The 57,671-nt window shown below is 27.8% G+C and carries 35 protein-coding genes (2 of these 35 cut by a window edge); 24 read left to right on the top strand and 11 right to left on the bottom strand.

Going from position 1 to position 57,671, the window contains the following annotated elements:
• Positions 1-268: the start of a methyl-accepting chemotaxis protein gene (locus tag ACBT_RS10355; protein WP_024774382.1), read on the bottom strand. 1,778 nt of this gene lie to the left of the window's left edge; 268 of the gene's 2,046 nt are visible here — the first part of the coding sequence; it begins with the start codon at positions 266-268; its stop codon lies off the left edge, out of view.
• Between the two features lie 114 nt (positions 269-382).
• Between ACBT_RS10355 and ACBT_RS10350 the strand changes: the two genes are divergently transcribed.
• Complete coding sequence (locus ACBT_RS10350; protein WP_024774381.1) at positions 383-3,163, top strand: DUF3427 domain-containing protein; 2,781 nt, start codon at positions 383-385, stop codon at positions 3,161-3,163.
• Positions 3,164-3,174: 11 nt separating this feature from the next.
• Here ACBT_RS10350 and ACBT_RS10345 read toward each other — a convergent pair whose 3' ends face one another.
• Together ACBT_RS10345 and ACBT_RS10340 are read right to left on the bottom strand one after the other, a co-directional pair.
• Complete coding sequence (locus tag ACBT_RS10345) at positions 3,175-5,541, bottom strand: transporter substrate-binding domain-containing protein (protein ID WP_024774380.1); 2,367 nt, start codon at positions 5,539-5,541, stop codon at positions 3,175-3,177.
• 66 nt (positions 5,542-5,607) lie between these two features.
• On the bottom strand, positions 5,608-6,309 hold the full coding sequence (locus ACBT_RS10340) for a response regulator transcription factor (RefSeq protein ID WP_024774379.1): 702 nt from the start codon (positions 6,307-6,309) through the stop codon (positions 5,608-5,610).
• Between the two features lie 161 nt (positions 6,310-6,470).
• Here ACBT_RS10340 and ACBT_RS10335 point away from each other — a divergent pair, with 161 nt between their 5' ends.
• From ACBT_RS10335 to ACBT_RS10315, 5 genes are all read left to right on the top strand, one after another.
• Positions 6,471-8,264 (top strand): TolC family protein, encoded by a 1,794-nt coding sequence (locus tag ACBT_RS10335; RefSeq protein WP_024774378.1) that lies wholly within the window; start codon positions 6,471-6,473, stop codon positions 8,262-8,264.
• A gap of 13 nt (positions 8,265-8,277) precedes the next feature.
• Positions 8,278-10,437 carry a type I secretion system permease/ATPase gene (locus tag ACBT_RS10330; RefSeq protein ID WP_024774377.1) on the top strand — a complete coding sequence of 720 codons (2,160 nt, stop codon included), beginning with the start codon at positions 8,278-8,280 and terminating at the stop codon, positions 10,435-10,437.
• A gap of 1 nt (position 10,438) precedes the next feature.
• Positions 10,439-11,956, top strand: a complete 1,518-nt coding sequence (locus ACBT_RS10325) for an HlyD family type I secretion periplasmic adaptor subunit (RefSeq protein ID WP_024774376.1) — start codon at positions 10,439-10,441, stop codon at positions 11,954-11,956.
• Positions 11,957-12,065: 109 nt separating this feature from the next.
• Positions 12,066-27,011, top strand: a complete 14,946-nt coding sequence (locus ACBT_RS10320; protein ID WP_176325397.1) for a vWA domain-containing protein — start codon at positions 12,066-12,068, stop codon at positions 27,009-27,011.
• A 44-nt stretch (positions 27,012-27,055) separates the two neighbouring features.
• A complete protein-coding gene (locus ACBT_RS10315) occupies positions 27,056-27,835 on the top strand; it encodes a sensor histidine kinase (protein WP_034218436.1) in 780 nt (259 codons plus the stop codon).
• A gap of 157 nt (positions 27,836-27,992) precedes the next feature.
• Here ACBT_RS10315 and ACBT_RS10310 read toward each other — a convergent pair whose 3' ends face one another.
• Both ACBT_RS10310 and ACBT_RS10305 read right to left on the bottom strand, forming a co-directional pair.
• Positions 27,993-29,537: an IS1634 family transposase gene (locus tag ACBT_RS10310; RefSeq protein ID WP_024774512.1), complete on the bottom strand. Its 1,545-nt coding sequence runs from the start codon at positions 29,535-29,537 to the stop codon at positions 27,993-27,995.
• Between the two features lie 191 nt (positions 29,538-29,728).
• Positions 29,729-30,922 (bottom strand): MFS transporter, encoded by a 1,194-nt coding sequence (locus tag ACBT_RS10305; RefSeq protein ID WP_034218437.1) that lies wholly within the window; start codon positions 30,920-30,922, stop codon positions 29,729-29,731.
• A 220-nt stretch (positions 30,923-31,142) separates the two neighbouring features.
• Here ACBT_RS10305 and tkt point away from each other — a divergent pair, with 220 nt between their 5' ends.
• The 11 genes from tkt to chrA all read left to right on the top strand — a co-directional run bounded on the left by tkt (position 31,143) and on the right by chrA (position 40,509).
• Positions 31,143-33,059, top strand: coding sequence for a transketolase (tkt, locus tag ACBT_RS10300; protein WP_024774513.1), 1,917 nt, complete (start codon positions 31,143-31,145; stop codon positions 33,057-33,059).
• A gap of 81 nt (positions 33,060-33,140) precedes the next feature.
• Positions 33,141-33,500 (top strand): gamma-glutamylcyclotransferase family protein, encoded by a 360-nt coding sequence (locus ACBT_RS10295; RefSeq protein WP_024774514.1) that lies wholly within the window; start codon positions 33,141-33,143, stop codon positions 33,498-33,500.
• Between the two features lie 83 nt (positions 33,501-33,583).
• Positions 33,584-33,985: an arsenate reductase ArsC gene (locus tag ACBT_RS10290; RefSeq protein ID WP_024774515.1), complete on the top strand. Its 402-nt coding sequence runs from the start codon at positions 33,584-33,586 to the stop codon at positions 33,983-33,985.
• A 19-nt stretch (positions 33,986-34,004) separates the two neighbouring features.
• A complete protein-coding gene (arsD, locus tag ACBT_RS10285) occupies positions 34,005-34,328 on the top strand; it encodes an arsenite efflux transporter metallochaperone ArsD (protein ID WP_024774516.1) in 324 nt (107 codons plus the stop codon).
• Between the two features lies 1 nt (position 34,329).
• Positions 34,330-36,069 (top strand): arsenical pump-driving ATPase, encoded by a 1,740-nt coding sequence (gene arsA / locus ACBT_RS10280; protein WP_024774517.1) that lies wholly within the window; start codon positions 34,330-34,332, stop codon positions 36,067-36,069.
• 8 nt (positions 36,070-36,077) lie between these two features.
• Positions 36,078-36,386 carry an ArsR/SmtB family transcription factor gene (locus tag ACBT_RS10275; RefSeq protein ID WP_024774518.1) on the top strand — a complete coding sequence of 103 codons (309 nt, stop codon included), beginning with the start codon at positions 36,078-36,080 and terminating at the stop codon, positions 36,384-36,386.
• Positions 36,383-37,633 (top strand): arsenic transporter, encoded by a 1,251-nt coding sequence (locus ACBT_RS10270; protein ID WP_024774519.1) that lies wholly within the window; start codon positions 36,383-36,385, stop codon positions 37,631-37,633. The genes ACBT_RS10275 and ACBT_RS10270 overlap by 4 nt, the downstream gene beginning before the upstream one ends.
• Before the next feature lie 21 nt (positions 37,634-37,654).
• Positions 37,655-38,128: an arsenate reductase ArsC gene (locus ACBT_RS10265; protein WP_024774520.1), complete on the top strand. Its 474-nt coding sequence runs from the start codon at positions 37,655-37,657 to the stop codon at positions 38,126-38,128.
• A 24-nt stretch (positions 38,129-38,152) separates the two neighbouring features.
• Positions 38,153-39,112 carry a permease gene (locus ACBT_RS10260; RefSeq protein WP_024774521.1) on the top strand — a complete coding sequence of 320 codons (960 nt, stop codon included), beginning with the start codon at positions 38,153-38,155 and terminating at the stop codon, positions 39,110-39,112.
• 4 nt (positions 39,113-39,116) lie between these two features.
• Positions 39,117-39,350 (top strand): thioredoxin family protein, encoded by a 234-nt coding sequence (locus ACBT_RS10255; RefSeq protein WP_024774522.1) that lies wholly within the window; start codon positions 39,117-39,119, stop codon positions 39,348-39,350.
• Between the two features lie 4 nt (positions 39,351-39,354).
• Complete coding sequence (chrA, locus tag ACBT_RS10250) at positions 39,355-40,509, top strand: chromate efflux transporter (RefSeq protein ID WP_024774523.1); 1,155 nt, start codon at positions 39,355-39,357, stop codon at positions 40,507-40,509.
• A gap of 21 nt (positions 40,510-40,530) precedes the next feature.
• Here chrA and ACBT_RS10245 read toward each other — a convergent pair whose 3' ends face one another.
• The gene (locus ACBT_RS10245; RefSeq protein WP_024774524.1) at positions 40,531-40,935 is read right to left on the bottom strand and encodes a DUF350 domain-containing protein; all 405 of its coding nucleotides are present in this window, start codon (positions 40,933-40,935) and stop codon (positions 40,531-40,533) included.
• A 132-nt stretch (positions 40,936-41,067) separates the two neighbouring features.
• Here ACBT_RS10245 and ACBT_RS10240 point away from each other — a divergent pair, with 132 nt between their 5' ends.
• A complete protein-coding gene (locus tag ACBT_RS10240) occupies positions 41,068-41,532 on the top strand; it encodes an ankyrin repeat domain-containing protein (RefSeq protein WP_034218439.1) in 465 nt (154 codons plus the stop codon).
• 39 nt (positions 41,533-41,571) lie between these two features.
• On the opposite strand, the gene ACBT_RS10235 is transcribed toward ACBT_RS10240, so the two are convergent.
• A complete protein-coding gene (locus ACBT_RS10235) occupies positions 41,572-42,888 on the bottom strand; it encodes a cation:dicarboxylate symporter family transporter (protein ID WP_024774525.1) in 1,317 nt (438 codons plus the stop codon).
• A 141-nt stretch (positions 42,889-43,029) separates the two neighbouring features.
• On the opposite strand from ACBT_RS10235, the gene ACBT_RS10230 reads away from it, so the two are divergent.
• Entirely contained in the window at positions 43,030-46,503 is a 3,474-nt protein-coding gene (locus tag ACBT_RS10230) for an acyl-[ACP]--phospholipid O-acyltransferase (protein ID WP_024774526.1), read from the top strand.
• 15 nt (positions 46,504-46,518) lie between these two features.
• On the opposite strand, the gene ACBT_RS10225 is transcribed toward ACBT_RS10230, so the two are convergent.
• Positions 46,519-48,975 carry a [protein-PII] uridylyltransferase family protein gene (locus ACBT_RS10225; RefSeq protein ID WP_119183982.1) on the bottom strand — a complete coding sequence of 819 codons (2,457 nt, stop codon included), beginning with the start codon at positions 48,973-48,975 and terminating at the stop codon, positions 46,519-46,521.
• Positions 48,965-50,893 (bottom strand): ankyrin repeat domain-containing protein, encoded by a 1,929-nt coding sequence (locus tag ACBT_RS10220; protein WP_024774527.1) that lies wholly within the window; start codon positions 50,891-50,893, stop codon positions 48,965-48,967. Before ACBT_RS10220 ends, ACBT_RS10225 begins: the two co-directional genes overlap by 11 nt.
• Positions 50,894-51,114: 221 nt before the next feature.
• On the opposite strand from ACBT_RS10220, the gene ACBT_RS10215 reads away from it, so the two are divergent.
• The 3 genes from ACBT_RS10215 to pyrC are packed head-to-tail and all read left to right on the top strand — an operon-like array spanning position 51,115 to position 53,713.
• Positions 51,115-52,299 (top strand): ammonium transporter, encoded by a 1,185-nt coding sequence (locus ACBT_RS10215; protein ID WP_024774528.1) that lies wholly within the window; start codon positions 51,115-51,117, stop codon positions 52,297-52,299.
• Positions 52,300-52,352: 53 nt separating this feature from the next.
• Positions 52,353-52,691 carry a P-II family nitrogen regulator gene (locus tag ACBT_RS10210; protein WP_024774529.1) on the top strand — a complete coding sequence of 113 codons (339 nt, stop codon included), beginning with the start codon at positions 52,353-52,355 and terminating at the stop codon, positions 52,689-52,691.
• On the top strand, positions 52,688-53,713 hold the full coding sequence (gene pyrC / locus ACBT_RS10205; protein ID WP_024774530.1) for a dihydroorotase: 1,026 nt from the start codon (positions 52,688-52,690) through the stop codon (positions 53,711-53,713). The genes ACBT_RS10210 and pyrC overlap by 4 nt, the downstream gene beginning before the upstream one ends.
• On the opposite strand, the gene tilS is transcribed toward pyrC, so the two are convergent.
• Together tilS and rimO are read right to left on the bottom strand one after the other, a co-directional pair.
• On the bottom strand, positions 53,703-54,680 hold the full coding sequence (tilS, locus tag ACBT_RS10200) for a tRNA lysidine(34) synthetase TilS (protein ID WP_024774531.1): 978 nt from the start codon (positions 54,678-54,680) through the stop codon (positions 53,703-53,705). The genes pyrC and tilS overlap by 11 nt on opposite strands.
• Positions 54,677-56,017: a 30S ribosomal protein S12 methylthiotransferase RimO gene (gene rimO / locus ACBT_RS10195; protein ID WP_024774532.1), complete on the bottom strand. Its 1,341-nt coding sequence runs from the start codon at positions 56,015-56,017 to the stop codon at positions 54,677-54,679. The genes tilS and rimO overlap by 4 nt, the downstream gene beginning before the upstream one ends.
• A 120-nt stretch (positions 56,018-56,137) precedes the next feature.
• On the opposite strand from rimO, the gene ACBT_RS10190 reads away from it, so the two are divergent.
• Together ACBT_RS10190 and ACBT_RS10185 are read left to right on the top strand one after the other, a co-directional pair.
• Complete coding sequence (locus ACBT_RS10190) at positions 56,138-56,572, top strand: META domain-containing protein (RefSeq protein WP_024774533.1); 435 nt, start codon at positions 56,138-56,140, stop codon at positions 56,570-56,572.
• A gap of 140 nt (positions 56,573-56,712) precedes the next feature.
• Positions 56,713-57,671, top strand: the 5' portion of a protein-coding gene (locus tag ACBT_RS10185; protein WP_024775179.1) for an IS4 family transposase. It continues 400 nt past the right edge of the window; 959 of the gene's 1,359 nt are visible here — the first part of the coding sequence; it begins with the start codon at positions 56,713-56,715; its stop codon lies beyond the right edge, outside the window.

The raw sequence follows: 57,671 nt of genomic DNA, 5'->3' as shown, positions 1-57,671 counted from the left end.
TATCAAGTTTTGCTTTTTGTACTCTTTGTAAATTCTCTTTATTGTCATTATTAAAATAAACAGTAACAAATTCATAAATTATTGATCTAATAGCCATTCTTTCACCATCTAAATCTGCTAAAGATAATAAAATAGGAATTCTTTGTTCTGATACTTCTTCAATATCATTTGACCATTTCTTCGCACTATTAAAACCAATAAAACCAATAATTAACATACCAACAAGTAAAACTGAAGATAGTAACCATAATCTAGCTTTTACAGACACTAAAACCCCTTTTATAAAAATTATTATTATTATATGATTTAATCACTTAAACCCTTACTATTGGTTAATTTAGAATATATTTAATATAATAATTTTTTACCAAAAGGAATTTTTTTGAATAGCTTAATTTCAAATTCTAATACAGATAATTTTTATAATCATTTTTGTAAATCTTTGTTAGAGTCAAAATATTTTATTATTAATGTAGCTTTTATAAATTTTAGTGGAGTTCAACTTTTATTAGAAGTTTTTTCAAAGTTAGAGAATAAAAATATTAAAGGTAAAATTTTAACTTCTACGTATTTAAATTTTACAGAAGTAAAAGCTCTGGAGAAATTAAAGCAGTTTAAAAATATTGAATTGAAAATTTATGATTGTAATATCACAAATCTTGGCTTCCATCCTAAATCTTATATTTTTGAATTTAATGATTTTTATGAAGTTATAGTTGGTTCTTCAAATATTACTGCTAGTGCTTTTAAGACAAATGTAGAGTGGAATGTAAAAACAATTGTAAAAAAAGATGATGAATATTTAAAAAATATTTTAAATGAATTTAATAATTTATGGAAAGAATCTTTTGAAGTAAATGAAGATTTTTTACATAAGTATGCTAATTTTATGGAAAATCAAAAAAGAGATTTTTTACCAAATTTTTTTTACAAACAAAATATAAAAATAAATTTTATGCAAAAAAATGCTTTAGAAAAGTTAAAAAGTTTAAGACAAAAAAATCAAAATAAAGCTTTGGTCATTGCTGCAACAGGAAGTGGTAAAACTTATCTTAGTGCTTTTGATGTAAAAAATTTTGAAGCAAAAAGAGTTCTTTTTTTAGTGCATAGAGAAAATATTTTATTGAGTGCTAAACAGAGTTTTGAAAATGTTATTTCAAATAAAACTTTTGGATTATTTACTGGAAACAAAAAAGAGAAAGAGCAAAATTATCTATTTTCAACTATTCAAACAATGAGTTTATATTTTGAAGAGTTTGAAAGAAAAGAGTTTGATTATATAATAATTGATGAAGCTCATCATGCAACAAGTCCAACATATAAAAAAGTTATAGAGTATTTCCAACCAAAATTTTTATTAGGATTAACTGCAACATCAAATAGAATGGATGGAAATTCTATTTATGAAATTTTTGATGAAAATATTGCTTGTGATATAAGACTAAATGATGCTTTAGAACATGATTTGATAGTTCCTTTTCACTATTTTGGAATAAGTGATATACAATCTATTGATTATGAAAATGTAGATTTAACAAAAATTGATCTCTTAGCAAAACTTTTAAGTGTAAATAAAAGAGTGGATTACATAATAGAACAGATGAATTTCTACTCTTTTGTTGGAAACAAGAGAAAAGCTATTGGATTTTGTGTATCAAAAGAGCATGGAATTTATATGAATGAAGAGTTTAATAAAAGAGGTATCTTTTCAATTTTTTTATCAAGTGAAGATAATATTTCCTCTAGAGTTAAATATATTCAAAAATTAGAAGATGATAATGATAATTTAGAAGTCATTTTTACAGTTGATATTTTCAATGAAGGAGTTGATATCCCTTCAATTAACACAGTTCTTTTTTTACGACCTACAAATTCACCAATAGTTCTTATTCAACAACTTGGACGTGGTCTTAGAAAATATAAAAATAAAGAATTTTTAACAGTTCTTGATTTTATTGGAAATCATAAAAAGGCATATTTAATTACTTTAGCTCTTGCTGGAAATAAAGCGATAGATAAAGATAGTTTAAAACTTTTTTTATCAAATAATTTTGCAAATTTTAAAAATGCTCATATTTGTATGAATGAAATTTCAAAACAAAGAATTTTAGAGCAAATTGAAAAAGAGAATTTTAATAGTTTAAAATATTTAAAAGAACAATATTTTGAATTTAAGAGTTTATTAGGAAATAATATTCCAAAGCTTGTAGATTTTTTACAGTTTAATGATGCAATAAATCCAATAAAATTTATAGATGAGAGTTATTCATATATTGAATTTTTATCAAAAGTAGAAAATGAAGTTAAGTTAAAAGAGTTAGTCTTGAATCAAAATTTTGTAAAAGCTATTAGATTTATAGAAAATTTGTTACCAGTAAAAAGGGTTTATGAATTTGTAATTTTGAAATATCTTTTAGATAATGATTTTTGTGATGAGAATATAGCTTTTAAAATTTTAAATAAATATTTAGATAAAGTTCAAAAAGAAACAATTATTCATAGTTTTTATTTTTTAAATCAAGATTTTTTAGATTCTGCTCAAATAAATAGATATTTAAAATTAATAAATTTTGATGGAAAAAGTGTAGTAAAAACGGAGCAGTTTTCAAAACTTTTAGAAAATAAAAAATATAAAGAGATTTTTGAAGATAGTTTAAATTATGGAATTTATCTTTATGAAGAGGAGTTTGGAAGTTTTGATTATGGAAAACCATTTTTGAAACTTTATGGAAAATACAATATGTTAAATATTGCTCAACTTTGTAATTTCCCAAAAATTCATAGTTCATTTAGAGGAAGTGGATTTTTAAAATATGAAAATGATTTCTTTTTATTTATAAATATTGAAAAAGAAAAATTTTCAAAATCATCAAATTATAATAATACTTTTTTATCAAAAGAAGTATTTACATATCAAAGTAAACCAAGCCACAGTCAAAATCAAGGAGATGGAGAAAAACTTTGTCAAAATGAGAAATTTGGAGTGAAACTCCATATTTTTATGAGAAAATTTGTACAAGTAGATAAAAAAACTCAGGATTTTATATATTTAGGATTAGCAAACAGTATAAAATATGAAGGAAATAAACCAATAAGTTTAGAGCTAAAGCTTGAAGTACCACTAGATGATAAGTTATATGAAGAATTTACAAAAATAGTGTAAATAAATTATTTTCAATTTGTTGGAATTACTATTTTAAATTCTGCCCCTTTAAATTTTGTATTATTGTATATGTATTCATTGTTAGATACAAAAATATCACCTTTCATATGTTTTTTTACAATTTCTAAGGACATATAAAGTCCTATACCTGTTCCTTGACTTTTATGTTTTGTTGTAAAATATGGTTCGAAAATTCTGTCAATAATATCATCTTTTATTCCGCCAGCACTATCTTTTATGATTAATATTAGATTGTTATTTTCTTTTTTCGAATCTATAAAGATAAATTTTTTATCATCTTTTTTATTTTCAAACGCATCAATGGCATTACTTATGATATTTAATATAACTTGAATAAACTCATTTTTAAGTCCTAGAATAGATATATTACTTTCTGATTTTATAATTTTAATATTTCGATTTTGTAATTTGCTGTTTACTAAGTTTAGAACTTTATTTATAGATTCATCTATATTAAAAACGATAATTTCTTTTTCATTGCTAAAAAAATTTCTAAAATCATCTATTGTATTTGATAAATGTTGTGAAGAGTTATTTATTGTATTCATCGTTTCATAAAATTCATTATCAGTTAATATATTTAAATCTTTTTTTAATTTAGCTGCAGTTGCAACTGTTGAAATAACAGATAGAGGTTGTCTCCATTGATGAGCAATATTCTCAATCATTTCTCCCATAGCTGCCATTTTTGATTGTTGATTTAAAATATTCTCTTTTTGAATGAGTTCTTGACTCTTTTTTTCAACAAGTTTTTCAAGATTTTTATTCATTTGTTTTAGTTGTTTTGTTTTTTCTGCAACTTTATTTACTAAAATTTTATTCAAATTCTTTAAAGTATATGTTCTATATACAAATGCTAATAGAATTAGTAAAACTACTAAAAATATTTTTATAAAGATTTCATAATCAATAGTTTTTTGAAATTGTACATTATCCCATTTTGTAATAATTTGATTTAATTCACTATATGAGATAGAAGATATAGCTTTATTTAAAATAGATTCTAAAATAAAATAATCATCTCTTATCATAAATTTAAGACTAAAATTAAAACCTGTATTTCCAGATACCTTTAAATCATCAAAATCATACTTTGAAATATTATAAAGTAATACAGGTTTTATATCAACAAATGCATAAACTTCATTTTTTGATACTAGGTCTAAACCTTCTTTTATACTATTAACCGGAATAAAATCTATTTCTGGAAGATTATTTTTTAATATATTATGTGCTGTAAAGTTATTACCTATTGCAATTTTTTTATCTTTTATAAATGCTATATTCTCTATGAAGTTCTCATCTTTTTTTGTAACTATTGAAATAGGAAAAGTTGCATATTCTTTTGAAAATATAGAAAAATTTTTTCTTTGAGGAGTTTCTCCAGTACTATAAATTAAGTCTGTTCTTTTATCTTTTATACTTTCTATTTGTTGATTAAAAGTTTCAAAAAAAATATTTTCTGTTTCCAAATTTAATTTTTTTGAAACTAATTCCCAATATTCTGATGAGATACCAGTAGCTTGATTGTTTTTTGATTTAAAAGTAAAAGGTTCCCATGAATTTGAAATAGATACCTTTATTTTATGATTTTTAAGAAATTCTAATTCTTCAGAAGTTAGATTTATTTGATACTTAAAATTTTGATAGTACTGTTCATTTTCATTTAAAATCCATTTCTTTTCTATATTTAAAAGTTCATTTATTGGTATTTTTAAAAATCCAGCATTAAAAATTTCAGCTTTTCTTTTACTATTAGTTATCGCTTCAGTTTTTGTTTTCTTAACAAATTTGTTTAAAGATTTTATTAAATGAAATTGATTATTTTGAACAGTGTAATATTCAAAAGCTACTTTGTCATCATAAACTAAATCTATCTCTTTTTTTTCTAAAGCTTCAATTACATATTTATAATCTTCGTAAACTTTAATACTATTTTTGGGGAAACTAGTAGAAATAAAATTTATGTGAGCTTTACCTACTAAGCCTATTACTGAATTATTATTTATTTCTGTAATAGGTTCATTCTTTGATAAAGTAAAAAAATCGCTTTTTGTTTCATAAAAATTATCTGAGTTAATCATCCAATCTTCGTAATTACTAGTACCTATAAAGAAATCAACTTTATTTTCTTTTACTAAGTGAATAGCATCATCCCAAAGTTGACCATCTACAAATTCAATTTTATAATTATTATGTTTTGCCCATGCTTTCCAAATATCTATATAAAGTCCAGCTTCTACATTATCTTGTTTATAAGAAAATGGCGCATAATTTGGATCATAAGAAATTTTAAAATCAACTTGATTTGCTTTAATGTTTAGAAGAAGTAAGAGAAGAAAAAAAACTATTCTCATTTTTATCCAATGTGAAAAATAAATTAAAATTTTAAGGTTACTAAATTATTAAAGAGTTTAAAGTTTTTAATAATTTAATCTATAACCAACACCTGAAATATTTAAAATAGACTCTTTACCTATTTTACTTCTAAGTTTATTTAATAAATTCTTAAAAGCTGATTCAGTTGCCTCGTACTCATTTCCCCAAATATAATTCTTTAATTCTTCAACTGACAGAATTCTGTTTGAATTTTTTATTAAATATTCTAGTAACATTAATTCTTTAAAAGTTAATAAAATTTCTTTGTTATCTTCTTTACAAATTAATTTTTTATGTAATACATTAAATTCAATATTATTATTGAAAGAGATTATATATCTTGAATTCTCTAAAATTTCATCTACACATTTATAAAGTGCTGAATGTAAAGACTTAAAGTCAATTGGTTTTGTAAGATAATCTGCAAGTTTTAATTTTGTCGCTTCAAGTAAATAATCTTTATTTGTATAAGCACTTAATATTATAATAGGAATTTTTTTATCAATTCTTCTCAATTCTTTTATAAATTCTATACCATTTTTATCTGGAAGATTTATATCTGAAATAATAATATCTATTCTATATTTATATAATAATCCATTTGCTTCTTTTATATTTGATGCATCAAATATATTTTCACAAAAAAGTTTTAGTGTTGATTTAACATTTTCCTTTATTTTTTCTTCATCTTCTATGTATAAGATATTTAAACTGTTTAAGATTTTTATATGCTCAGCATTTTTCAAAACTAACCCTTGGTAAATAATTAAATTATAATATAATAATAAAGCTTAGTATAAATTAATAAATTATAAGCAAATTAATAATATAATTAAAGATATGTTAAGTTAAATATAAATACAATAATAAAAAATGTTATTTTATTAAAGAGAAAATGGAGTATTAAATGAAACACAAGGGAATGCGTTTAATTTGCTTATCACTATTTGCAAGTGTAAGCTTGCAGGCATCTAGCTTAAAAGAAAGCGTAGAAAAGGTTCTCTCAACAAATCCTGAGGTTATTGCTGAGAAAAAAAACCAAGAAGCTTTTAAAAAGTATATTGATGAAAGAGAGGCAAAGTATTTACCAAGATTGGATATTGATGGTAGATTAGAGAAAAGTAACTCTGATAAAAAGTATAAAGAACAAAGAATTAATAATACAAATTCTCCAGTAAATGGTTCAGAACAAGAAGATGGTTATAATTTAGGAATTGCTATAAATCAAATGCTTTATGATGGTGATTTGACTCCAGCGCAAGTAAGAGAAGCAAAGCATAACGATTTAGCAAATACTTATAGAACAGAAAAAAATATTCAAAATATTATTTCTGAAACAATTAATGCTTACACTGGATTGGTTCAATATGATGAAATGTTAAATTTAACAAAATCTATGATTCAAACAAATGAAGATAATCTTACAATAGCAAAAGAAAAAGAATCAATAAGTGGAGAAGTTTTAGAAACTTATGAAACAGAAGGAAAACTTAATTTTATGAAAGAAAAGTATCTTGAAGAAAAAGATTTAAAACATTCGAGAATTACAACTTTCAAAAGATTTGTTGGAGAAGAACCTACTGGAAATGAATGTAGACCAAAAATGGATTTATCAAATATTCCAAACAATCTTCAAGACTTAGTAGAAAAAGCTGTTTTAAATAATTATGAAATTAAAGAACAAATAGAGAGAATAAAAGCTCAAAGAGAGAAAATTGCTCAAGCTGATTCTAAATTTTTACCAAATTTTAATTTAGAATTGAAAGCTTTGACGGATAATGATTTATCATTAAATGAAAATGGTAGAGAGAATCAAGCTTTTGGAAGAATAAATTTAGCATGGAATTTATTTAATGGAGGAGCTGATAAAGCTATATCTGAGCAAGAAACACTTTTTTTAGCTGAACAAAAACAAAGGCTAGATGCAATTACTAATAAAATAGTTGAAGAAATTAAAGTAAATTTTGAAAGATATCAAAAAAATAAAGAAAGAATCGATGTTCTAAAAAAATATGTAGTATCTAATGAAAATATTGTTGAGGTTTATAAAAGTGAGTTTGAATCGGGGACTAGAACGTTTGTTGATATTTTAGATGCTCAAACAGTACTTTATGAAGCAAAGAAAAGTTTAATTAATAGAGAGTATGAATTATATAGAAATTATTATGATATTCTAGCTTCTCTTTCAATTTTAAGTGATACTGTTTTATCTCCAAATAATGATGGATGTTCAAATTCAGCAGCATTAGGTAATTTATTTGGTGAGCCACAAAATACTATTACAACAAATGATGAATTAAAGTCTTTATTAGGGGATGTTCCGCAACAAGAACAAGTTGTTGAAAGACCTATGCATTATACGCCTGCACCTGTAGTTCCTAAACAAGAAATTATTAAATCTGAAAATTTTTCAACATTTCAAGAAGCTCCATCTGGATACTATACAATTAATATAACAACAACAGAAGGTATAGATGCTGCAAATGGATTTGTAAGTAGGAATGCTTTAGATAAGAATAATACATACACATATCCTTTTGGACCAGAAATGGCAAGTGCTAAGGTTATATATGGTATATTCAAATCAGTAAAAGATGCAAATGCTGCAATGGATAGTTTACCAGCATCGATTAAAGCGCATAATCCATATATTGATAATATATCAAAACATCAAAAACTTTATGATAAATATCATAAATAATTAGAGGGTATTATTGGAAAATAAAAATCCTAAATCACTTGACAGTGAGACACTTGGAAATTTAAAGGATAGAAGAAAAGTAGATGATCTTTTGGGTTGTCTACTTTTTTTGTCTAAATATCATAATAGGGAAACATCTGCAGAATCTTTAACTTATGGATTACCTATTCATAAAACTTCAATGAATGTTTCTATGTTTCATCAAGCTGCTTCAAGAATTGGTTTTTCAACAAGAGCAGTAAGTAGAGAAAATTTAAAAGATATTACAAAATTAGCTTTACCATCGGTTTTAATATTGAATAAAAATAGAGCTTGTGTTTTATTAAATTATGATTTAAAAAAAGGTGTTGCTCAAGTAATCATTCCAGGTTTAAGTAGTGGAGAAACAGAGATAACTGTGGAAAAGCTTGAATCTGAGTATACAGGTGAAGTAATTATTATTAAGCCAGAATATAATTTTAATAATAGAATAGAAAAAGAAGTTAAAGTTGAAAATCCAAAAGATTGGTTTTGGGGAACTTTAAAAAGAAATACAGGTATTTACAAACAGGTAATTGTAGTTTCTCTTTTTATTAATCTTTTCATTTTAGCTACTCCTTTATTTACAATGAATGTTTATGATAGAGTTCTTCCTAATAATGCAATAGAAACATTATGGGCATTATTCATTGGTATTTCAATTGTAATGTTATTTGATTTAGTTTTAAAAGTTTTAAGAAGTTATTTCCTTGGAATTGCAGGTAAAAGAGCTGATACGATTATGTCAAATAAAATATTTAATCATCTTTTAAATATTAGACTTGATGCAAAACCTGCATCAACAGGACAATTTGTAAGTAGGATTCAATCTTTTGAAAGTGTTAGAGAATTTTTCACAAGTGCTACAATTGCTGCTATTGTAGATTTACCTTTTGTTATTATTTTTATAGCAGTTATATTTTTTATTGGTGGACCATTAGCTTATATTTCGATTGCAACAGCGGTTATTTCGATACTTTTATCTTGGTATTTTCAAAAACCTTTGAAAGAAATTATTGAAAAAAGTGTAAAAGAAGATCAAATAAAGCAGACAACTTTAATTGAAGCAGTTTCTGGATTGGAAATTATAAAAAGTGTGAAAGCTCAAAATAGGATGAAAACACATTGGGTAAACTCTATAAATAAAACTACACATTATTCAGACAAGAGTCATTTTCTATCTCAATCTATAACTTATTTTACTGCTTTTCTATCACAATTCTCAAATATTGCAATTGTTGCTGCTGGGGTATATTTGGCGAAAGAAGGAGAAATTACTATGGGAGCTATAGTGGCTTCTATGATATTAAATGGAAGAGTAATTGCTCCTATTGCACAGCTTGTTGGTATGATTATAAAATTTGATAGAGTAATGTTGTCTTTAAATAATCTTGACGAAGTTATGAGAATGCCTGTTGAAAAAGAGGATAAATTATATATTAGTAGACCAAACTTAAAAGGTGATATTGAATTAAAAGATATTCAATTTTCATATAAAGATCAAAATCATCAAACATTAAAAAATATAAATCTTAAAATAAAACAGGGTGAAAAAGTTGCTATTTTAGGAAAAATTGGTTCAGGAAAATCTACTTTATTGAAGCTAATAATGAATTTATATCAACCAACAAAAGGTTCAGTGTTAATAGATGGTCTTGATACTAGACAAATAGATCCTGTAGATTTAAGACATGCTATGGGAAGTGTTCCTCAAGAACCATTTTTATTTATGGGGACTGTAAAAGATAATCTTACGATTGGTGAACAATATGTTTCAGATGAAGAAATTTTAAGAGTATCAAAAATTGCTGGTCTTGATGAATTTTTAGGAAAGCATGAAGCAGGTTATGACTTACTTGTTGGAGAAAGAGGAGATGGTCTTTCAGGTGGAGAGAGACAATCTATTACTTTAGCAAGAGCTTTAATATCTGATCCAGGAATTATAATTTTAGATGAACCAACTAATTCTATGGATAGGCAAACAGAAAAAGCATTTATAAATAGACTTCAGAATATAGTTACAGATAAAACTTTAATTGTTGTAACTCATAAAACTTCTCTTCTTCAACTTGTTGATAGAGTTATAATTATGGAAAATGGTTCAATAATAGTTGATGGACCAAAAGATGAAGTATTTACAGTAAAAGTGGATTAATATGGAAAATCTAAATAAAGACAATGAAAATAGTAATATTAATGTTATTGAGAATAACGAACATCTAATAGTTATTAAAAATCCAAAATTACCGAAAAAAGAGAATAAAAGTTGGGAATTCTTTTATAAAATTAAAAATAGTATAAAAGCTATTTATGGTTTAGGTGATGATAAATACAATGAAAAAGAGGATTTAGATTTTATTTATACAAATTATTCTCATGCTAATGAAGAAGCTAGTTTAGTTAGTAAAGTTATTTTTACAATTGTTGTTGGTATTTTTGCTATATTTTTAATTTGGGCAACTTTTGCGGAAATAGATGAATTAGCAAGAGGTGGGGGAAAAGTTATTCCTACAGATAAAGTACAAACGGTTCAATCTTTAGATGGAGGAATTATTTCTGAAATATTTATAAAAGAAGGAGATATTGTAAAATTTGATGCTCCTTTAATGAAAATTGATACAACAAGATTTCAAGCAACATTAGAAGAGAGTAGACAAGAATATTTGTCTTTATTAGCTCTTAAAGCTAGATTAGAAAAAGAGGCAACAGTAAATATTGATGAACCATTGCAAGAATTGGTTTTTGATGAAAAAATTTTACAAGATCCATCGAGATATGATTTGAATGAAAAGATGCTTTATGAAAATCGATATAGAGAGTTAAAATCTTCTATTAGTGTTTTAGCAACTCAAGAGAGTCAAAAAATTCAAGAATTAAAAGAGATTGAAAGTACAATTAAAAAACTAAAAGATAATTTAGGTTTCATTGAAGAACAAAAAAAGACTATAAAGCAATTAGTTGAAAGAAAAATTAAATCAAATATTGATTTATTAGATATGGAAAAAGAATATAACCAAACAAAAGGTGATTTATTGACTGCAAATTTATCTATTACTAGATCAAATTTTGCTATTCAAGAAGCTAGAAATAAAATTCAGGAAAGATTAAATACTTTTAGAAGTGAAGCTTCAAATGAATTACAAAAAACAGTTAGTCAGATAAATAGATTTGAAGCTAAGCTTGTAGGGGATAAAGATAAAGTTGATAAAACAACTATTACATCTCCCGTAGATGGAATTGTAAAACAGTTAAACTTTAATACGATAGGAGGAGTTATTCAGCCGGGAGTTGATTTAATTGAAATAGTTCCTTTAAGTGATGCTTTAGTTGTTGAAGCAAAAATTGATCCTAAAGATATTGCGTTTATAAATCCTAGCCAAAAAGCAATTATTAAGATTACTGCGTATGATTTTTCAATTTATGGAGGATTAGAAGGTAAAATTATTGAGATTTCTGCAGATTCAATAATTGATAAAGAATCAAAAGAAGGTAAAAGCTATTATAGAGTTTTAGTAAAAACTGACAAAAATTATTTAGAAAGAAAAGGTAAAAAACTTCCAATTATTCCTGGAATGGTTGCTACTGTTGATATAGTTACAGGTAAAAAAACTATTATGGATTTTATCTTAAAACCTATATTGAAAGTTAAGCAAGATTCACTTCATGAAAGATAATTGTTTATGCAATTATCTTTTTTTATAAAATTATTCAAATAAAAACTTTTTAGAGACTTTTTTTAAATAAAATACATAATATAATTATAAATATCTCAAGGAGAGTATTATGAAATTGACTATAAGAGAAGCAAATGGTTCGAGTAAAGTAGTTGAACTTGTTAAGGATTTAGAAATCGTTGCTAAGAAGGGACAGCAATTTATATTTTCAAATGGATTTTCTAGCTATTCAATGAATTTTAAAGATGATCAAAAGTCTGTAGAATTTCTTTTCAAAATTGATGGGAAAAGTGTAAAAGTAAGTTTAAATGGGATAGTTCCATTTTTAAATGAAAATCAAGATGATATAGAAAATCCAACTTTAGTTCTTATTAATAAAGACTTAAATGACCAAGATGTTAAATCTATAGTTGAAAATAATGCATTTAATGGAAGTGAAATTATAGATAGATTAGAGTCTCTTATTACTAATGGAGTTAAGACATCAAATAATACAGCCTTAGTGACAGATTTTCAATCATTAGTTGAAACTTTAGAAGCAGCAGCAGCTGGAGGAGAGGGACAAGGAACAACAAGAACGAGTGGAGTAAAAGTTGGTTCATCAGATGTCCTTAGTGATTCTTTATTTGGACTGCAAGAGACTGATAGATGGATAAATTTAGAAAGAGGAATTTCATCTCTTCCTGTTGAAACAGGAGAAATAGTTGCTCCCGTGGTGATTGAAAACATACCAGAGGCTGTAATCGTACCAAAAGATCCAAAAGATCCAGATCCACAAGTACCGACAGATCCACAAGATCCAAGTAAACCATTAGATCCACAAGATCCAAGCCTAGGGACAAAAGGTGCAGTAGCAGTTGAGGGTGAAGATTTAGTATTTACTGTAACAGTAACAGATAGTGTAAACCCACAAACATATGACTTTGTAATAAATAATGGAACAGCAGAAGCAGGTAAAGACTTTACAACTAATAATGTATCGTTTACAAATGGTGTAACATATGATCCAGCTACAGGAAAAATAACAGTACCAGCAGGAGTAACAAGCTTTGAAGTAACAGTAAAAACTATTGATGATAAAATAATAGAGGATACAGAGAGTTTAAGTGTAACAGTAGGTAATTCAACAGCAGTTGGATATATTATTGATAATGATAAAGAAGATATAACAGTAGATCCAGATCCAGATCCAAAAGATCCAACTGATCCAAAAGATTTAGACTCAAAAGGTGCAACTGTAACTGAAGGTGAAACAGCTGAATTTAAAGTAAGTTTAACAGAGTCTTCAAAAGATCAAACAGTAACAGTTACTCTAACAGGTGCAACAGCAGAGAAAGGAAAAGATTTCCTAAATCCAAGTGAGACACAAGCTATAGTAATTAAATATGCAGATGGATCAAAAGTAACAGTAAGTCCAAATGCAGATGGTACATATAGTGTAAAAGTACCAGCAGGTGAGACAAACTTTGTAGTAGAAGTAAAAACATATGATGATAAAACAATAGAGAACACAGAAGATTATACGTTAACTGTAAAAGTAGGGAATGTAGATAAAACAGTAACTGGAACAATATTAGATAATGATAAACCAGAGGCTGTAATCGTACCAAAAGATCCAAAAGATCCAGATCCACAAGTACCGACAGATCCACAAGATCCAAGTAAACCATTAGATCCACAAGATCCAAGCCTAGGGACAAAAGGTGCAGTAGCAGTTGAGGGTGAAGATTTAGTATTTACTGTAACAGTAACAGATAGTGTAAACCCACAAACATATGACTTTGTAATAAATAATGGAACAGCAGAAGCAGGTAAAGACTTTACAACTAATAATGTATCGTTTACAAATGGTGTAACATATGATCCAGCTACAGGAAAAATAACAGTACCAGCAGGAGTAACAAGCTTTGAAGTAACAGTAAAAACTATTGATGATAAAATAATAGAGGATACAGAGAGTTTAAGTGTAACAGTAGGTAATTCAACAGCAGTTGGATATATTATTGATAATGATAAAGAAGATATAACAGTAGATCCAGATCCAGATCCAAAAGATCCAACTGATCCAAAAGATTTAGACTCAAAAGGTGCAACTGTAACTGAAGGTGAAACAGCTGAATTTAAAGTAAGTTTAACAGAGTCTTCAAAAGATCAAACAGTAACAGTTACTCTAACAGGTGCAACAGCAGAGAAAGGAAAAGATTTCCTAAATCCAAGTGAGACACAAGCTATAGTAATTAAATATGCAGATGGATCAAAAGTAACAGTAAGTCCAAATGCAGATGGTACATATAGTGTAAAAGTACCAGCAGGTGAGACAAACTTTGTAGTAGAAGTAAAAACATATGATGATAAAACAATAGAGAACACAGAAGATTATACGTTAACTGTAAAAGTAGGGAATGTAGATAAAACAGTAACTGGAACAATATTAGATAATGATAAACCAGAGGCTGTAATCGTACCAAAAGATCCAAAAGATCCAGATCCACAAGTACCGACAGATCCACAAGATCCAAGTAAACCATTAGATCCACAAGATCCAAGCCTAGGGACAAAAGGTGCAGTAGCAGTTGAGGGTGAAGATTTAGTATTTACTGTAACAGTAACAGATAGTGTAAACCCACAAACATATGACTTTGTAATAAATAATGGAACAGCAGAAGCAGGTAAAGACTTTACAACTAATAATGTATCGTTTACAAATGGTGTAACATATGATCCAGCTACAGGAAAAATAACAGTACCAGCAGGAGTAACAAGCTTTGAAGTAACAGTAAAAACTATTGATGATAAAATAATAGAGGATACAGAGAGTTTAAGTGTAACAGTAGGTAATTCAACAGCAGTTGGATATATTATTGATAATGATAAAGAAGATATAACAGTAGATCCAGATCCAGATCCAAAAGATCCAACTGATCCAAAAGATTTAGACTCAAAAGGTGCAACTGTAACTGAAGGTGAAACAGCTGAATTTAAAGTAAGTTTAACAGAGTCTTCAAAAGATCAAACAGTAACAGTTACTCTAACAGGTGCAACAGCAGAGAAAGGAAAAGATTTCCTAAATCCAAGTGAGACACAAGCTATAGTAATTAAATATGCAGATGGATCAAAAGTAACAGTAAGTCCAAATGCAGATGGTACATATAGTGTAAAAGTACCAGCAGGTGAGACAAACTTTGTAGTAGAAGTAAAAACATATGATGATAAAACAATAGAGAACACAGAAGATTATACGTTAACTGTAAAAGTAGGGAATGTAGATAAAACAGTAACTGGAACAATATTAGATAATGATAAACCAGAGGCTGTAATCGTACCAAAAGATCCAAAAGATCCAGATCCACAAGTACCGACAGATCCACAAGATCCAAGTAAACCATTAGATCCACAAGATCCAAGCCTAGGGACAAAAGGTGCAGTAGCAGTTGAGGGTGAAGATTTAGTATTTACTGTAACAGTAACAGATAGTGTAAACCCACAAACATATGACTTTGTAATAAATAATGGAACAGCAGAAGCAGGTAAAGACTTTACAACTAATAATGTATCGTTTACAAATGGTGTAACATATGATCCAGCTACAGGAAAAATAACAGTACCAGCAGGAGTAACAAGCTTTGAAGTAACAGTAAAAACTATTGATGATAAAATAATAGAGGATACAGAGAGTTTAAGTGTAACAGTAGGTAATTCAACAGCAGTTGGATATATTATTGATAATGATAAAGAAGATATAACAGTAGATCCAGATCCAGATCCAAAAGATCCAACTGATCCAAAAGATTTAGACTCAAAAGGTGCAACTGTAACTGAAGGTGAAACAGCTGAATTTAAAGTAAGTTTAACAGAGTCTTCAAAAGATCAAACAGTAACAGTTACTCTAACAGGTGCAACAGCAGAGAAAGGAAAAGATTTCCTAAATCCAAGTGAGACACAAGCTATAGTAATTAAATATGCAGATGGATCAAAAGTAACAGTAAGTCCAAATGCAGATGGTACATATAGTGTAAAAGTACCAGCAGGTGAGACAAACTTTGTAGTAGAAGTAAAAACATATGATGATAAAACAATAGAGAACACAGAAGATTATACGTTAACTGTAAAAGTAGGGAATGTAGATAAAACAGTAACTGGAACAATATTAGATAATGATAAACCAGAGGCTGTAATCGTACCAAAAGATCCAAAAGATCCAGATCCACAAGTACCGACAGATCCACAAGATCCAAGTAAACCATTAGATCCACAAGATCCAAGCCTAGGGACAAAAGGTGCAGTAGCAGTTGAGGGTGAAGATTTAGTATTTACTGTAACAGTAACAGATAGTGTAAACCCACAAACATATGACTTTGTAATAAATAATGGAACAGCAGAAGCAGGTAAAGACTTTACAACTAATAATGTATCGTTTACAAATGGTGTAACATATGATCCAGCTACAGGAAAAATAACAGTACCAGCAGGAGTAACAAGCTTTGAAGTAACAGTAAAAACTATTGATGATAAAATAATAGAGGATACAGAGAGTTTAAGTGTAACAGTAGGTAATTCAACAGCAGTTGGATATATTATTGATAATGATAAAGAAGATATAACAGTAGATCCAGATCCAGATCCAAAAGATCCAACTGATCCAAAAGATTTAGACTCAAAAGGTGCAACTGTAACTGAAGGTGAAACAGCTGAATTTAAAGTAAGTTTAACAGAGTCTTCAAAAGATCAAACAGTAACAGTTACTCTAACAGGTGCAACAGCAGAGAAAGGAAAAGATTTCCTAAATCCAAGTGAGACACAAGCTATAGTAATTAAATATGCAGATGGATCAAAAGTAACAGTAAGTCCAAATGCAGATGGTACATATAGTGTAAAAGTACCAGCAGGTGAGACAAACTTTGTAGTAGAAGTAAAAACATATGATGATAAAACAATAGAGAACACAGAAGATTATACGTTAACTGTAAAAGTAGGGAATGTAGATAAAACAGTAACTGGAACAATATTAGATAATGATAAACCAGAGGCTGTAATCGTACCAAAAGATCCAAAAGATCCAGATCCACAAGTACCGACAGATCCACAAGATCCAAGTAAACCATTAGATCCACAAGATCCAAGCCTAGGGACAAAAGGTGCAGTAGCAGTTGAGGGTGAAGATTTAGTATTTACTGTAACAGTAACAGATAGTGTAAACCCACAAACATATGACTTTGTAATAAATAATGGAACAGCAGAAGCAGGTAAAGACTTTACAACTAATAATGTATCGTTTACAAATGGTGTAACATATGATCCAGCTACAGGAAAAATAACAGTACCAGCAGGAGTAACAAGCTTTGAAGTAACAGTAAAAACTATTGATGATAAAATAATAGAGGATACAGAGAGTTTAAGTGTAACAGTAGGTAATTCAACAGCAGTTGGATATATTATTGATAATGATAAAGAAGATATAACAGTAGATCCAGATCCAGATCCAAAAGATCCAACTGATCCAAAAGATTTAGACTCAAAAGGTGCAACTGTAACTGAAGGTGAAACAGCTGAATTTAAAGTAAGTTTAACAGAGTCTTCAAAAGATCAAACAGTAACAGTTACTCTAACAGGTGCAACAGCAGAGAAAGGAAAAGATTTCCTAAATCCAAGTGAGACACAAGCTATAGTAATTAAATATGCAGATGGATCAAAAGTAACAGTAAGTCCAAATGCAGATGGTACATATAGTGTAAAAGTACCAGCAGGTGAGACAAACTTTGTAGTAGAAGTAAAAACATATGATGATAAAACAATAGAGAACACAGAAGATTATACGTTAACTGTAAAAGTAGGGAATGTAGATAAAACAGTAACTGGAACAATATTAGATAATGATAAACCAGAGGCTGTAATCGTACCAAAAGATCCAAAAGATCCAGATCCACAAGTACCGACAGATCCACAAGATCCAAGTAAACCATTAGATCCACAAGATCCAAGCCTAGGGACAAAAGGTGCAGTAGCAGTTGAGGGTGAAGATTTAGTATTTACTGTAACAGTAACAGATAGTGTAAACCCACAAACATATGACTTTGTAATAAATAATGGAACAGCAGAAGCAGGTAAAGACTTTACAACTAATAATGTATCGTTTACAAATGGTGTAACATATGATCCAGCTACAGGAAAAATAACAGTACCAGCAGGAGTAACAAGCTTTGAAGTAACAGTAAAAACTATTGATGATAAAATAATAGAGGATACAGAGAGTTTAAGTGTAACAGTAGGTAATTCAACAGCAGTTGGATATATTATTGATAATGATAAAGAAGATATAACAGTAGATCCAGATCCAGATCCAAAAGATCCAACTGATCCAAAAGATTTAGACTCAAAAGGTGCAACTGTAACTGAAGGTGAAACAGCTGAATTTAAAGTAAGTTTAACAGAGTCTTCAAAAGATCAAACAGTAACAGTTACTCTAACAGGTGCAACAGCAGAGAAAGGAAAAGATTTCCTAAATCCAAGTGAGACACAAGCTATAGTAATTAAATATGCAGATGGATCAAAAGTAACAGTAAGTCCAAATGCAGATGGTACATATAGTGTAAAAGTACCAGCAGGTGAGACAAACTTTGTAGTAGAAGTAAAAACATATGATGATAAAACAATAGAGAACACAGAAGATTATACGTTAACTGTAAAAGTAGGGAATGTAGATAAAACAGTAACTGGAACAATATTAGATAATGATAAACCAGAGGCTGTAATCGTACCAAAAGATCCAAAAGATCCAGATCCACAAGTACCGACAGATCCACAAGATCCAAGTAAACCATTAGATCCACAAGATCCAAGCCTAGGGACAAAAGGTGCAGTAGCAGTTGAGGGTGAAGATTTAGTATTTACTGTAACAGTAACAGATAGTGTAAACCCACAAACATATGACTTTGTAATAAATAATGGAACAGCAGAAGCAGGTAAAGACTTTACAACTAATAATGTATCGTTTACAAATGGTGTAACATATGATCCAGCTACAGGAAAAATAACAGTACCAGCAGGAGTAACAAGCTTTGAAGTAACAGTAAAAACTATTGATGATAAAATAATAGAGGATACAGAGAGTTTAAGTGTAACAGTAGGTAATTCAACAGCAGTTGGATATATTATTGATAATGATAAAGAAGATATAACAGTAGATCCAGATCCAGATCCAAAAGATCCAACTGATCCAAAAGATTTAGACTCAAAAGGTGCAACTGTAACTGAAGGTGAAACAGCTGAATTTAAAGTAAGTTTAACAGAGTCTTCAAAAGATCAAACAGTAACAGTTACTCTAACAGGTGCAACAGCAGAGAAAGGAAAAGATTTCCTAAATCCAAGTGAGACACAAGCTATAGTAATTAAATATGCAGATGGATCAAAAGTAACAGTAAGTCCAAATGCAGATGGTACATATAGTGTAAAAGTACCAGCAGGTGAGACAAACTTTGTAGTAGAAGTAAAAACATATGATGATAAAACAATAGAGAACACAGAAGATTATACGTTAACTGTAAAAGTAGGGAATGTAGATAAAACAGTAACTGGAACAATATTAGATAATGATAAACCAGAGGCTGTAATCGTACCAAAAGATCCAAAAGATCCAGATCCACAAGTACCGACAGATCCACAAGATCCAAGTAAACCATTAGATCCACAAGATCCAAGCCTAGGGACAAAAGGTGCAGTAGCAGTTGAGGGTGAAGATTTAGTATTTACTGTAACAGTAACAGATAGTGTAAACCCACAAACATATGACTTTGTAATAAATAATGGAACAGCAGAAGCAGGTAAAGACTTTACAACTAATAATGTATCGTTTACAAATGGTGTAACATATGATCCAGCTACAGGAAAAATAACAGTACCAGCAGGAGTAACAAGCTTTGAAGTAACAGTAAAAACTATTGATGATAAAATAATAGAGGATACAGAGAGTTTAAGTGTAACAGTAGGTAATTCAACAGCAGTTGGATATATTATTGATAATGATAAAGAAGATATAACAGTAGATCCAGATCCAGATCCAAAAGATCCAACTGATCCAAAAGATTTAGACTCAAAAGGTGCAACTGTAACTGAAGGTGAAACAGCTGAATTTAAAGTAAGTTTAACAGAGTCTTCAAAAGATCAAACAGTAACAGTTACTCTAACAGGTGCAACAGCAGAGAAAGGAAAAGATTTCCTAAATCCAAGTGAGACACAAGCTATAGTAATTAAATATGCAGATGGATCAAAAGTAACAGTAAGTCCAAATGCAGATGGTACATATAGTGTAAAAGTACCAGCAGGTGAGACAAACTTTGTAGTAGAAGTAAAAACATATGATGATAAAACAATAGAGAACACAGAAGATTATACGTTAACTGTAAAAGTAGGGAATGTAGATAAAACAGTAACTGGAACAATATTAGATAATGATAAACCAGAGGCTGTAATCGTACCAAAAGATCCAAAAGATCCAGATCCACAAGTACCGACAGATCCACAAGATCCAAGTAAACCATTAGATCCACAAGATCCAAGCCTAGGGACAAAAGGTGCAGTAGCAGTTGAGGGTGAAGATTTAGTATTTACTGTAACAGTAACAGATAGTGTAAACCCACAAACATATGACTTTGTAATAAATAATGGAACAGCAGAAGCAGGTAAAGACTTTACAACTAATAATGTATCGTTTACAAATGGTGTAACATATGATCCAGCTACAGGAAAAATAACAGTACCAGCAGGAGTAACAAGCTTTGAAGTAACAGTAAAAACTATTGATGATAAAATAATAGAGGATACAGAGAGTTTAAGTGTAACAGTAGGTAATTCAACAGCAGTTGGATATATTATTGATAATGATAAAGAAGATATAACAGTAGATCCAGATCCAGATCCAAAAGATCCAACTGATCCAAAAGATTTAGACTCAAAAGGTGCAACTGTAACTGAAGGTGAAACAGCTGAATTTAAAGTAAGTTTAACAGAGTCTTCAAAAGATCAAACAGTAACAGTTACTCTAACAGGTGCAACAGCAGAGAAAGGAAAAGATTTCCTAAATCCAAGTGAGACACAAGCTATAGTAATTAAATATGCAGATGGATCAAAAGTAACAGTAAGTCCAAATGCAGATGGTACATATAGTGTAAAAGTACCAGCAGGTGAGACAAACTTTGTAGTAGAAGTAAAAACATATGATGATAAAACAATAGAGAACACAGAAGATTATACGTTAACTGTAAAAGTAGGGAATGTAGATAAAACAGTAACTGGAACAATATTAGATAATGATAAACCAGAGGCTGTAATCGTACCAAAAGATCCAAAAGATCCAGATCCACAAGTACCGACAGATCCACAAGATCCAAGTAAACCATTAGATCCACAAGATCCAAGCCTAGGGACAAAAGGTGCAGTAGCAGTTGAGGGTGAAGATTTAGTATTTACTGTAACAGTAACAGATAGTGTAAACCCACAAACATATGACTTTGTAATAAATAATGGAACAGCAGAAGCAGGTAAAGACTTTACAACTAATAATGTATCGTTTACAAATGGTGTAACATATGATCCAGCTACAGGAAAAATAACAGTACCAGCAGGAGTAACAAGCTTTGAAGTAACAGTAAAAACTATTGATGATAAAATAATAGAGGATACAGAGAGTTTAAGTGTAACAGTAGGTAATTCAACAGCAGTTGGATATATTATTGATAATGATAAAGAAGATATAACAGTAGATCCAGATCCAGATCCAAAAGATCCAACTGATCCAAAAGATTTAGACTCAAAAGGTGCAACTGTAACTGAAGGTGAAACAGCTGAATTTAAAGTAAGTTTAACAGAGTCTTCAAAAGATCAAACAGTAACAGTTACTCTAACAGGTGCAACAGCAGAGAAAGGAAAAGATTTCCTAAATCCAAGTGAGACACAAGCTATAGTAATTAAATATGCAGATGGATCAAAAGTAACAGTAAGTCCAAATGCAGATGGTACATATAGTGTAAAAGTACCAGCAGGTGAGACAAACTTTGTAGTAGAAGTAAAAACATATGATGATAAAACAATAGAGAACACAGAAGATTATACGTTAACTGTAAAAGTAGGGAATGTAGATAAAACAGTAACTGGAACAATATTAGATAATGATAAACCAGAGGCTGTAATCGTACCAAAAGATCCAAAAGATCCAGATCCACAAGTACCGACAGATCCACAAGATCCAAGTAAACCATTAGATCCACAAGATCCAAGCCTAGGGACAAAAGGTGCAGTAGCAGTTGAGGGTGAAGATTTAGTATTTACTGTAACAGTAACAGATAGTGTAAACCCACAAACATATGACTTTGTAATAAATAATGGAACAGCAGAAGCAGGTAAAGACTTTACAACTAATAATGTATCGTTTACAAATGGTGTAACATATGATCCAGCTACAGGAAAAATAACAGTACCAGCAGGAGTAACAAGCTTTGAAGTAACAGTAAAAACTATTGATGATAAAATAATAGAGGATACAGAGAGTTTAAGTGTAACAGTAGGTAATTCAACAGCAGTTGGATATATTATTGATAATGATAAAGAAGATATAACAGTAGATCCAGATCCAGATCCAAAAGATCCAACTGATCCAAAAGATTTAGACTCAAAAGGTGCAACTGTAACTGAAGGTGAAACAGCTGAATTTAAAGTAAGTTTAACAGAGTCTTCAAAAGATCAAACAGTAACAGTTACTCTAACAGGTGCAACAGCAGAGAAAGGAAAAGATTTCCTAAATCCAAGTGAGACACAAGCTATAGTAATTAAATATGCAGATGGATCAAAAGTAACAGTAAGTCCAAATGCAGATGGTACATATAGTGTAAAAGTACCAGCAGGTGAGACAAACTTTGTAGTAGAAGTAAAAACATATGATGATAAAACAATAGAGAACACAGAAGATTATACGTTAACTGTAAAAGTAGGGAATGTAGATAAAACAGTAACTGGAACAATATTAGATAATGATAAACCAGAGGCTGTAATCGTACCAAAAGATCCAAAAGATCCAGATCCACAAGTACCGACAGATCCACAAGATCCAAGTAAACCATTAGATCCACAAGATCCAAGCCTAGGGACAAAAGGTGCAGTAGCAGTTGAGGGTGAAGATTTAGTATTTACTGTAACAGTAACAGATAGTGTAAACCCACAAACATATGACTTTGTAATAAATAATGGAACAGCAGAAGCAGGTAAAGACTTTACAACTAATAATGTATCGTTTACAAATGGTGTAACATATGATCCAGCTACAGGAAAAATAACAGTACCAGCAGGAGTAACAAGCTTTGAAGTAACAGTAAAAACTATTGATGATAAAATAATAGAGGATACAGAGAGTTTAAGTGTAACAGTAGGTAATTCAACAGCAGTTGGATATATTATTGATAATGATTATAAATTAACAACAGATGATAGCTTCTCAACAAAAGAGGATACTTCATACATTATAAATATTAATGACTTTGGTACACCATTAACAATAATAACAAAAGTTAAAATAGTTGAAATACCAACTAATGGACAATTATTATTGAATGGTACGGTAGTTAAAGCAGGACAAGAGATAAATAGAGTTGATATTGACAATGGGAAATTAGTATTTAAACCAAATACAAATACAGATGAAGATGGAAACTTTGAGTTCTTAGTTTATGATGGAACACAATGGGCTACAGTGGAAGCTAAAACTGAAATTATTGTTACAGCGGTTGCTGATACTCCAACGACAAGCATTGATGCAGTAAAACTATCTTCAGGAGAATACACTGTTAAAATTGATGCAGAACTAACAGATACTGATGGAAGTGAGATTTTAACGGTTAAAATTAGTAACGTTCCAAATGGTGCGGAATTAACAAGTACAAAATATGAAGTTACAAAAAACACAGATGGTTCATGGAATGTAAAAGTTCCAGTAGGGGTAACTTCTATATCTGACACTTTAGTTATGAATAATGTACCGAAAGGAACAGATTGGGTAAATTTAAAAATTACAGCAACTGCTACAGAAACAAATGATAATATTGATGGTAAAAATTTTAAAACAGCAGAATCAAGTGATGCTACAGTTTATGGAGTAGGAGAGAATAATCAAGTTTGTATGGAATCATTTAAGTACAATCTTGTAATTACTCTTGATAATTCTGGAAGTATGAATGGTACTCCTATGACTTTAGCAAAAGCTGCTATGGTTAATTTAGTAAATAAATATAGTAATCTAGGTGAAGTTAAAGTTCTACTAAACGTTTTCAATTCATATGGTGAAATTAAAGGAATATGGGTAAATCCATCAGAAGCTATAAATCTAATAAATCAAATTACAGCTGGTGGTGGAACGAATTATGACGATGCAATATTAAAAAATATTAATGTATTAAGTAAAAATCCGGCTCCTTTAGATGGAAAAACTATCTCATATTTTGTAAGTGATGGTAATCCAACATATAAAATGGTTAAAAATTCGAATGGAGAATGGGTAATATCAGGAAATGGTTCAGCCACTGAGTCAGTTACTAAAATAATATCTGATCAATGGAAAAATTTAGATATTGATAAATCATATGCTATAGGTATTGGGACTAATGAATTAAATACTCATTTAAAAAATATTGCAAACGATGTAACTATAATTAGTAATGCTAATCAATTAAGTGATGCTTTAGAAGGAACAGTACAGGAATTAATCTATGAAGGGACTGTTAGCGACAATATTTTTGGAGGAGATCCAAAAGTAAAAATTGACAGTATAATTGTAGATGGTAAAACTTATACAAAAGATACTTTCCCTGCAAATGGAGTAATTACAGGAGATAATAAAATTAAATTAACATTTGATTTTAATACAGGAGACTATAAATATTATGCTAAATCATCTAAATTTAGTGTTGAAAATGTAGGATTTAAAGTAAATGTAAGTGATAATAATGGAGATATGACATCTTTAGATGTAGGATTAAAAGTTTCTGTTATAACTGAAATATATACACCAACAGCTAATATAGATGTAGTCAATACATCAACTATAAATTATCAAAATGCTAGTATAACTTCAAAAGGTTATACAATTGGAGCTTATGATTTAAATGGTGCAAAAGGAGAAATGTCAATAGTTTCTTCATCAAATATATCAGGATTTGGTGTAAAAGGAGCTTCTTCAGGTGATAGTAATGAAATTGGGTATTTAAATGGTAAATCTGAAGAAATAAGAGTTAAGTTTGATAATAAAGTTACAGATGTAAATGTTAAGTTTTCTTGGTTAGCATCTAGTGAAACTGCAAAAATTTCATTCTATAAAAATGGAATTTTAGTTGGAACAGCAATACAAAAAGGTTTAACAGATACTATAGATGGACCATTTAGCTTAAAGCCATCGAATGGTTCATTATTTGATGAAATAAGATTTTCAGCAAATGGAGCAAATGATGATTATTTAGTTAATTCTATAGAGTATAATGAAGTAGTTGTAGACAATAATGGAACTATAGCAGGAGAAGTTTATAATGTTAATTTTGGAGCAGCATTAAAAGATAATTCAGGAGTATTAAGTGTAAAAATCAGTAATGTTCCAGAAGGTGCAAGTTTTGATTTACCAAATATGAAAAATTTAGGAAATGGTGTTTGGGAGGTTGAAATTCCAGCAGGTTCTAAAGCAATTGATTATAGTAATGTAAAAATGATAGTTCCAGCAGGTACAAATTATGTAGATTTAAAAATTACGGCAACAGCAAGTTCTGAAGCTCCTTGTAGCTTGAATAAATCAAAAGAAGCAGTAGAAAGTGATGCAACACTTTATGCGTTAAGTGAATCTGAACAAGCTAAAATGAATACATTTAAATATAATTTAATATTAACTATTGATAATTCTGGAAGTATGTCCGGAAACCCAATAACACTTGCTAAAGCAGCAATGGTTAATTTAGTAAATAAATATACTCAATTGGGAGAAGTTAAAGTATTCTTAACTACATTTAGTGATTATGGAGAGATTAAAGGTGCTTGGGTTGATGCAAAAACAGCTATAAATTTAATAAATAGTATTTCTACTAAAAATATGACAAATTATGATGATGCATTATTAAAAATTATTAATAATATTAAACCTGTACCATATAATGAAGGGAAAACGGTTTCTTATTTTGTATCTGATGGGCAACCAAATTATGGAATGAAACAAGATGCTAAAGGTAACTGGATACTAAATACTAATGCTAATAGTGTAAATTCAACGTTATCAAAACAGTTTAAAGAATTAGCTATTGATAAGTCATATGCTATTGGAATTGGAACAAATGCATTAAATACACATTTAAATGCTGTATCTAATGATGTTACAATTATTAGTAATGCTGAACAATTGAGTAAAACGTTAGAAGATACAGTTCAAGAGCTATTAGTTGAAGGAAATTTCCTGGATAATGTTATTGGGGGAGATGAAAAAATTACTGCTGATATTATAACATTTGAAGGAAAACAATATACAAAAGATACATTCCCTAAAGATGGTATTATCTCTGGTACTAATAATATTAAATTAACAGTAGACTTTGATACAGGAGATTATAAATATTATGCCAAATCATCTAAATTTACAGAAGAAATTAAAGTATTTAATGTTGAAGCTAGTGATAATAATGGTGATAAAGTAAAATATGATATTGAAGCTGAAGTAAAAGTTGTAACAGGAAAAGCTGAAAATATCCAAAAATTAACAGGAGAGGATATTGATTTATCTAAAGTTATTACAAAAACAACTGATATTATAGACATGGAAAATGGAAAAACAACAGATAAATTAAAAGTTGATTTTAAAGATATCTTAGATTTAAATGATAAAGAACTTGTAATAAAAGGAGATAAAGGAGATAAAGTTCAATTAAATCTAAATGAATGGGACGTTAAAGCAACTAGCAATGGATATAAAGAATATGTAGGTAAAGGTACAAATTCAACAGTTAAATTATTAATAGATGATGAAATAGATATTACTAACATATAAAATATATAAGTGAGATTTCTCACTTATATAAAAATAGGAAACAAATGAGACAAACTAAGATTGATGATTTTTTAGAGCTAGAAAGAAGAATAAAAGAAGAAGTTGAAAAAAGTAGAGAAAAAGATAAGATATTATTTCAACAAGCTAAATTAGCTTCACTTGGTGAAATGTTAGGAAATATATCACATCAGTGGAGACAACCACTAATGGAGATAAATTCAATTTTTTTACCAATTGAGGGTAAGATTATTCTGGGAAAAAAAGTAGATAATAACGAAATTCTACAAGCTATTGAGAAGTTAAATAGTATTACAAAATTTATGTCAGATACTATAGATGACTTTAGAGACTTTTTTTCAAATGATAAAGAAAAAATTAGATTTAATATTTTAGAACAAATTAATTCAGTTGTTAATATAGTAAGTGCGGGATTAAAAGCACATAGTATTAAATTAGATATCATTCTTAAAAAGAATCCAGAATTATTTGGATACAAAAATGAGTTTTCTCAGGTTTTAATAAATCTTATAAATAATGCAAAAGATGAGTTGATTTCTAGAAAAATTGAAGATCCTTATATTAAAATAACAATTTTTGAAGAAAAAAATAACATTGTTGTAACGATAGAAGATAATGCAGGTGGGATAAAAGTAAGTCCAATTGAGACAATATTTGAGCCATTTTTTACATATCAAAAACATAATGGATCAGGTATTGGTCTTTTTATGTCAAAACTTATTATAGAGAAAAATATGGAAGGAAAATTAAAAGCATCAAATAAAGATGATGGTGCTTTTTTTGAAATAATCATTCCAAAAAATTAAATGAATTCTATTTTTCTTCTTTTATTGGTAAATTTATAAGTGCTGCAAAAATAGCTAATACAATATCTAAGTACCACATCCAAGTAAAATCACCTGTATGATTCATATTTAAACCACCTAAAAATGCTCCTAAAAATCCACCAGTTTCCTGACTTCATCATTCGAGGCACCCAAGTTCAATTTCAATAATATTTTGGATTTTTAGTTGTATTTCATTGAGTTTCAACACTTCAAATTTTTTCTTATGTGTAAGTGGATTTGTATATTCTAACCCATAGATTGTTTTTATCTCTTCGAGTGCTATTTGAACCGATAAGTTTTTATCATGAAGTTTAATAATCCTTTCAAGTTCTTTATAAACTGTATATGCAATAAATGATATTGAAATATGAGCTTCAATTCTATGTTTTAAATAATGATGGATTGGTCTTATTTTTAAATCAGTTTTGGAAATTCTAAATGCTCTTTCTATTTGCCAAAGATTTGAGTAGTTTTCAATTACTTCATTTGGACTAAGTGTTGTATTTGTGATATAACCTTTTAATCCATCCCAAAGAGCATCTTCATTAAATTTATCATAATCAATTGTAACTTCTATTTCATTTTCTAAATGTAGATATTTATTATATCCTCTACTATTGATTTGATCTTTTGTAAGTTTTCCTGATTTAACTCTTTTTTCTAATCTTGCTAATCCTTTTTCTCTATTATATTTATCTTTTTTTGCTCTTTTATCTGTATACGACAATACAAGTATATCATCACTTTTTGCAACTGTTGCAATAGCATTATTTTCATCAAGATTTAAAGATAATATTTTACTTTTTGTAATATGATTTTCATTTTTAATTCTAGCACCTAAGATATATTTATAGTTATGAGCTTTTAATTGTTCTATATTGTTTTTAGATAATAATCCAGAATCAGCTATTACAATTGGTTTTTGTAAATTAAATTTCTTTTCAAATTTTTGAAGTATTGGTATAAAGGTATTTCCTTCATAGCTATTCCCCTCATAAATATCATAACCTATTGGATAACCTTGTTCTCCAACTAACAGTCCAAGCATTATTTGTGGAGATTGAAATTTACCATCTTTACTAAATCCAATTCTTCTTAAATCATCCTCATCTTCACTTTCAAAGTAAAGTGTTGTAACATCGTAAAATAAAACAGTAATTTTACCTAATATTTTTTTTGTGTGATTAAATGCAACTTCTTCAATCTCTTCTTTGTATTTTAAATGAAATTTATCCATAAATCTATAAATTTTCATAATATCCATATCTATATTTCTATAACGTTTTAGATACTCAATAACTTTTAATTTACTTCCTGGATTTATTAATCTTGTTATTACAAGATGTTTTAAAAGTTCATCATCTACGATATTACTGAATCCTATATAATCAAATAATCTTGCGATAATTAATTCAGGACCAATACAAACAATACTATTTGTTGATAAGTTTTTAACAAAGATATCTATTATATTTTCACTATTATCATTTGGAAATAAATCTAATAAAGGTTGTTTAGTTAGTTGTGGAATAAGTTTTAATCCCTCTTGATATAAAACTTCAATTTCATCAATATCTTTAGATGAACCAATAGTTTGCACTATTTTATTGTTTCTTCCAATTTTTTCTATTATTTGAACACTTACACTACCACTTGCATTTCTTTTTTTACGAATAAACATACAATATTATACAGTGGGTCACCCAAGTTGAAAATTAAAATCCCTTAATGATGGGCTTTATAAAGTGTTTATTAGGTGCTTTCTCAAAAAGTGATGAAGTCAGGAGAAAAATATGGAAGGAAAATTAAAAGCATCAAATAAAGATGATGGTGCTTTTTTTGAAATAATCATTCCAAAAAATTAAATGAATTCTATTTTTCTTCTTTTATTGGTAAATTTATAAGTGCTGCAAAAATAGCTAATACAATATCTAAGTACCACATCCAAGTAAAATCACCTGTATGATTCATATTTAAACCACCTAAAAATGCTCCTAAAAATCCACCAGTTTGATGGCTTAAAAGTGTTAATCCAAAAAGAGTACCTAGATATTTTGTACCAAAAAGTTTAGCTACTATTCCAGCTGTTGGAGGAACCGTTGCAAGCCAAGTAAATCCTAAAGATATTGCAAAAATATAAAATGTAAGTTCAGTTTTTGGAGCTAACATATAAGCAATTATCATTAAAGCTCTACTTGCATACATTACAGTTAAAATGTACTTCATTTTATATTTAGTTCCTAAATATCCTGCATATAAACTTCCAAAAATATTAAAAAAACCAATCAAGGCTAAAGAAAATGCTGAAACACTAGCGCTATGTCCACAAAGTGCAACTTCCCCTGGAAGATGCGTAGATAAAAAAGCAACATGAAAGCCACAAGTAAAAAATCCTAAATGTAGACAAATATAGCTTTTGTCTTTTAGTGCAATATATATTTGATTTTTTAATTTTAATTCATCTTCAGGATTATCTATTTTTATTTGTTCTTTTTTGTTTTGTGAAGTTAATGTTTTTGCAAGGGGAATAGTAAGAAGAGTTGAAAGCGCAAGAGTAATCATAGCCCAAATCCAACCTAAACCATTTATTACTACTTGTGTAATTGGAGCAAAAATAAATTGACCAAATGAACCACCTGCATTTATAAAACCACTTGCAAAAGATCTTTTATTTGCAGGTAAATTTTTTGCAGTTGCTCCAATTAAAATAGAAAAACTTCCAGCAGCAGCACCAGCTGAACATAAAATTCCAAGAGTTAGCATCAAAGTGAAATCAGTGTTTGCAAAAGGTACAAGAACAAGACCTAAAGACATTACAATAGCACCTAAAACTAGAACTCCAAAAGATCCTCTTTTATCAGCAACTGCTCCAAAAAGAGGTTGAATAAATCCCCAAACTAGTTGACCAATTGCCAATGCAAAACTGATAGATACAATATCAAGAGAAGTTGAATTATCTATAGGTTCTACAAAAAGTCCTAAACTTTGTCGTACACCCATAGTAATTGCTAAAATTAAAGAAGCAGCAATTATAGTTATCCAAATTTTTTTTGCATCATTTTGCATTGTATCTCCAAGCTTATTTTTGTACTTTATTTTGATTAATATTATAAAAGTTGTTTATATTGAGATTTATTTGAAATATTAAAAGCTAAATAGTAAAAAAAAAGCTGTTAAATGACACTTAAAGAAAATGATGACATTTAAATATAAAAAAAGTATTAAACATAGTTTGGATATAATCATTTAAATTTAAAAAATCAAATTCTTTCAATTTAGGATAATCATGTCAAAACAATTATTACAAAAACAAGCAGATACAATCAGATTTTTAGCTGCTGATATGGTACAAAGAGCAAATTCAGGGCATCCAGGAGCACCTATGGGAATGGCTGATATTGCAACAGTGTTAAGTAAACATTTAAATATAAATCCAGCAGATGAAAAATGGATAAATAGAGATAGATTAGTATTCTCTGGGGGTCATGCAACGGGACTTGTATATTCACTATTACATTTATGGGGATTTGATGTTTCTATAAATGACTTAAAAAATTTTAGACAATTAAATTCAAAAACTCCAGGACATCCAGAATATGGACATACTCATGGAATTGAGATTACAACTGGGCCTTTAGGTCAAGGAATTGCAAATGCAGTTGGATTTGCAATGGCAGGAAAATATGCTCAAAATATTCTTGGAAAAGATGTAATAAATCATAAAGTTTATTGTTTATGTGGGGATGGAGATTTACAAGAAGGAATTTCTTATGAAGCAACTGCAACAGCAGGACATTTAAAACTTGATAATCTTGTAATAATTTATGATTCAAATAATATTACTATTGAAGGTGATACAAGTATTGCTTGGAGTGAAAATGTTAAAAAAAGATTCCAAGCTATTGATTTTGAAGTAATTGAAATAGATGGACACAATTTTGAACAAATTGATAAAGCTTTAGTATCTGCAAAATCTTCAACTCAACCTGTTTTAATTATTGCAAAAACAGTTATTGCAAAAGGTGCAGTTGAAATGGAAGGAAGTCATCATTCACATGGAGCACCTCTTGGAGTTGAAGAGATAAAACAAGCAAAAATCAAAGCTGGATTTAATCCTAATGAAGAATTTTTTGTTGCTGCTGATGTAAAAGGTGCCTTTGATAAATTAATAGTTGGTTCAACTGCTCAAAATGAGTGGACTGAATCTTTAAGTTCTGAAGTAAAACAAAGAATAGAAGAATTAAAAAATCCAGATTTTGACAAAATAATATATCCTACTTTTGAAGCAGATACAAGTGTTGCTACAAGAGATTCAAACCATAAAATACTAAATGCAATTGCAACAGCAATTCCAGGATTCTTGGGTGGAAGTGCAGATTTAGCACCATCAAATAAAACTGAGTTAAAAGGAATGGGTGATTTCCCAAATGGAAGAAATATTCACTTTGGAATAAAAGAACATGCTATGGCAGCTATTACAAATGCGATGAATTTATATGGATTATTTAGAGTTTATAGCGCAACATTTTTTGTATTTAGTGATTATTTAAAACCAAGTGCAAGAATTGCAGCTTTAGCAAATATTCCACAACATTTTATTTGGACACATGATTCTATTGGAGTTGGAGAAGATGGACCAACTCACCAACCAATTGAACATTTATCTCAATTTAGAGCGCTACCAAATTTCTATACTTTTAGACCAGCAGATGCTACTGAAAATGTTGATTCATGGAAAGTTGCTTTAAAAATGAAGGCTCCAACAGCATTTGTTTGTTCAAGACAAGGTTTAAAAGTTTTAAAAGATGAGAAAGCCTATGGAGATGTTTCAAATGGTGGTTACTTATTAAAACAAAGAGAAAATGCAAATATTACAATAATGGCAAGTGGTAGTGAAGTAATGCTTGCTCTTCAAACAGCTTGTGCTTTAGAAAAAGAAGGAATTATTGCAAATATAGTTTCTGTTCCTTGTTTTGATTTATTAGTTGAACAAAGTGAAGATTATATCAATAAAATTGTTGATCCAAAAACAAAAGTTTATGCAGTTGAGGCTTCAAGAGCTTTAGAATACTATAAATTTGCAGATGTTGTATTTGGAATGGATACATTTGGTGCAAGCGGACCTGCTGATAAATTATTTGAGGAATTTGGATTTACTATAGATAAATTAAAAGAAAAAATAGTAGCTGATTTCAAAAAATAAATAATAAGCAAAGATAAGACTTTTTATCTTTGCTTTTCTACAAAAACTTATATAAAACTTCCATTCTTAAAAGGAATAATTTTGAAAGAATCTTTATTTGTGTATGGTACTTTGATGCCAAATTGTCCAAATGCTTTTGTTTTAGAAAATATTGTTGGAAAATTTGTAAAAGCTAGAGTAAAAGGTAAATTAATAGATGCTGGATGGAGTGCTAGTATGGGATATCCAGGAATTAGATTAGATGCAGGAAATGATACTATTCATGGATTTTTATTTTATTCAGACAATTTGATTAATCACTGGGATAATCTTGATAAATTTGAAGGTGAAGAGTTTGAAAGAAAAGAAGTTGTTGTAGAAAGATTTGATGAGATGGAAGTTCAAACTTATATTTATGTGTTAAAAGATGAAATAGTTTTAATGCATGATGAAAATAGATAATTTTCAATTCTAATATATCAAGATATCTTGATATATTAGAATAATTTTGATAATATTCTTTTAATTTAGAAAAGGATATAAAAATGGGCAAAAAAGTTTTGATTTTATGCACAGGAAATTCTTGTAGAAGTATTATTGCTGAAGCACTTATAAATGCAAAGTTAGATGGAATTAGTGCAGATAGCTCTGGAGTAAGAGCTAGTGGAAGAGTAAATCCAAATGCTAAAAAGCTTTTAGAAGATAAAGGTATTTGGAAAGAAGAGTATCATTCTAAAACTATTGATAAAGTAATAGATAATGAGTATGATTTAGTAGTTACAGTTTGTGACCATGCAAACGAGACTTGTCCAATGTTTCCCAAAGCAGTAAAAGTAATTCATGTTGGATTTGAAGATCCTGATGGAAAAGATTTTGAAACATTTGAAGCTACATATAATAAGATAGAAAAAATTTTACTTCCAAAAGTTGTTAAGGCTTTAAAATAATATTATAAAGGAAAAAATAGTGAAAACTTTAAAAATATATGATCCTGCAATGTGTTGTCCTACTGGAGTTTGTGGAACAAGTGTTGATACAAAATTAATACAATTATCGAATTTTATAAACTCATTAGATAAAAGTATGTTTGAAGTAAAAAGATTTGGATTAAGTACAAATCCACAAGAGTATGTAACAAATAGTGAAGTATCAAAATTGCTAAATACTGAAGGTGTTGAAGTATTACCTTTAATTTTTTTAGATGATGAACTATTGTTTAAGGGTGATTATCCAACTGTTTCTGAACTTAGTTCTAAAATGGGTTTAGCCTCTTTTGTGGCAAAGTTTTAATATGAAAGATTTAATTAAAAAAATACCACAATTTCTATTTTTTACCGGAAAAGGTGGAGTTGGTAAAACTTCAATGTCTTGTGCAATAAGTGTTACATTAGCAAAAGAAGGTAAAAAAGTTTTACTTATTTCAACAGACCCTGCTTCAAATTTAGATGAAGTTTTAGACACGAAACTAAACTCTACTCCAACAAAAGTAAATGGTTTAGAAAATCTATATGCTATGAATATTAATCCAGTTGTAGCAGCATATGAATATAAAGAAAAAATGGTATCACCTTTTAGAGGAGTTTTACCACAAGCTGCAATTGATCAAATGGAAGAGCAATTAAGTGGAGCTTGTACAGTAGAAATTGCAGGGTTTAATGAATTCTCAAAATACGTAGGTGATATTGATATCTCAAAACAATATGATCATATAATACTTGATACTGCACCAACAGGGCATACTTTAAGACTTTTAAAACTTCCTAGTGCTTGGAATACATTTATTGAAGATAATGATACAGGAACTTCTTGCTTAGGTGCAGTTTCAGGACTAAAAGAAAATAAAAAACTTTATGAAAATGTAGTTGAAAATTTAAAAAACAAAAATAAAACACTTTTAATTTTAGTATCAAGGGCTGAAAAACTCTCACTTATTGAAGCATCAAGAGCTTCAAAAGAGTTAGCTTCTCAAGGAATCAAAAATCAACATCTAATAATAAATGGATTATTTGAATCAGATGATGAAGATGAAATAGCAAAAAGTTTTGAAAATATTTCTAAAACAGCATTAGAAAATGTTGATGAGACTATTAGCTCTTTAGATAAAACAGTTATTAGATTTTATCCAAATGGTGCAGTAGGACTAGTGAGTTTAGAAAATATAATTAATGCTTCAAAACCAAAACATATAGAAGGAGTTGAAGATAAACTAAGAAAACTGAAAGCCGATGTTTTAAAAAATATTTGTTCTTGGGATAGCTTAATAGACGATTTTGAAAAAGATAAAAATGGTCTAATAATGACTATGGGAAAAGGTGGTGTTGGAAAGACAACTATTGCTTCAGATATTGCATTTGAATTAGTAAAAAGAGGTCATAAAGTAATACTTTCAACAACAGATCCAGCTTCACATTTAGAGTATATCTCAAAATCAAATGAAAATTTAACTATTGAAAAAATAGATCCAAAAGTTGAAACTCAAAAACATATAGATGAAGTAATAGCTTTGAATGAAGGAAAAATATCAGCTCAAGATATGGAGCTGTTAAAAGAAGAGTTAACAACTCCTTGTATAGAAGAAATTGCTGTATTTAAAGCTTTTGCAAAAACTGTTTCAAAAGCAAAAGATAGTTATGTAGTTTTAGATACTGCACCAACTGGGCATACTTTGCTTTTACTTGATGCTTCACAAGCTTATCATAAAGAAGTATTAAAAAATCAAAATCAAACTATGGAAAAAGAGTTAGTTGAACTTTTACCTTTGATAAAAGATGAAAAATATACAAAAATTTTACTAGTAACCCTTCCAGAAGCAACTCCAACGCATGAAGCAAAAGATTTACAAGAAGATTTAAAAAGAGCTGGAATTAAACCTTATTCTTGGGTTATAAATAGAAGTTTTGCATTGACAAATAGCTCAAATAATCTTCTTTGTCAAAAATCATTAAATGAGATAGAATATATTAATGAAATAAAAAATAGTTTGAGTTCTAAGACTTTGATAAAGCCTTGGACTCTAAAACAAAATTTTTAAGAGGATGAATGGATAATTTTTTACAAACAATAGGTGCTATAAATGATGAAACAAGAGTTAAAATATTAAACTTTATTAACATACATAATGAAGTTTGTGTTTGTGATATTGAAAGCTCTTTTTCAATGATACAATCAAGAGTATCAAGACATCTTAAAATTTTAAAGGATGCCGGATTTTTAAAAGTAGATAGAAGAGGACGATGGGCTTATTATAGTATTAGAACACCTCTAGATGTTTTTAGACAATCAATTTTAAAAGAGATAAGCTATTTGGGATTAGATACTCCAATTTCAAAAAAAGAGTGTGATTTATGATTGTTGCTAGTTTGATATTTCTTTTAACTTTAACATTAGTAATAGTTCAACCAAAAAATATTCAAATTGGAACAAGTGCTATTTTTGGAGCTTGTATTGCACTTATATTTGGTGTTGTAAATTTTAATGATGTTTGGGATGTTTCAAATATAGTTTGGGATGCTACACTAGCATTTATAGGGATTATTATTTTATCTATGGTGTTAGATGAAATAGGTTTCTTTGAGTGGGCTGCTCTTAAAATGGCAAAATTTTCAAATGGAAATGGAATAAAAATGTTTATTTATTCTATTTTATTAGGGGCTTTTGTGTCAGCTCTTTTTGCAAATGATGGAGCAGCACTTATATTGACTCCCATATTATTAGCAAAAATGAGAATCTTGCAATTAAACCTAAAAACAATAATTGCATTTTTGCTTGCAGGTGGATTTATAAGTGATAGTGCATCGTTACCTTTTGTATTTTCAAATCTTACAAATATAGTAACTGCTAATTATTTTAGTATCGGTTTTGCACAATATTTCCTTGATATGATAATTCCATTTATTGTAAGTGTTGTTATTTCGACAATTTTTTTATGGATTATTTTGAGAAAAGATATTCCAAAAACTGTTGATATTAGTTTGTTAAAAGAACCAAAAAGTGTTATAAAAAATATGAAATTGTTCTATTTTTCTTGGGTGTTTTTAGTTTTACTTTTAGGAGCATATTTTTTAGGTGATGCTTATGATTTACCTATTTCAATTTTTGCATTAGGTGGAGCAATTGTATTTTTAATTATTGCAACTGTTTCAAAATCTGTGGAACCTGTAAAAATTATAAAAGATGCACCTTGGCAGGTTGTTTGGTTTAGTATAGGTTTATACATTGTAGTTTATGGTCTAAAAAATGCTGGACTTACAGATTATTTGACAATAATTTTAAAAGATTTAGCACTTCAAGGAAATACTATAGCAGTTTTAGGAACAGGCTTTATAGCCGCATTTTTAAGTGCAATTATGAATAATATGCCAACAGTTATGATTATGGATATAGCTTTAGGAGATATTGGAAATCAAGCTATGATTTATGCAAATATTATTGGTTGTAACCTTGGACCAAAAATGACACCATTTGGTAGCCTTGCTACGTTATTATGGTTACATGTACTGGCCAAAAAAGGTGTTAAGATATCATTTATAAAATATAGTAAATTTGGTTTAATAATAACACCACCTGTACTATTTATAGTTCTTTTAGCAGTTTAATTTTATTTTAGGAGAGAAAATATGAAAACAAAAGTTTTATTTGTATGTAGTGCAAATACAACAAGAAGTCAAATGGCCGAAGCTTTACTTAGAAAGTATGGAGGAGAAGATTTTGAAGTAGATAGTGCTGGAATAAATCCAGGAGTATTAAATCCTTTGGCTGTTGAAGTTATACTTGAAGATGAAAATATGGATATCTCTTCATATCAAACAAACAAAGTAATGGATTATTACAAAGAAGGAAGACATTATCACTATGTAATAACTGTTTGTGATGATGCTTCAAATGAACCTTGTCCAGTTTTTCCAAGCCTTGATGGAGTATTACATTGGAATATTACAAGCCCTGCATCTGATGGATCAATTGATAGAAAAAAAGCAAAAATAAGAGTTTCAAAAGATGAGCTAAAAGAAAATATTCTAAAATTTATTAGTTTAGTAAAAAATCAGCATATTAAAAATGGATTCCCAGAATCTTGGCGTTTAAATAAATAATAAAAATATATAAAAGGTTTAATCATGTTTGGATGGTGGGACAGCTTAAGTGCTAAATTTGTATTCGATATATTAGGACTTGTAAAAGGTACACAACTTGGTGATGCTGTTCATTTTTTTATATTTGATACAGTAAAAATATTCATATTGTTAATAAGTATAATATACTTTATTACATTTATACAAAGTTATTTCCCATTGGAAAAAATAAGAGTTTATTTAAGTGGAAAAAGCAAAATTGTAGGACATGTTTTAGCTGGAGTATTTGGAATTATAACTCCATTTTGTTCTTGTAGTGCAATACCTCTTTTCTTAGGATTTTTACAAGCTAGAATTCCTTTAGGAGTTGCTTTTACATATTTAGTTTCTGCACCACTTAGTGACCCAGTTGTATTTGCTTTATTAGCTTCAATATTTGGATTTAAAGTAGCAATACTTTATGTACTTTTTGGAGTAATTATATCAATTATAGCAGGACTTATTATTGGTTTTATGAAGATGGAAAAAGAAGTTTTAATCGAAGTTAAACCTCTTGATAACATAACTTATACAGATGATAAGACTTTATTTAAACATAGAGCTAAAGAGTCATGGTATTACTCTGTTGATATATTCAAAAAAATATATTTATATATAATAATTGGAGTAGGTGTTGGTGCATTTATTCATGGGTTTATTCCTGCTGATTTTATTGCAAAATACGCAGGTGGAGATGTTTGGTACGCTCCAATAATAGCAGTTCTTGCTGGAATTCCTATGTATTCAAATGAATTAGGGGTTTTACCTATAATTGAAGTATTAACTCAAAAAGGTGTTTTAATAGGAACAGCAATATCATTTATGATGGCAGTAGTTGCTCTTAGTTTACCTGAAGCTATGATTTTAAAAAGAATATTATCTATAAAATTAATAGCAATATTTTTTAGTATAGTAGGTTTTGCAATACTAATTGTTGGATATTTATTAAATTATTTAGTAGGATAAAAAAATGAAAATAGAAATTTTAGGAACAGGTTGTAGTAAGTGTAAAGCACTAGAAGAGGCTACAAGAAAAGCAGTTGCTCAAATTGGTGGATTTCATGAAATAGTAAAAGTTGAAGATATGATAGAAATTATGAATTATCAAATTATGAGTACTCCAGCACTTGTTGTAGATGGTGAAGTTAAATCAGCTGGAAAATTACTAAGTGTTGATGATATTGTAAAAATTTTATCAAAATAGAAACATGTCAAATTTAATAGATATATTTTATAGATTTTTACTCTTGGGCTTAGTTAGTTTTGGTGGACCAATAGCTCATATAGCTTACTTTAGAAAAACTTTTGTAGATAAACTAAAATGGCTTGATGATGAGAGTTACACAAAAATTGTAGTTCTTAGTCAATTCTTACCAGGACCTAGCTCTTCACAAGTTGGATTTACAATAGGTCTAAGAAGAGGTGGTATTTGGGGAGCAATTTTGGCTTTTATAGCTTTTACTCTTCCCTCATTTATTTTTTTATATCTTATTTGGTACTTTGGAATTTTAAAAAATGATAGTATTTATGTAAATAGTGTAATATATGCTTTAAAACTTTTTGCAGTGGTTGTGGTGCTTGATGCAACTTTAAGTATGTTTAAAAGTTTTTGTAAAGATAAAATTACGATAACTATTTTCTTTTTAGCATCTATTTTACTTATATTTTTTAGTTCAGTATTTAATCAAATCTTTGTTTTATTTTTATGTGTAATTTTTGGTTTTTTATTTATTAAAAGTGAAATAAAAACGAAAGAAAAAATTGTTTCTCCAAATTTTTTAATTTTATCAATATTTTTAGCTCTTTTATTTTTAGCATTTAGCTATGAGTTTAAAAATGAATTATTAAATCTATTTTTTGATTTCTATAAAAGTGGTAGTTTAGTTTTTGGTGGAGGACATGTTGTTTTACCATTATTGCAAGAGAGCTTAGGTGAAAAAGTAATTAATGACACATTTTTAGTTGCTTACTCATTAGCTCAAACAGTTAGTGGACCAATGTTTACAATAGCAACTTACTTAGGCGCTGATATTATAAAAGAGAGTCCATTTTTAGGGGCAATTATTGCAACTTTTGGGATATTTCTTGGAGGTTTCTTACTAATACTGTCATTTTATAAAAGTTTTGAAAGCTTTTCAAAAAATGAAAAACTATCAAGAGTTATAAAAGCAATAAATGCTGGTGTTGTTGCTCTTTTATTTGCAACATTGATAAATACAATAATACCAAGTGCTATATATTCTATATTTGATGCAGTGTTAGTTTTAATTGGATTTGTTTTAGTTAGATATTTAAAAGTTAATATTTTTTATATTATTTTAGGATTTATATTTATATTTTCAATAAAAGCACTTTTTTCTTAGAATTAGCTAAGTCAATGAGTTTTAATAACTCATTGAACCAGCATTTAATAAACCAATCGCAATTGATAAAAATGCCATTAAAATTCCGACAGGAATTATACCCTCAACAATTTTTGATTTAAAAGAGTATTTTCCATTTAATCTAGTAACTATAAATGCAAATATTAATTGAATTAAAATTGCAATTATTCCCCAAATAGCAAAATCTATATAAGAAACAGAGTGAACTAAAGCACTATATAAAGGAATTGAAACTCCAATAATTGCTCCTCCAAATCCTAATGCTGCTGCAATGTTATTACCTTCGAAAATTAAATTATAATCATCATAAGGTGTAACAATGGCATATAAATAAAGAAACGCAACTACAAGTATAACTGCTGTAATAAAAAATCCTAAGAAACTCAAGAATAAGCTAATTTCCATACAATCTATCCTTTTTTTATTTTATTTTATCTAAAAAATTCTATGCTTTATTTGAAATCAAATTTTTAAAATTAAATAAACTTTAATAATTAATATATTATGATACTCATTATCAATAATAGGAAAGATAAAATGTGTAGTAATATATTTTTAAATAGTAAGTTAAATCAAAAAAATTCTTCAACAATATTTACGGAATTAATAGAAAATAATAGTTGGGATATTTTAATAAAAATGTTTTCTTTAAGAATTTTAGATGTAAACACTCGAGATTGTAAAGGAAGAAATGCTTTATACTGGGCTATGTTAAAAAATAAAGCAGATGTAATTAAAATATTAATTGATTTAAATATAGATCAATTTGTAAGTCCAAATCTTTTAGCTATGAATTTTGCAGTTTATCTTGACAATGTAAAAGTTTTAAGATGTTTAAAAAATTGTGGTTTAGATTTAGATGTTATAGATGAGGTAAACACAACACCACTTATTTATGCAATTTTATATAAGAAATCAAATAGTATAAAATTTTTATTAAGCAATGGAGCAGATGTAAATCACGAAGATTTTATGGGGAATTGTCCAAAAAATTTAATATAAAATCAATGAATATTATTCATTGATTTTATAAAGAGGTTATTAACCAATAGTACTTTTGATTTTATCTGGATTATCAAGAGCATACTTGAATTTTTCCATATCAATCTTTTTGTCCCAAACACCAACAACAACTGCTGCTACTGCATTTCCACAAAGATTTCCAACTGCTCTAATTTCACTCATGAATTTATCAACTCCAAGTAAAACAGCAACTGTAACCATAGGAATTGCTCCACCCATAGCACCAAGTGTTCCAGCAAGAACTATAAATCCTGAACCTGTAACCCCTACTGCACCTTTTGAAGTAACCATTAAGATTAAAATAATAAATAATTGTTGCTCAATTGTAAGAGGAATATTAAATGCTTGCGATAAGAATATAATTGATAAAGCAAGATAGATATTTGTACAATCAAGATTAAATGAGTATCCTGTAGGTAAAACTAATCCTGTAACTGATTTATTTACTCCAGCATTTTCTAATCTTCTCATTAAAGGAGCAAGTGCAGATTCACTTGAAGATGTAGCAAATACTATTAAAACTTCTTTTTTTATGTATCTCATAAACTTAAAAATATTAATTTTAAATACAGCAGTAATTAATCCAAGAATAACAAATATAAATGCTAAAACAGATACAAGCATAACACCTAAAAGACTAGCCATATTAATTAAAGAATCTATTCCAAATTTACCAATTAAAAATGACATTGCAGAAAAACTTGCAATTGGAGAAAACCACATAATAAAGATTAATATTTTAAAGAAGAAGTTTTGAGCAACTTCAACAGGTTTTAGAATTTTTGGTCTATATTTTCCACCAAAGATAGATATTAAAATAGCTATAGTTAAAGCCATAACTAAAACTTGAAGAGTTTGACCATTTAAAAATGGAGTAATAGGATCTGTTGGAATAGCATTTTTTAGGATTTCCCAAATGTCTCCAACTTTATTTGGATCTACACTAGTATATTTCTCAACACTTTTTGTATCTAGTGCAGCAACATCCAAGTTCATCCCATCTCCTGGTCTAAACCAGTTACCAAAAATAACACCAATTGCTAAAGCAAAAGTACTAACTATTTCAAAGTAAATGAAGGCTTTAAAACCTAAACTACCTAACTCTTTTAAATTTTCTAAACTCACAATTCCATAAATAATTGTAAGAAATATAATTGGTCCAACTAACCATTTTAGTATTTTAATAAACCAATCAATTCCAGGTTTAGCTTCAATTCCTAAAGCAGGATTGACATAACCAACTATAATCCCAGCGATTATCCCAAAGATAACCCAAAAGGCTAGACTTTTTAACGTATAGTCTACCCAAGTTCTTGTTTTTATTGATTCTTCCAAAGTTTGCGTCCTTTTTTTTGAATAAGAGAAAATTATATCGAAAAAAGGTTAAATATTATTTACTGTTTAAAATTTATTACAATATTTTATTTAGCTTTAAGTATAATTCATGATATTTATATTTATAAACAAGGTAAAAAAATGCAGAAAATAACGGATATTTTTGTGATAAAAATGGCATTTTTATTTGTGGTTTTTTGCAATGCATTTGTTGATGTAACACATAAAGTTTTATTACAAAATATTGCTTTTAAAGTATTTGATGGTTCTACTCAAGTTATTTGGATATCTATTATAAATGCATTAATAATTATTCCATTTCTTCTTTTGTTTACTTTTAGTGGATATTTAAGTGATAAGTACAATAAAAGAGATATTTTAATTTATGGTGCACTTTCTTCTTTATTATTATCAACTTTAGTAATTTTTGCTTATAGTACAAATAATTTCTACTTTGCTATGTTTACTCTATTTCTATTGGCTGTTCAAAGTGCAATTTATAGTCCTGCAAAATTTGGAATAATTATGGATATATATGGGAAAAAATATCTATCAAGAGGAAATGCAGCACTTCAATCTATATCAATTATTGCAATATTATTTGCAATAGGTACAGCTTCTTATTTTTTTGAAAGTTTTTATATTTCAAACAATCTTCATCTTTTGCAGAGTAAAGAAGAGCTTATGGAAGCAATTAAACCTCTTACATACTATATATTATTTGTTGCATTTTTAGAGATGTTTGTTTCATTTGTATTTTTAAGAAGAGTGGTGACTACTTATAATTCAAATAGTAATCTCGTTTTAAATAAAAAGGCTCTCTTTCAAGGGAAACTTTTAATTGAAAATATAAAGCTTATAAAAGAAAAAGATGTAATATTTTTAAGTGTAATTGGATTGTCTGTTTTTTGGGGAGTTTCTCAGGCAACAATGGCAGTTTTCCCATCTTATGCAAAGATGTACTTACATATTGATAATACATTTATTATAAATGGAGTAATTGCAGCCTCAGGTATTGGAATAGCAATGGGCTCAATATTATATGCAAAAATTTCAAGACATTATATTGAATTAGGAACTATTCCTTTAGCTGCTTTTGGGATGGCATTAACACTTTATATTTCAACAGTAGTTAATACTCCTTTTATGCTAGCTTTAAATTTCTTATTTTTCGGATTATTTGGAGGTTTGTTTATTGTTCCTCTGAATTCATTAATTCAATTTAATGCGAAAAAAAAGATTTTAGGTACCATTCTTGCAGGAAATAATTGGTTCCACTCACTAGCTATGTTCTTTATGTTAGCACTTACAACTTTTGTCTCTTTTTACAATTTAGATCCTCTCAAAACATTGTATTTAATTTTATTTATAATTATAGTTGGAACATTATATACAGTTGTGAAACTTCCACAATCACTAGTTCTTCTATTTTTAAAATTTATTGTAGGTTTAAGATATAAATTAGAGATAAATGGTATAAAAAATATCCCTTCAAATGGTGGAGTACTATTGTTAGGTAATCATATATCTTGGATAGATTGGGCAATAATTTTAATGTCTGTTCCAAGAGAAGTAAAATTTGTAATATTTAAACCAATTTATGAAAAGTGGTATTTAACGTGGCTTTTTAAATTGATACATGCTATACCAATTTCAAGTACAGTTAATAGAACAACAATAAAAACTATCGCAAGTGAGTTGGATGCAGGAAATGTAGTTGTTCTTTTTCCAGAAGGTACAATATCAAGAAATGGTCATTTAGGAGAGTTTAAAAGAGGTTTTGAAAAAGTTTTAGAAAGTTGTTCAACTGATGTAAAAGTAATTCCATTTTATCTAAGAGGATTATGGGAAACAATGTTTAGTAGAGCAAATAAGAAATTTAAAGAATCCAAAAAAACAAATATTGTAACTGTATGCTTTGGTAGAATTATGTCCAAAGAGAATGCAAATGTTCAAAGTGTAAAAAATGAAGTTTTTGCACTTTCAAGTATTGCATGGAGAGAACATATAAAGGAATTAAAACCTTTAAATGAGATTATTTTTAAAAGCTTAAAAGATTCATCTAATAGAACAATTTTTACTGATTCAACTGGAATTACTTTAAGTGGAACAAAATTTTTAACAGTTACTGTTTTATTTAAAAATATTTTCAAAAAAAGGTTAAACTCAAATAATATTGGAATATTATTACCAACAAGTAGTGCAGGTGCTTTTATAAATTATATGATTCTTTTGATGGGAAAGATAGCAATAAATTTGAATTTCACAGCATCAATTGAAAGTTTAAAGTTATCAATTAAAAAATCAGATATAAAAGTTATCATAACTTCAAAAAGATTTATTGATAAACTTGAATCTAGAGGAATAAAAATTTCAGAAATATTTTTTGATATTGAAGTACTATTTCTTGAAGAAGAACAAAAAAAGATAACTAAAATAGAATCTATATTTGTATATTTTTCAATCAAACTTTTACCTACTTTTTTATTAAAACTAATGTACTTGAAAAAAACTTCTAAAGATGCCACTTCTATCATTTTATTTTCTTCTGGAACTGAAGGAACACCTAAGGGAATTGAGCTTAGTGGAGATAATATTTTAGGAAATGCAGAACAAATAGCAAATATTTTAAATGTTAATGATGATGATGTAATTTTAGGTTCATTACCATTGTTTCATGCTTTTGGAATTGTAGTAACTACTTTTTTACCTTTAATACAAGGAATAAAATGTGCAGCTTTTGCAGATCCAACTGATGGATTAGGAATAGCTAAAATGGTAAGTAGAGAAAGAGTTTCTATAATGTGTGGAACATCAACATTCTTTAGGTTATATACAAAAAATACAAAAATCCATCCTTTGATGTTTGATAGTTTAAGATTGGTTGTCGCGGGTGCTGAGAAATTAAGAGAAGATGTAAGATTTGAATTTAAAAAAAGATTTGGAAAGGATATTCTTGAAGGCTATGGAACAACAGAAACTTCTCCAGTAGCTACTTGTAATCTTCCAGATAAAATTTCAGAAGATTTTGAAGTTCAAGTAGGTCAAAAGATTGGAACAGTTGGTATGGCAATACCTGGAACGGATATAAAAGTAGTAGATCAAATTACTTTTGAAGAGTTGAAAATTGGAGAGGAAGGAATGGTAATAATATCTGGTATTCAAGTAATGAAAGGATATTTAAAAGATGAAGAAAAAACTTCTAAAGTTCTAAAAAAACTAAAAAATAGAACATATTATATCACTGGGGATAAAGGAAGATTGGATACGGATGGTTTTTTAACTATTGTTGATAGATATTCAAGATTTGCAAAAATTGGTGGAGAGATGATAAGTCTTGGAGCCGTTGAAGAAAAAATTTCTAAAATTTTAGGTGATAATAGTATTGATTTTATAGCTTTGGCAAAAAGTGATGAGAAAAAAGGTGAAAAAATAGTATTACTAGTTTCAAATATAAGTTTAGAACTAATTGATAGTTTAAAACAAAGGATGATAAAAGAGTTTGATAATAAGTTGATGATACCAGAAACTATAAAACTAGTTGATGATATACCAAAACTTGGTAGTGGAAAAAAAGATTATGTAAAAGCAAAAGAGCTTTTAGATAGCTTGTAAAAATAGTTTTAACTCTTAAGAATCTGTAAGTATCTCTACTATTTTGGAGATATTTTCAGAAAAATTCTCATTCTTTTCTATGAGTAGTAAATCTTTTGCAAAATTTTTTCTAGTCAGAAGTTTTGCACTTTCAATATCTATATGATAATCATCAAAAACTTTTGCAATATACGCAAAAAGACCTTTTTGATCTTTTGCATTTATTTTCATAGAAGCTAAATTTTCACTATGGTTAAAATCGATTTTTATATCATTTTTTAAAATTAGAGGTTTCTTTAGTGTAATTTGTTTATTCATATCAAAAGAAGCATTTACAATCTCTTCTATTAAATATAATTCCTCTTCTAATGCTGGTTTTGAAAAAGATATTTCAAATATTTTCTTTTCATCATAGAGTTTAAAAATATTCATACTGCTCATATTTAAATATTGTAATTTCCCAAGTAAATAACCAAGATTTAGTGAGATTTTTCTAATAATTCTAAGTTTTAGGAAATCATCATTTATAATTTCAAAAGAGTAAGTTTCAACATCTTGAGATTTTATTGCAATATCTAAAATATCTTCACTTTTAAGTCGTAAAAATATTTGATTTGAAGCTATTTGAGGAATTTTTCTTTTTAATGAATTTGGAAGTATTTTATATTTTTCTAGAGTTTTAATTTTATTTAATCTAAATGCTCTTCTTGAACTCTCTTTAATTAAATCCTTATTTGAAAAAGCTAAATAACATTGATTATAAAGTTGAACTAAAAGTTTTGAGATTGATGACGTGAAATATTTTTTATCAACAGCACATATATCGCAATAACTTAAAACATATAAGAGTTGAATCTCTTTTATATTTTTGAAAAGTCCAATAAAGTTTAAAACAGTTTTTTGTGAGTATATATCTTCATTTGAGGCCGTTTTTATCATTAGATTATGATATTTCACAATATTAGCACCAGTTTTTATGAATTCATCATCAAAATCTAAAGATTTTAGAAATCTTTTAAAAATATTTTCACCTAAAATATGATGGTCTGTTTTTCTACCTTTACCTATATCATGAAACAAGCATAAGAGTCTTAACATTATTTTTTGTTGAATAGAAAATTTGTTAAATAAATTTCTTATAAAATCATCTTCTATATCATAAGAAAATTTTAGAGTATTTAAAGTGTGAATATCTACAGGATGGATGTGGAAACCATCAAATTGTGGAAGATTTGATATTTGTTTGAAAGTGGGAATTACAAAATTTATAATATTTGCATTGTACAATAGTTTTAAAATTATGTACAAATTTGAGTTACAAAGTAGATTGTAAACTAGTTTTTTATCAAGAGGTTCTATTTTTGTTTTACTTGTAAAATATATATAACTTCTATCAAAATTATTTACTTCTTTTGGAAAATTAAGTAGTTCTTTTATAAGTTCTTTAAGAGTCAATATTTTTCTATTTTGTGAACAATATACTGTTTGTTCACAAATATATACATTCTTTTTAAATCTATATTTTTTGAGTTCTATTATATTTTCTGTTTTAAAAGAGATTGTATTAAAAATCTTTTTTATTATGTTGGCACTAAAATTATGGATATTGTGCAAGTCTTGAAATAAAGTTTTCATAAATATAAATTCATTTGAAAAATTTAGTCTAGAACTAAGCTCTGGTAAAATGTCATAAGTAATAATATCTAGTTTCTTTTTCGCTACTAAGTGTAGAGTATTTCTTACTAAAAATACAAAATTTATAGAGTTTTTATAACTTTTATATTCTGCATTTGTAAATTTCTTACCTACTAAATCTTTTGTTTTTTTTACTCCATAAATTATATTTGTAATCCACCAAAGCATATTTGCTTCTCTGATTGCACCATAACCATCCTTTAAATTTACTTGCATTGATAAAGGATACTTAAGAAGTCTATTTTTTCTCTCAAGAAGTTTAGCTTGTAAAAATAATTCTTTTTTATCTGTTCTGATTTCTTCTAAACTTTTTTCGTAACTTGAATATAAATTTTTTGAACCAAATATAAATCTTGATTCTAAAAAAGATGTTTTAATAGTAATATCATCTAAAGAGATTTTGTTTAATTCATCTATATTAACTACTCTAAGCCCAAGACTTAATCCACAATCCCAAGCAAAAGATACAAAATTTTCAATTATTTTTTCAGCATTATAAGCAGGAATATTTTTGTATAAGATCATAATATCTATATCAGAATAAACACATAATTCTTCTCTTCCATAAGAACCCAAGGCTACAAAACATATAGGTATTTGATTTAAGTTTGGTAAAAAATCTGAGAAATATTTTTTTAAAATAAAATTATATATTTCAAATATAAAGTGGTCAGTTTTTTTTGTGTGATTTGAACAAAAATCCTTTGTTATTTTTTTATTTGAAAAGTTTAGATAATTTTTATATTTTTGTTTGAAGTTTTTTGCAACTTCAAATTCATTTGATAATTTACTGTGCAATTTTGAACTCTTTTTTCATATTTGATACCAAAGCTTCAATTTTTTTTCTATCTAGTTCATTGTTCGCTTTTTGTGGTAAAGATAGTAGATTTAAATGATATTTTTGTAAAAATTTAAGAATATTAGGATGCTTCTTTTCATCATTTTTTATTGATATATTTTCATTTATCATTGCTAGAGCAAGTTCATATTTTCCCATAAATGCAGCATAATTTATAGGTTTAACACCATAATAATCAGCAATTTCAACTATTCCTTTATTTATATTATGTATAAAATTAAAATATTTTGAGGCATTGTTTAAAACTATAAGATGCATAATATTTCTTCCATTATTATCTGTTGCAAAAAAATCAGCTTGAAGACTAAATATTAGTTTTATAGTATCTTCACATTTTTGTGTAATTGCTACATGTAAAATTGTAAGACCATCACTGTTTTTTTCATTTATATTAATTCCAGCATTCACTAAAGTTCTAATTGTATTTAAATACAATTTTTTATCTTTTATCAAATCTCTATTATTTTGTTCAACAAGTCTGAAAATTATATTATTTCCCAATTTATCTTTTTTGTTTAAATTTATAGTTCTTGTTTTTAAAATTGCAAATAATTTGAAATTGAAATTTAAAATTGCACTAAAGAATAGAGGTTCATTTTTGTAATTTAAAGAGTTAACATCAATGCTGTAATATCTAAAAATTATTTCTAATATAGTTCTGTACTGTCCATTTAATTGAATATTTTTTCTGTAAATATCATCTAGTTTTTGATTGTTTTCAATGTGTAAAATAATATCAATTAATATTTCTACTACATTTTTTTTATGAGAATTCTTTAAATTAGGATTTGCACCTTTGTCAATAAATGGTTTTATAAGTTCTTTATTGTTTATTCCAGTTAAAACAAGATGTAAAAAAGGAGAAATTCCTTCATTATTGTCTTTATTAACATCTATTCTAAAGTTTCTGAAAAACTCTAAAATTAAATCTTTATCATTACTTCTTAGTGCATAGAAAAATGCTGTTTCTCCCTTTGAATCAGTTATATCTATATCAATGTTTAGATTCATAATTTCTAAAATCAATTTATATTGACCAACTCTTTTCTCTTTATTTTTTGGAGAAATTTGCATATAAGCTGATATTGCTTCCATTAAAATAGTTCTATTTAAACTATTTTTTAAATTAAAGTTGAATTTCATACTAGATATAAATTTAATTAGTCTAATACTACTTTCACCTTTTTGTACAAGATAAAATAGTAAACTTTCCCCTTTTGAATTGGGAATAGTAGGATCTGCTCCTAGACTTATTAAAAACTGAGCTAAGTCATTATTTTCAAGCACATTTCTAAGATGTAAAATAGTATTTCCAGCTTTATTTACATGGTTTATATCTATTTGCTTAAGTGATGCTAAATGTTGTAGAGTATTATTATTTGGATTTAAAACAGCATCAAAAAGAAGATTATTCCCATGAATATCAATATTGCTAAAAAGAGTTGTAGCTTGTAAAAGATATCTAATTACAGAACCATTTGCACTATTTAAAGCCTCTTGTAAAATTGATCTATTTGAAACATTCAAGTGATTAATATTTAAACCATAATCTACTAAAAGTTGTAATATTGAACTATTCCTTGAATATATTGCATAAAAACCAGCTGTTTCTTTATAAATATTTTGTTTTGATATATCCACTTTTTTACTAAGTAACCAAGATACAGATTCAAAAATATCTTTTTTACAGCAAATATGTAAAATTGGTTCTTCATCAATTTCTAAAGAGTTTAAATCAATTTTTAAAGAGTTATAAATTAAGTCTAATTTTTCTAGATTGTTATTAGGATTTATTAACTCCTCTATTAAATCTTCTTTTGTAAAGCTCTTATTTTTTGTTAGTAAATTATTTAACATATCTTTCCAAATTTTATTTTATTAATTATATAGTATTTATATTTATCCAAATGTTAATTTAGTAAGACAATTACTTAATAAATACTTAATAAATATTTTATTTTTATATAAAATTATAAATTTGTATATTAAATACTCATTTTATAATCTTATTTTAAAGTTTCATTTGATAGAATACGGCTCGTCCAGCGCTGGGTTTATACTCTAAAAGGACGGTTTTCATGGATTCAATGCCATATATTATTGACACACTCTACGCACTGTTTGCTATGACATTAGTTATTTTTATGGTTCCTGGTTTTGCTATGTTAGAAGCTGGAATTGTACGAACTAAAAATGTTACCGCTGTATTAACTATTAATATTCTTATTTATGCAATTGCATCATTGGCATTTCTTCTTTTTGGTTATTCTTTAGCTTTCGGAGATTTTGGAAGCGATACTATGAGTAAATATGCAACTTTCTTATTTCAAATGGCTTTTGTTGGTAAGGCTATAAATATTATAAGTGGAGGAGTTAGCGAAAGAGCTAAGGTTATACCACTAACAGTATTTACAGTTATAATGGCCTCTTTTTTATATCCACTTGTTGTAAATATAACTTGGGGAGTAAACTTTTTAGAAGGTACATTTCTAGAACTATCAATGTACGATTTAGCAGGTTCAACTGTTATTCACAGTACTGGAGGATGGGCTTTATTAGCAGCAGTTTTAATAATTGGAGCTAGACATGGAAGATACACTCCTGAAGGAGGAATTAGAGTTTTCCCTGCATCAAACGTTCCTTTAGTAACTCTTGGAGCATTTTTACTATGGATTGGTTGGTTTGGATTTAATGGAGGAAGTGTTGGTTCAATTGCTTCAAAAGAGAATGCTGACTTAGTCGCTCTTACAATATTAAATACAAATACAGCCGGTTTAAGTGGAGCTATAATAGTAGCTGTAATTATGCAGATTATGTTTAAAAAATTTGATATTACTATGATTTTAAATGGAGCTTTAGGTGGTTTAGTTTCAGTTACAGCTGGAGCAAATTTATTTGATATCTATACACCTGTTTTAATAGGTGCAATTGGTGGTGGATTAGTTGTATTTAGTGTTTTTATGTTCGATAGACTAAGAATTGATGATCCTGTTGGAGCACTTTCTGTTCACTTAGTATGTGGAATTTGGGGAACAATAGCTGTAGGTATTTTTGCTTCAAATGGTCAAGATATAACATTCTTTGGACAATTAAAAGGAATTGTGGTTATAGGAGTATTTGCTTTTGTAAGTTCATACATAGTTCTATATATTATAAATAAAGTATTACCTTTAAGAGTTAAAAAAGATCAAGAGGTACAAGGTTTAGATGTTGAAGAGTGTGGATTAGAAGCTTATCCAGAATTTAAACGAGCATTTTCATAATATTGGTTTAATAAACTTTTGTTAAAATATTTGTACTAAAAAAAGGATTGATATTGAAAAAAATTGAAGCAGTAATTAAACCCTTTAAACTTGAAGAGGTGAAAGAAGCGCTAGCTAATGTAGGCGTAGCAGGTATGACTGTATCTGAGGTAAAAGGTTATGGTAGACAACAAGGACATAGTGAGCTTTATAGAGGAGCTGAATATGTGGTTGATTTTTTACCAAAGATAAAAATAGAACTAATCGTTGTAGATGAAGATGTTGATAAAATAGTAGCAGTTATTATTGAAGCAGCAAAAACTGGTAAAATTGGAGATGGTAAAATTTTTGTTTCTTCTATTGAAAAAGTAATAAGAATTAGAACAGAAGAACAAGATGAGGATGCGATATGATTAAAGTATTTGAGATAAATAAACCACTAGATATGCATTTACATTTAAGAGATAATGATATGCTACAACTAGTTGGTCCTCTTACATCAAATACTTTTAGTGGTGCTTTAGTAATGCCAAATTTAGTTCCTCCAGTTACAACAAAAGAGGCTCTATTATCATATAAACAAAGAATTTTAGAGGCTTGTAAAGAGGATGATTTTACTCCATATATGACTTTGTTTTTCCAAAATAATTATAGTTTTGAATTTTTAAATGATATAAAAGATGAAATTATAGGAATAAAACTATATCCAGCAGGAATTACTACAAACTCTGAAACAGGAGTTTCTTCTATGGATATCGAAGTTTTAAGACCTACTTTAGAAAATATGAGTAAGTTAGGCATTCCTCTTTGCATTCATGGTGAAACAAATGGTTTTGTTATGGATAGAGAAAAAGAGTTTATGCCAATTTATGAAAGTATTGCAAAAGCTTTTCCTAATTTAAAAATAATAATGGAACATATCACAACAAAAGATGCAGTCGAACTATTAGACAAGTATTCTAATCTTTATGCGACAGTTACTTTACACCATTTACTAATAACTTTAGATGATGTTGCAGGAGGAATGTTAGATCCTCATTTATTCTGTAAACCAATAGCAAAAAGACCAGAAGATAGAACAGCACTTTTAAATGCCGCTTTAAAATCTCATCCAAAACTTATGTTTGGAAGTGATAGCGCTCCTCATCCAAAACATAGAAAAGAGTGTTGTGGTTGTGCAGCAGGAGTATTTACATCTCCTATAGCTCTTCAAGTTTTAGTTGAATTATTTGAAAAACATAACGCATTAGAAAATTTAAATAGTTTTGTATCAGGTAATGCACAAAAAATTTATGGATTAAACCTAAAAGATAAAATTGTAAGATTAGTGAAAAAAGATTTTACAGTTCCAGCTATTTATGAATATAAAAATGAAAAAGTTGTTCCTATGTATGCAGGACAAACTTTGTCTTGGAGTATAGACTCTATTTTATAAAATCAAGAGATATATTTTTAGAAAAAATATATCCTCTTATATTTTGTGGGATTTTTTTTATCCTGCAAAACTCTTTGAAATCTTTTTCTAAAACAACATCTGTTTTTGGAGCTATATAGATAAAATTTTCTGAAATACTAATATTTACTTTATGGGAAACTGTTATATGTTTTTGAAATAAAATTTCAGTTCTTTCTTTTTGACTTAGAAGAATTCCTCTTTTTTTCAAAGATTTATCTATAATTCTAATATTTAAATTATCATCATTTAAATTTTCAAAAACTTCAAGTTCGAATTTTTCAAATAATGGTTCAAATTTTATATTTAAAGATTTTAAATCATCATTTAAATATGCAAAACTATTTTTTACGCCATTTGCAAATTCACTTAAAAATTGATTTGAGAATTTTTTTCTAAAATAGTTTCTTTTATATTTTTCATCTGTATTTGAGCTGTCAATAAAATATTTAATAGAATTTTGTTTTAAAAAATCTTCTAACTCCTCTTTTGTAACACTTAAAAGAGGTCTAAAAATTGTGTACTTTTCTTTTTTTTCAAAGGCTTGCATTCCTAAAAGTTCAACTAAACCAGAACCTTTTGATAGTTGCATTAAAAACCATTCAAAAAGATCATTTAGCTGATGTGCAGTTATTAAAATATCATAAGATTCTTTTTCAATAATATCTTCAAAAAATGAATATCTTATATCTCTTGCAGTTTTTTCAAAATTTGAAGATGATTGTAAAACAACATTTTTTATAAAAATTTGTTTATTATATTTTTTTGCTAAATCTTTTGCATATTGGACTTCATCTTTTGATTGATCTCTTACATTATAATTTACAATTACGATATCAAAAGGAATTTTTGCATTTAAAAGCAGGAAGAAGAGTGCTGATGAATCAACTCCTGCTGAAAATGCTAATATGTTTTTTGTATTAGTTATCTTAGAAAAATCTAAATTCATACTTTTTTTATAATTTTAGCTAGTAGTTTATCACCAGCAAGTTCAGTTGCAGTTACTAGATATTTATCTCCAAAAATAATTTGTTCTTCTAGTTCATTGTCATTTATATAAATCTCTCCATCAATCTCTGGAGCCCAGATTATTTTTCTAGCACTTAAAAGATATTCATGCTCATCACTTTCTCCATCAATATAAACTTCAAAAGTTTTACCAATATCATCTTCTAAAGATTTAATAGTTGTTTGAGAAATTATATCACCTAAAATTTCTGCTCTCTCATCTATGATTTCTTGTTCTATTTTATCATTTCTTGTTTCAGCGGCTGTTCCTTCCTCATCTGAATAAGAGAATACATTTGCTCTATCAAAACCAAATTCTTCTACAAATTTACATAGTTCTTCAAAATCATCTTCACTTTCTCCAGGGTGTCCTGCAATAAATGTAGTTCTTACAAATGAGTTTGGTTTAGATTTCATATATTGCATTAATTCTCTTAATTTCTCAGCACCTTTACCTCTTTTCATAATTTTGAGCATATTTTGGCTTATGTGTTGTAAAGGCATATCAAAGTAGTTTACAAAAACTTTTGAATCAGTAATCTTGTCTATTAAATTGTGAGTTGTTGTACTTGGATATAGATATAAAATTCTAGCTGTTTGTACACCATCTATTTTTTCAACTGCGTCAATTAGTTGTTCTAATCCATCATTATGCCCCAGATCTCTTAAATAAGATGATGAATCTTGAGATACAAAAGAAAAATCTTTATATCCTTTTTTTACTAGGTTTGTAACCTCTTTTACAAGTGATTCAAGTGTTCTTGAATGAAGTTTCCCTTTAAATGATGGAATAGCACAAAATGAACAACTTTGATTACATCCTTCACTTAATTTTACATAAGCATGATAGTTTGAACCAGTAATTACTCTATCATTTTCTTCACTTGCTAAGAATACTTCATTTGAAAAACTACTTCTTTTCTCGTGAACTAACTTGTCAATTTTGTCATAATCTCCAACACCTGTAAAAATATCAATTTCTGTTAACTCTTTTTGTAAATCATCTTTGTATCTTTCACTTAAACATCCTGCCATAACTAAAACAGAATCTTTTTTTCTTTCATTGTGTAGATTTAAAGTTGTATTTATACTTTCTTCTTTTGCACTATCTATAAAACCACAAGTATTTACTATAATTAAATCTGCTTCACTTTCATTATCTGTTAATTCATAATCTTTTAGTTTTCCAAGCATTACTTCACTGTCAACTAAATTTTTTGTACAACCAAGGCTTACCATATGTAATTTTTTCTTTGGTTTCTCTTCACTAAATTTCATTTTTGTCCATTCTTGTTCATAAATTTTTATAGATTTTAACATATAAGACCATTTATACAAATTAATAAGTTTAAAAACAGTAATATGAAGAATATAAATAAAAGAAAGGAATTTTAAATTATGTCAAAGAAGTACAATATCGTTTTTTTGATTTTTACAATGTTTTTAGCTTTTAATTTGAGTTCTTGTAGTTCAACAAAAGATGTTCAAAAATTATCTTATGATCAATCTTTGAAAGATACAAAATGGCAATTAGAAAGTTTAAATGAAAAAGCTATAAAAAAAATTGAAAGAGTAGCAAGTATAAATTTCGATAAAGAAAATAAAGTTTATGGTAATTTAGGATGCAATAATTTTTTTGGTAAATTTGAGTCTAAGAATGATTTATTAAAAATATCTCAAATTGGAAGTACTATGATGATGTGTCAAGATATGAGTATAGAGAGTTTATATTCTAAAATTTTAGAAAATGTAAAAAAATATAAAGTAGAAAAAGGGATTTTAATATTTTTTGATAAGGACAACAAAGAGATAGCAAAATTTAAAAGAGTATAACGCTCTTTTAAATTAATTACTCAACTTTCGCACATAAAAAATCATTAATTTCTTATATGTAAAAGATACAATAAAGCCCATAAATAGGCACTTTTTGATATAATTTCATCACGACAATCAACTATATAAAGGGCTTTTTTATGAGACTTGATAATTTTATCCAAACTGCTATGAACAACGTATTAAAAAATCCAGTATTATCTGTTTTAAGAGATATAAATTTTAGTTCAATTTTAAAACAGAGTAATTTTATAAAAAGAGATATTGGAAAATCACCATACTTAATAATTTTACATTTTTTATATATGTTTATCATTAATAAAAGAATCTCTACATTTATGAAACAAAGCTCTGATAGCTATAAAAAGGATGTATATTATAGACTTTTGAAAAACAGTAAATATAATTGGAGAAAACTATTACTATTAAGTTCTGTAAAATTAATCTCAAAACTTCATATACTTCAAAAGGCTACTGATACTAGAGTATTAATTATTGATGACACAGTTGAAATTAAAAGAGGAAAATTTATAGAAGGAAGCTGTAGAAATCTTTGGAATAATAAGGAACATAGAACTGTAAAAGGTTTGAATATTGTATCACTAAATTATAGTGATTCCCATACTGATATGATGTTAGATTTTTCTATTAACTACAACAAAAATCAAATTGTAAATGTTAATGAAAACTATTTTCATCATAAAAGTAATGCTTATAAACGAAGAGTTGAAGGTAATAATAGTAAAAATAATTTAGCTCTTCAAATGGTAAATAGAGTATTAAAATCTGGAATATATGCAGATTATTTACTTGTTGATAGTTGGTATGCCAAACCAAATTTTATTTATGAAATAAAAGAAAAAGGTCTTGATGTAATTGCAAGATTATCAAAATCAAATAGAATTTGGCAATTTACAGGAAAATATAATACGCTTGAAAGACTGTACACTCGAGTAAAAAGTCATAAATCTTCTAAACTAGGTAACTACAATTCTATAAAATACAGCTATGTATCAACTACAACTACACATAAAACACTTGGTAGAATTAAAATAGTTTTTATAAAAACAAAAGATAATCTTATTCCAATTGTTTCAAC

It is taken from the genome of Aliarcobacter cibarius (genome assembly GCF_013372265.1).
Taxonomy (GTDB): Bacteria; Campylobacterota; Campylobacteria; order Campylobacterales; family Arcobacteraceae; genus Aliarcobacter; species Aliarcobacter cibarius.
Note: the sequence above shows the minus strand (reverse complement) of the source record. Positions and strands in the feature narration are given on the sequence as shown.

Bases quoted from the DNA above. Each gene is read 5' to 3' on its own strand.
- ACBT_RS10345 (WP_024774380.1), bottom strand. From the start codon at position 5,541: ATGAGAATAGTTTTTTTTCTTCTCTTACTTCTTCTAAACATTAAAGCA.
- ACBT_RS10335 (WP_024774378.1), top strand. From the start codon at position 6,471: ATGAAACACAAGGGAATGCGTTTAATTTGCTTATCACTATTTGCAAGT.
- ACBT_RS10325 (WP_024774376.1), top strand. From the start codon at position 10,439: ATGGAAAATCTAAATAAAGACAATGAAAATAGTAATATTAATGTTATT.
- ACBT_RS10320 (WP_176325397.1), top strand. From the start codon at position 12,066: ATGAAATTGACTATAAGAGAAGCAAATGGTTCGAGTAAAGTAGTTGAA.
- ACBT_RS10315 (WP_034218436.1), top strand. From the start codon at position 27,056: ATGAGACAAACTAAGATTGATGATTTTTTAGAGCTAGAAAGAAGAATA.
- ACBT_RS10310 (WP_024774512.1), bottom strand. From the start codon at position 29,537: ATGTTTATTCGTAAAAAAAGAAATGCAAGTGGTAGTGTAAGTGTTCAA.
- ACBT_RS10305 (WP_034218437.1), bottom strand. From the start codon at position 30,922: ATGCAAAATGATGCAAAAAAAATTTGGATAACTATAATTGCTGCTTCT.
- tkt (WP_024774513.1), top strand. From the start codon at position 31,143: ATGTCAAAACAATTATTACAAAAACAAGCAGATACAATCAGATTTTTA.
- ACBT_RS10290 (WP_024774515.1), top strand. From the start codon at position 33,584: ATGGGCAAAAAAGTTTTGATTTTATGCACAGGAAATTCTTGTAGAAGT.
- arsA (WP_024774517.1), top strand. From the start codon at position 34,330: ATGAAAGATTTAATTAAAAAAATACCACAATTTCTATTTTTTACCGGA.
- ACBT_RS10275 (WP_024774518.1), top strand. From the start codon at position 36,078: ATGGATAATTTTTTACAAACAATAGGTGCTATAAATGATGAAACAAGA.
- ACBT_RS10270 (WP_024774519.1), top strand. From the start codon at position 36,383: ATGATTGTTGCTAGTTTGATATTTCTTTTAACTTTAACATTAGTAATA.
- ACBT_RS10265 (WP_024774520.1), top strand. From the start codon at position 37,655: ATGAAAACAAAAGTTTTATTTGTATGTAGTGCAAATACAACAAGAAGT.
- ACBT_RS10260 (WP_024774521.1), top strand. From the start codon at position 38,153: ATGTTTGGATGGTGGGACAGCTTAAGTGCTAAATTTGTATTCGATATA.
- ACBT_RS10255 (WP_024774522.1), top strand. From the start codon at position 39,117: ATGAAAATAGAAATTTTAGGAACAGGTTGTAGTAAGTGTAAAGCACTA.
- chrA (WP_024774523.1), top strand. From the start codon at position 39,355: ATGTCAAATTTAATAGATATATTTTATAGATTTTTACTCTTGGGCTTA.
- ACBT_RS10245 (WP_024774524.1), bottom strand. From the start codon at position 40,935: ATGGAAATTAGCTTATTCTTGAGTTTCTTAGGATTTTTTATTACAGCA.
- ACBT_RS10240 (WP_034218439.1), top strand. From the start codon at position 41,068: ATGTGTAGTAATATATTTTTAAATAGTAAGTTAAATCAAAAAAATTCT.
- ACBT_RS10230 (WP_024774526.1), top strand. From the start codon at position 43,030: ATGCAGAAAATAACGGATATTTTTGTGATAAAAATGGCATTTTTATTT.
- ACBT_RS10220 (WP_024774527.1), bottom strand. From the start codon at position 50,893: ATGTTAAATAATTTACTAACAAAAAATAAGAGCTTTACAAAAGAAGAT.
- ACBT_RS10215 (WP_024774528.1), top strand. From the start codon at position 51,115: ATGGATTCAATGCCATATATTATTGACACACTCTACGCACTGTTTGCT.
- pyrC (WP_024774530.1), top strand. From the start codon at position 52,688: ATGATTAAAGTATTTGAGATAAATAAACCACTAGATATGCATTTACAT.
- tilS (WP_024774531.1), bottom strand. From the start codon at position 54,680: ATGAATTTAGATTTTTCTAAGATAACTAATACAAAAAACATATTAGCA.
- rimO (WP_024774532.1), bottom strand. From the start codon at position 56,017: ATGAAATTTAGTGAAGAGAAACCAAAGAAAAAATTACATATGGTAAGC.
- ACBT_RS10190 (WP_024774533.1), top strand. From the start codon at position 56,138: ATGTCAAAGAAGTACAATATCGTTTTTTTGATTTTTACAATGTTTTTA.